The sequence below is a fragment of the Psychrobacter sp. Ps2 genome, assembly GCF_022129405.1.
Taxonomy (GTDB): domain Bacteria; phylum Pseudomonadota; class Gammaproteobacteria; order Pseudomonadales; family Moraxellaceae; genus Psychrobacter.
Window position 1 is genome coordinate 115,343 of the sequence record NZ_JADQAM010000058.1, and the last position, 57,671, is coordinate 173,013.

52 protein-coding genes and 2 tRNA genes (1 of these 54 cut by a window edge) are annotated in these 57,671 nt (G+C 42.3%); 30 read left to right on the forward strand and 24 right to left on the reverse strand.

Annotated features, from left to right (window positions below; genetic code table 11):
• Positions 1 to 401: 401 nt before the first annotated feature.
• Entirely contained in the window at positions 402 to 2,423 is a 2,022-nt protein-coding gene (locus tag I3254_RS09855; protein WP_238052734.1) for an ATP-binding cassette domain-containing protein, read from the forward strand.
• Between the two features lie 72 nt (positions 2,424 to 2,495).
• On the opposite strand, the gene I3254_RS09860 is transcribed toward I3254_RS09855, so the two are convergent.
• Positions 2,496 to 2,858 carry a septal ring lytic transglycosylase RlpA family protein gene (locus tag I3254_RS09860; RefSeq protein WP_238052735.1) on the reverse strand — a complete coding sequence of 121 codons (363 nt, stop codon included), beginning with the start codon at positions 2,856 to 2,858 and terminating at the stop codon, positions 2,496 to 2,498.
• A 499-nt stretch (positions 2,859 to 3,357) separates the two neighbouring features.
• Between I3254_RS09860 and I3254_RS09865 the strand changes: the two genes are divergently transcribed.
• The 4 genes from I3254_RS09865 to I3254_RS09880 all read left to right on the forward strand — a co-directional run bounded on the left by I3254_RS09865 (position 3,358) and on the right by I3254_RS09880 (position 7,634).
• Positions 3,358 to 3,849 carry a DUF3015 family protein gene (locus I3254_RS09865; protein ID WP_238052736.1) on the forward strand — a complete coding sequence of 164 codons (492 nt, stop codon included), beginning with the start codon at positions 3,358 to 3,360 and terminating at the stop codon, positions 3,847 to 3,849.
• A gap of 128 nt (positions 3,850 to 3,977) precedes the next feature.
• The gene (locus I3254_RS09870) at positions 3,978 to 6,032 is read left to right on the forward strand and encodes a DUF4105 domain-containing protein (RefSeq protein ID WP_238052737.1); all 2,055 of its coding nucleotides are present in this window, start codon (positions 3,978 to 3,980) and stop codon (positions 6,030 to 6,032) included.
• A 152-nt stretch (positions 6,033 to 6,184) separates the two neighbouring features.
• Positions 6,185 to 7,210 carry a DnaJ C-terminal domain-containing protein gene (locus I3254_RS09875; protein WP_238052738.1) on the forward strand — a complete coding sequence of 342 codons (1,026 nt, stop codon included), beginning with the start codon at positions 6,185 to 6,187 and terminating at the stop codon, positions 7,208 to 7,210.
• A 100-nt stretch (positions 7,211 to 7,310) separates the two neighbouring features.
• Positions 7,311 to 7,634: a chaperone modulator CbpM gene (locus I3254_RS09880; RefSeq protein ID WP_102083164.1), complete on the forward strand. Its 324-nt coding sequence runs from the start codon at positions 7,311 to 7,313 to the stop codon at positions 7,632 to 7,634.
• Positions 7,635 to 7,714: 80 nt separating this feature from the next.
• On the opposite strand, the gene sstT is transcribed toward I3254_RS09880, so the two are convergent.
• The 4 genes from sstT to I3254_RS09900 all read right to left on the reverse strand — a co-directional run bounded on the left by sstT (position 7,715) and on the right by I3254_RS09900 (position 12,209).
• Entirely contained in the window at positions 7,715 to 8,917 is a 1,203-nt protein-coding gene (gene sstT / locus I3254_RS09885; protein WP_057757687.1) for a serine/threonine transporter SstT, read from the reverse strand.
• A 294-nt stretch (positions 8,918 to 9,211) separates the two neighbouring features.
• Positions 9,212 to 9,703, reverse strand: a complete 492-nt coding sequence (locus tag I3254_RS09890) for a DNA polymerase III subunit chi (RefSeq protein WP_238052739.1) — start codon at positions 9,701 to 9,703, stop codon at positions 9,212 to 9,214.
• Between the two features lie 7 nt (positions 9,704 to 9,710).
• Positions 9,711 to 11,366, reverse strand: coding sequence for a leucyl aminopeptidase (locus I3254_RS09895; RefSeq protein ID WP_238052740.1), 1,656 nt, complete (start codon positions 11,364 to 11,366; stop codon positions 9,711 to 9,713).
• A gap of 225 nt (positions 11,367 to 11,591) precedes the next feature.
• Entirely contained in the window at positions 11,592 to 12,209 is a 618-nt protein-coding gene (locus tag I3254_RS09900; protein ID WP_238052741.1) for a cysteine hydrolase family protein, read from the reverse strand.
• Positions 12,210 to 12,702: 493 nt separating this feature from the next.
• On the opposite strand from I3254_RS09900, the gene lptF reads away from it, so the two are divergent.
• Positions 12,703 to 14,019, forward strand: coding sequence for an LPS export ABC transporter permease LptF (gene lptF, locus I3254_RS09905; RefSeq protein WP_238052742.1), 1,317 nt, complete (start codon positions 12,703 to 12,705; stop codon positions 14,017 to 14,019).
• A complete protein-coding gene (gene lptG / locus I3254_RS09910) occupies positions 14,019 to 15,227 on the forward strand; it encodes an LPS export ABC transporter permease LptG (RefSeq protein ID WP_238052743.1) in 1,209 nt (402 codons plus the stop codon). The genes lptF and lptG overlap by 1 nt, the downstream gene beginning before the upstream one ends.
• Before the next feature lie 114 nt (positions 15,228 to 15,341).
• Here lptG and I3254_RS09915 read toward each other — a convergent pair whose 3' ends face one another.
• Entirely contained in the window at positions 15,342 to 15,950 is a 609-nt protein-coding gene (locus tag I3254_RS09915) for a methyltransferase (protein ID WP_101204678.1), read from the reverse strand.
• Positions 15,951 to 16,191: 241 nt separating this feature from the next.
• Between I3254_RS09915 and I3254_RS09920 the strand changes: the two genes are divergently transcribed.
• Positions 16,192 to 16,635: a PH domain-containing protein gene (locus tag I3254_RS09920; RefSeq protein ID WP_238052744.1), complete on the forward strand. Its 444-nt coding sequence runs from the start codon at positions 16,192 to 16,194 to the stop codon at positions 16,633 to 16,635.
• Positions 16,636 to 16,698: 63 nt separating this feature from the next.
• On the opposite strand, the gene I3254_RS09925 is transcribed toward I3254_RS09920, so the two are convergent.
• The 7 genes from I3254_RS09925 to recN form a co-directional block, all read right to left on the reverse strand.
• Positions 16,699 to 17,028: a DUF3817 domain-containing protein gene (locus tag I3254_RS09925; protein ID WP_238052745.1), complete on the reverse strand. Its 330-nt coding sequence runs from the start codon at positions 17,026 to 17,028 to the stop codon at positions 16,699 to 16,701.
• Between the two features lie 69 nt (positions 17,029 to 17,097).
• Entirely contained in the window at positions 17,098 to 18,036 is a 939-nt protein-coding gene (gene xerD / locus I3254_RS09930; protein WP_238052746.1) for a site-specific tyrosine recombinase XerD, read from the reverse strand.
• 66 nt (positions 18,037 to 18,102) lie between these two features.
• Positions 18,103 to 18,429: a sulfurtransferase TusA gene (tusA, locus tag I3254_RS09935; RefSeq protein ID WP_238052747.1), complete on the reverse strand. Its 327-nt coding sequence runs from the start codon at positions 18,427 to 18,429 to the stop codon at positions 18,103 to 18,105.
• Between the two features lie 92 nt (positions 18,430 to 18,521).
• The gene (locus I3254_RS09940; RefSeq protein WP_134292251.1) at positions 18,522 to 19,016 is read right to left on the reverse strand and encodes a hypothetical protein; all 495 of its coding nucleotides are present in this window, start codon (positions 19,014 to 19,016) and stop codon (positions 18,522 to 18,524) included.
• A gap of 86 nt (positions 19,017 to 19,102) precedes the next feature.
• Positions 19,103 to 19,678 carry a Holliday junction resolvase RuvX gene (ruvX, locus tag I3254_RS09945; protein ID WP_269117537.1) on the reverse strand — a complete coding sequence of 192 codons (576 nt, stop codon included), beginning with the start codon at positions 19,676 to 19,678 and terminating at the stop codon, positions 19,103 to 19,105.
• A gap of 50 nt (positions 19,679 to 19,728) precedes the next feature.
• Positions 19,729 to 20,292, reverse strand: coding sequence for a YqgE/AlgH family protein (locus tag I3254_RS09950; RefSeq protein WP_101204671.1), 564 nt, complete (start codon positions 20,290 to 20,292; stop codon positions 19,729 to 19,731).
• A gap of 167 nt (positions 20,293 to 20,459) precedes the next feature.
• Entirely contained in the window at positions 20,460 to 22,139 is a 1,680-nt protein-coding gene (gene recN / locus I3254_RS09955) for a DNA repair protein RecN (RefSeq protein WP_238052748.1), read from the reverse strand.
• A gap of 765 nt (positions 22,140 to 22,904) precedes the next feature.
• On the opposite strand from recN, the gene I3254_RS09960 reads away from it, so the two are divergent.
• Both I3254_RS09960 and rlmB read left to right on the forward strand, forming a co-directional pair.
• Complete coding sequence (locus I3254_RS09960; RefSeq protein WP_057757729.1) at positions 22,905 to 23,240, forward strand: pyrimidine/purine nucleoside phosphorylase; 336 nt, start codon at positions 22,905 to 22,907, stop codon at positions 23,238 to 23,240.
• A gap of 221 nt (positions 23,241 to 23,461) precedes the next feature.
• Entirely contained in the window at positions 23,462 to 24,232 is a 771-nt protein-coding gene (gene rlmB / locus I3254_RS09965) for a 23S rRNA (guanosine(2251)-2'-O)-methyltransferase RlmB (protein WP_102078746.1), read from the forward strand.
• On the opposite strand, the gene coaE is transcribed toward rlmB, so the two are convergent.
• The 4 genes from coaE to pilB form a co-directional block, all read right to left on the reverse strand.
• On the reverse strand, positions 24,195 to 24,881 hold the full coding sequence (gene coaE / locus I3254_RS09970) for a dephospho-CoA kinase (RefSeq protein ID WP_102078745.1): 687 nt from the start codon (positions 24,879 to 24,881) through the stop codon (positions 24,195 to 24,197). The genes rlmB and coaE overlap by 38 nt on opposite strands.
• A gap of 141 nt (positions 24,882 to 25,022) precedes the next feature.
• The gene (locus I3254_RS09975; RefSeq protein ID WP_160021382.1) at positions 25,023 to 25,922 is read right to left on the reverse strand and encodes an A24 family peptidase; all 900 of its coding nucleotides are present in this window, start codon (positions 25,920 to 25,922) and stop codon (positions 25,023 to 25,025) included.
• 7 nt (positions 25,923 to 25,929) lie between these two features.
• Positions 25,930 to 27,153, reverse strand: a complete 1,224-nt coding sequence (locus I3254_RS09980) for a type II secretion system F family protein (RefSeq protein ID WP_238052749.1) — start codon at positions 27,151 to 27,153, stop codon at positions 25,930 to 25,932.
• A 220-nt stretch (positions 27,154 to 27,373) separates the two neighbouring features.
• The gene (pilB, locus tag I3254_RS09985; RefSeq protein WP_238052750.1) at positions 27,374 to 29,089 is read right to left on the reverse strand and encodes a type IV-A pilus assembly ATPase PilB; all 1,716 of its coding nucleotides are present in this window, start codon (positions 29,087 to 29,089) and stop codon (positions 27,374 to 27,376) included.
• A gap of 384 nt (positions 29,090 to 29,473) precedes the next feature.
• Between pilB and tpiA the strand changes: the two genes are divergently transcribed.
• From tpiA to pnp, 14 genes are all read left to right on the forward strand, one after another.
• A complete protein-coding gene (gene tpiA / locus I3254_RS09990) occupies positions 29,474 to 30,286 on the forward strand; it encodes a triose-phosphate isomerase (RefSeq protein WP_238052751.1) in 813 nt (270 codons plus the stop codon).
• A gap of 214 nt (positions 30,287 to 30,500) precedes the next feature.
• Positions 30,501 to 30,809: a preprotein translocase subunit SecG gene (gene secG / locus I3254_RS09995; protein ID WP_021814138.1), complete on the forward strand. Its 309-nt coding sequence runs from the start codon at positions 30,501 to 30,503 to the stop codon at positions 30,807 to 30,809.
• Between the two features lie 141 nt (positions 30,810 to 30,950).
• Positions 30,951 to 31,034, forward strand: a tRNA-Leu gene (locus I3254_RS10000).
• A gap of 123 nt (positions 31,035 to 31,157) precedes the next feature.
• Positions 31,158 to 31,234: transfer RNA gene (locus I3254_RS10005), tRNA-Met, on the forward strand.
• 452 nt (positions 31,235 to 31,686) lie between these two features.
• Positions 31,687 to 32,187 carry a ribosome maturation factor RimP gene (gene rimP / locus I3254_RS10010; protein ID WP_057757748.1) on the forward strand — a complete coding sequence of 167 codons (501 nt, stop codon included), beginning with the start codon at positions 31,687 to 31,689 and terminating at the stop codon, positions 32,185 to 32,187.
• Positions 32,188 to 32,322: 135 nt separating this feature from the next.
• Complete coding sequence (gene nusA / locus I3254_RS10015) at positions 32,323 to 33,807, forward strand: transcription termination factor NusA (protein WP_057757751.1); 1,485 nt, start codon at positions 32,323 to 32,325, stop codon at positions 33,805 to 33,807.
• Between the two features lie 148 nt (positions 33,808 to 33,955).
• Entirely contained in the window at positions 33,956 to 36,682 is a 2,727-nt protein-coding gene (infB, locus tag I3254_RS10020) for a translation initiation factor IF-2 (protein ID WP_238052752.1), read from the forward strand.
• Between the two features lie 201 nt (positions 36,683 to 36,883).
• Positions 36,884 to 37,273 (forward strand): ribosome-binding factor A, encoded by a 390-nt coding sequence (locus I3254_RS10025; protein WP_102078739.1) that lies wholly within the window; start codon positions 36,884 to 36,886, stop codon positions 37,271 to 37,273.
• 9 nt (positions 37,274 to 37,282) lie between these two features.
• Positions 37,283 to 38,374 (forward strand): tRNA pseudouridine(55) synthase TruB, encoded by a 1,092-nt coding sequence (gene truB / locus I3254_RS10030; RefSeq protein WP_238052753.1) that lies wholly within the window; start codon positions 37,283 to 37,285, stop codon positions 38,372 to 38,374.
• A gap of 386 nt (positions 38,375 to 38,760) precedes the next feature.
• Complete coding sequence (locus I3254_RS10035) at positions 38,761 to 39,285, forward strand: type 1 glutamine amidotransferase domain-containing protein (RefSeq protein ID WP_102078737.1); 525 nt, start codon at positions 38,761 to 38,763, stop codon at positions 39,283 to 39,285.
• A 97-nt stretch (positions 39,286 to 39,382) separates the two neighbouring features.
• The gene (locus I3254_RS10040; RefSeq protein ID WP_180952660.1) at positions 39,383 to 39,544 is read left to right on the forward strand and encodes a hypothetical protein; all 162 of its coding nucleotides are present in this window, start codon (positions 39,383 to 39,385) and stop codon (positions 39,542 to 39,544) included.
• A gap of 114 nt (positions 39,545 to 39,658) precedes the next feature.
• Positions 39,659 to 39,835, forward strand: coding sequence for a hypothetical protein (locus I3254_RS10045; RefSeq protein ID WP_167514323.1), 177 nt, complete (start codon positions 39,659 to 39,661; stop codon positions 39,833 to 39,835).
• 378 nt (positions 39,836 to 40,213) lie between these two features.
• Entirely contained in the window at positions 40,214 to 40,480 is a 267-nt protein-coding gene (gene rpsO / locus I3254_RS10050; protein ID WP_045443035.1) for a 30S ribosomal protein S15, read from the forward strand.
• Positions 40,481 to 41,170: 690 nt separating this feature from the next.
• The gene (gene pnp / locus I3254_RS10055; RefSeq protein WP_101204658.1) at positions 41,171 to 43,273 is read left to right on the forward strand and encodes a polyribonucleotide nucleotidyltransferase; all 2,103 of its coding nucleotides are present in this window, start codon (positions 41,171 to 41,173) and stop codon (positions 43,271 to 43,273) included.
• 119 nt (positions 43,274 to 43,392) lie between these two features.
• On the opposite strand, the gene I3254_RS10060 is transcribed toward pnp, so the two are convergent.
• The 4 genes from I3254_RS10060 to I3254_RS10075 form a co-directional block, all read right to left on the reverse strand.
• The gene (locus tag I3254_RS10060; RefSeq protein WP_238052754.1) at positions 43,393 to 43,956 is read right to left on the reverse strand and encodes a hypothetical protein; all 564 of its coding nucleotides are present in this window, start codon (positions 43,954 to 43,956) and stop codon (positions 43,393 to 43,395) included.
• 34 nt (positions 43,957 to 43,990) lie between these two features.
• Positions 43,991 to 44,539, reverse strand: coding sequence for a hypothetical protein (locus I3254_RS10065; RefSeq protein WP_238052755.1), 549 nt, complete (start codon positions 44,537 to 44,539; stop codon positions 43,991 to 43,993).
• Between the two features lie 142 nt (positions 44,540 to 44,681).
• Positions 44,682 to 44,939: a YheV family putative metal-binding protein gene (locus tag I3254_RS10070; protein WP_102092661.1), complete on the reverse strand. Its 258-nt coding sequence runs from the start codon at positions 44,937 to 44,939 to the stop codon at positions 44,682 to 44,684.
• Entirely contained in the window at positions 44,940 to 47,135 is a 2,196-nt protein-coding gene (locus I3254_RS10075) for a M3 family metallopeptidase (protein WP_238052756.1), read from the reverse strand.
• Between the two features lie 496 nt (positions 47,136 to 47,631).
• Here I3254_RS10075 and I3254_RS10080 point away from each other — a divergent pair, with 496 nt between their 5' ends.
• The 4 genes from I3254_RS10080 (at position 47,632) to I3254_RS10095 (ending at position 52,009) form a co-directional block, all read left to right on the forward strand.
• Positions 47,632 to 48,744 carry a hypothetical protein gene (locus I3254_RS10080; protein WP_238052757.1) on the forward strand — a complete coding sequence of 371 codons (1,113 nt, stop codon included), beginning with the start codon at positions 47,632 to 47,634 and terminating at the stop codon, positions 48,742 to 48,744.
• A gap of 223 nt (positions 48,745 to 48,967) precedes the next feature.
• Positions 48,968 to 49,723: an endonuclease/exonuclease/phosphatase family protein gene (locus tag I3254_RS10085; RefSeq protein WP_238052758.1), complete on the forward strand. Its 756-nt coding sequence runs from the start codon at positions 48,968 to 48,970 to the stop codon at positions 49,721 to 49,723.
• A gap of 186 nt (positions 49,724 to 49,909) precedes the next feature.
• On the forward strand, positions 49,910 to 50,941 hold the full coding sequence (locus I3254_RS10090) for an NADP-dependent oxidoreductase (protein WP_238052759.1): 1,032 nt from the start codon (positions 49,910 to 49,912) through the stop codon (positions 50,939 to 50,941).
• A 195-nt stretch (positions 50,942 to 51,136) separates the two neighbouring features.
• The gene (locus I3254_RS10095; RefSeq protein WP_238052760.1) at positions 51,137 to 52,009 is read left to right on the forward strand and encodes an EcsC family protein; all 873 of its coding nucleotides are present in this window, start codon (positions 51,137 to 51,139) and stop codon (positions 52,007 to 52,009) included.
• Between the two features lie 32 nt (positions 52,010 to 52,041).
• Here the strand turns inward: I3254_RS10095 and I3254_RS10100 are convergent, their stop codons facing one another.
• The 3 genes from I3254_RS10100 to I3254_RS10110 form a co-directional block, all read right to left on the reverse strand.
• Complete coding sequence (locus tag I3254_RS10100) at positions 52,042 to 52,659, reverse strand: alpha-ketoglutarate-dependent dioxygenase AlkB (protein WP_238052761.1); 618 nt, start codon at positions 52,657 to 52,659, stop codon at positions 52,042 to 52,044.
• A 20-nt stretch (positions 52,660 to 52,679) separates the two neighbouring features.
• Positions 52,680 to 53,570 carry an alpha/beta hydrolase gene (locus I3254_RS10105; protein ID WP_238052762.1) on the reverse strand — a complete coding sequence of 297 codons (891 nt, stop codon included), beginning with the start codon at positions 53,568 to 53,570 and terminating at the stop codon, positions 52,680 to 52,682.
• 80 nt (positions 53,571 to 53,650) lie between these two features.
• Entirely contained in the window at positions 53,651 to 55,567 is a 1,917-nt protein-coding gene (locus I3254_RS10110) for an ABC transporter ATP-binding protein (RefSeq protein ID WP_238052763.1), read from the reverse strand.
• Positions 55,568 to 55,936: 369 nt separating this feature from the next.
• On the opposite strand from I3254_RS10110, the gene I3254_RS10115 reads away from it, so the two are divergent.
• Together I3254_RS10115 and I3254_RS10120 are read left to right on the forward strand one after the other, a co-directional pair.
• Positions 55,937 to 56,785 carry an EamA/RhaT family transporter gene (locus tag I3254_RS10115; RefSeq protein WP_238052764.1) on the forward strand — a complete coding sequence of 283 codons (849 nt, stop codon included), beginning with the start codon at positions 55,937 to 55,939 and terminating at the stop codon, positions 56,783 to 56,785.
• Between the two features lie 176 nt (positions 56,786 to 56,961).
• Positions 56,962 to 57,671: the 5' portion of a fructose bisphosphate aldolase gene (locus I3254_RS10120; RefSeq protein ID WP_238052765.1), read on the forward strand. It continues 181 nt past the right edge of the window; the window shows 710 of its 891 coding nt (coding positions 1-710); its start codon is at positions 56,962 to 56,964; its stop codon lies off the right edge, out of view.

The following is a 57,671-nucleotide window of genomic DNA, read 5'->3' on the forward strand; positions in this document are numbered from 1 at the left end:
TTTGAATTGAGGACACGCCCTAATAAATGACAGTGTCCCAATTTTGATATTGTGTTGTTCAAAATAACTGCGTCAATGGGCTAAACCAATAATCAGAATAAAAAAATGATAGCGTGTGACTGTATAAAACACTACTTAATAATATTAGACAGTCTTAAAGCTTATTAGTCATATTACGGTATTTTACGGTCATAACCTTTATAATAGTAACAACCATGTATGAGCTCAAGAGTCGCTTGTGCAACTTAAGGTGTTTAGCATAATAAATACTTAGTTTTGAAATAGTTATTTAATTGTTTGCCTATGGGGCAAGCGTTTGAAATAATAGCCGCCAGTTGGCATACCCTATGTGTGTTTCTTATTGCCCTATATCTATATTATTGTTGAGATGAAGAAATTATATGATCGAATTTAAAGACGTTGGTGTTCGCCGTGATGGTCGTGAATTGTTTGCAGGTGCAAGCTTTCAGCTCCATCCAGGTCACAAAGTTGGACTGACGGGCAACAACGGCACAGGCAAATCTACCTTATTTGCGCTACTACTGACGCAGATGGGTACAGGCGATACAGAGGTCACCCTTGATAAAGGTGAAGTCAGTATTCCTGATAGCTGGCATGTGGCGCACATGGCGCAGGAAGTTGGTGCTACGACGCAGTCTGCAATCGATTATGTATTGAGCGGTGATGAGCAGTGGTATGAAATTAATGCTGCGCTAAATGATTTGAGCAGTGTCAGTGATGAGCAAATTGGTGTGCTACACCAGCAGTTTGATGAAATCGACGGATATCGTACGCCGACCAAAGCGGCGCAAATTATGGCAGGTCTTGGTTTTAAGACTAGCCAGCATGAGCTGCCTGTAGAAGGGTTTTCTGGTGGTTGGCGTATGCGCTTAAACCTCGCCAAAACCTTGATGAGCCGTGCTGACTTAATGTTACTCGATGAGCCAACCAACCATTTGGACTTGGACGCTATCTTGTGGCTTGAAACATGGATCAATGCCTATATGGGTCTGGTCATTGTGATCTCGCATGACCAAGCATTTTTAGACGCGACAGTCGGTCATATCTTGCATGTAGAGCAACAAAAAATTACCCTTTATACTGGTAACTATCAGCAGTTCATTCGTACCCGTCACGAGCGTATGGCGCAGCAGCAGCAAGCGTTTGAAAAGCAAGAAGCGACCAAGGCTCACTTGGATGACTTTATTCGTCGTTTCCGTGCTAAAGCCAGTAAAGCCAAGCAAGCACAGAGTCGTATTAAGCAGTTAGAGCGCATGGCAGAGCTATCACCAATGATGGCTGATAACCCTTTCTCGTTCCAGTTCTATGAGCCTGCAAACATGAGCTCACCGCTGATTGAGCTGACCAACGCAGATATTGGCTATAGCGATACACCGCTTCTACACAATGCCAATGTACAGGTAACACCCGATACCCGTCTTGGTTTATTGGGTATGAACGGCGCTGGTAAATCAACGTTGATTAAAGCATTAGTCGGTGAACTTGGCGTACTAACAGGGAAATATCGTGTTTCGGATACCCTAAAGCTAGGCTATTTCAATCAGCATCAAATGGATATCCTAGATGCCAAAGCCACGCCTATAGAGATGCTACGTCGCCTAGCAGGTAAAACCTCTGATGCGATGCTACGTTCATTTCTGGGTAGCTTTGACTTCCGCGGTGAGCGTATTGATACACCAAGTGAGCTATTCTCAGGTGGTGAGCGTGCACGTCTAACGCTAGCATTGATCGTTTGGCAACGTCCAAACGTCCTTGTACTCGATGAGCCAACCAACCATTTAGACTTACAAATGCGTCAAGCATTGACTATCGCCTTACAAGGCTTCAAAGGCGCAGTGGTACTGGTATCGCATGATCGAGAACTAATTGCCAATGTCTGTGATGAGCTGTATCTGGTACATGATGGCATCATCGAAGAGTTCGATGGTGACATTGGTGACTATGGTAAATGGCTAGCAGAGAAGCGCAAGCAGGAGAATGCATCAGATAAAAATACTGGTAAGAAAAAAAGCAAAAAAGAGAGCAAGAAGTTTGTTTCACGTGAAACAGATAATAGCCAAGCAAGCAACAAGTCATCTGATAACTCGTCAAACAGTAAAGCTGCGACGCCTGCACTTAGTAAAGAAGAGCAGCGTAAGCTAGCCGCTGAACAACGTAAAATGACAGCACCTATCCGCCGCGAGATAGAAGAAATAGAAAAGACATTGGCTAAGATTGATAAGCAGCTTGTAACGCTTGAAGAAAAACTGGCTGATACAGCATTGTATGAAGAGAGCCGTAAGTCTGACTTACTTGTATTACTCAATGAGCAAACAGCGCTACAGCAGCAGCATAGTGATAATGAGGAGAAGTTACTACTATCAATGACCACTTTAGAAGAGATGGAAGCTAAGTTCGTATAAAGCATTCTAGATAGTTAGTGATATAAGCAGACATAAAAAAGGGATGGCATAAGCCATCCCTTTTTTATTACATTATTCCTTACGATATTTGCCATCGCCGTACGACAGTATTTCCATCGTGGTCGTACAAAGCTGACAGTTTATTTCACCAGCAGCAGCTTTTGATAAATCAAGGATACGACCTTTAATAAAAGGTCCTCTATCCGTGATTTTTACAATTACGCTCTGCTTTGTCTTTTGATTGGTTACTTGTACTTTCGTGCCGAACGGTAACGTGCGATGTGCAGCGGTTAGAGAGTTCATGTTGAAGATACTGCCACTCGCTGTGCGCTTACCATGAAACTTACTACCGTAATAACTGGTATTGGCTGCGAAAACTGTGGTGCTAAGTAGTAGCGATAAAGTGACAACCAAAGACTTGATTAAATAAGACATTTAATACCTTTAAGCAATTAATAAAATAGACAGATGCTCTTGCCTACGTTATCTATACTCCCTATGAGTATGAATAATAGGGGATTCTACAAGAGCTAGCTTGTCATATTATTACTGCCGTGTAAAAAACTCACGAGGTCAAATACCTGTTTTTTAAGGAAAAATAGCTATTTTTTAGCAAGAATAATGATGACGTAGGTACTAAAATTAGACTTATAAAGAGTGATTCTCATAAAGAAGCCGACAAAATACTGGAAAGCCAACAACGTAATATAAATAGGTAATATATAAAGACCAAATCTATCGATATAGCATAATTATCGTTATGAAACGTTATTTAGAAATAGATAATATAATGTAAAAAAACCTTGCTATATTCTTACTATTTTGTAGAATGGATAAGGTTAGACATTATTCTAGAGTATCTATCAAATATACTCATGATAAGTTTGATATTTGGTCAAATAATTTATTTTTTATCGTCTTTCGAGGAAGTTTTATGTTGAAAAAAATTGCGTTCGCTTCAGTTGTCGCGGCAATGATTCCGTTTAGTACAGCGAATGCTGATCTTGGCTCTAAATTTAAAACGGCAGAAACTGGTCGCACTATCGAGCAGATTTATAAGCAGTGTGGTATTGGTGGTGCTTTGTTTGGTAATTCTAGCCCTATCTTAGCTATTATCTCTAACGTGACTTGGGATTTAGGTACTACGGCTGCTACTTCTGACTCTATGTCTCCTGAAACTTGCCAAGGTGGTAACGTTAGAGCTGCGGTTTTGATTAAAGAAGCCTTCCCAAGTGTTGAAAAAGATCTAGCTTCAGGCCAAGGTGCTCATTTATCTGCCCTACAAAGTGTTGCTAACTGTGATTCAGCCGCTAGCGTACGCGCACAGTATGGTCAATATACTCAGACTTCTGCCTATCGTACTGCTACGCAAGATCAAAATGCTGAGACTCTATTTAGCATCGTTAAGCAAAGCTGTGCTATCTAAATATTGAAAGTGCTAGGTATTAAGTTTTTAGTTTAATACTCAAACTTTTGATGATTTAATGATAAAAACACGTAAACCTAGTGCTTACGTGTTTTTTATTGCTCATGTATTTATGGTATCTAAATAAAATGCAAAAGATGTTTTTATGGGTGGCCTGTTTGGCTGCAACGACTATTTGCAATGCGGAAGTTGATGAAACGAATGCCTATGCTTCAGATCCAGTAATAGTAGATAACGAAAATAAGTTCTCTTCTAGTAATGATTCGGCTATCGCAGCAGACATGACTTTAAGTGATCGCGAGAACTTGTCAGATATTGAGCCAAGCGTACAACGACTCACTGAATCGCAGATACAAGAGCAAAACCGGAACTCTCAAAAAGATACCGCTATTGACCCCATAAAACTAAAATCATTGGCTAAGCACTCCCAGTGGCAACATTTATTGTTTTATAAAAATGGCAAGGCTGAAGTCATCTCACCAGATTTTTATTTGAGCAATCCTAAGCCTCGTTCAAAACGCAATTTTGATCCCTATGCAGAGCTTATAGCAACGATAGACCAAATAAATAATGAGGGCGTGGTGTGTAAGTATCCAGCCAGATATTTATGGCTTAATCATCATTTACCAGAGCTGAACGTCGATCTCAAAAACTGCTCAAAATTACCCGATGCGAATCAAGAAATAAGCCTGATCCTAGTAAGCAGCTATTTAAAAAACCCAGCTTCTTCATTTGGTCATGTACTGGTCAAAACCAACACGTCTATAGATAATATAAATAATACGAACAGTGATGTTAGAGAGCTATCTAGCGAGGACTTACTTAATAATTCATACAACTTCGGCGCTCGTATTCCAGAAAATGAGAACGGTGCAATGTACGCGCTAAAAGGACTATTTGGGTTTTATGATGCTGGGTTTTCAGAGACGGAATTTTTTAAACAAGACGCGGTATATTCCAAGAACGAGCAACGTGATATGTGGGAGTACGTGCTCAATCTAGATGCTTTTGAAACACAATTATTGAACTATCATTTGTACGAAGCAAAGTCTGCTCGATTTGACTATTATTTTATCAAACAAAATTGTGGTTATCGCTCAGGAGAGATACTTGAGCTGATAAGCGACATAAAAACGACTGAGCGAGTAGGTCCTTGGTATGCGCCAGACTATGTATTCGATCAGCTATTAGAACACGACAACGGCGCTGATTCCTTAGTGTCTTCAGTACGCTATTTGCCCTCTGAACAAACGCAACTGCGCGAGAAGTTTGTACAGTTATCTAAGCCAATACAAGCCGTCATAAACTCTGTCATTCGTACAGAAAGCACTGCCCCGCTTGCTACTTTAAACGCGGACGATAAGGCAGTTGCGCTTGATTTTCTGATCTTACATCGTACTTATAAAATCACACAAGACAATACACTGAAGCAGCGAGCTCTCAAAAGCGAATTGCTCAGTCAGCGTTTTGCGCTACCAGCTAGCAATGGTTTGGCTCAGCTGACTGTATCGAAAAAACCCTCTCCAGCATTGAGTAACAAAACCACGCAGACTACCGTCGTTTTATCTGAGGAGAGGGCAGAAGTTGGTTTATCGTTATTTGTAAAAGACCCACTGAACGCTCATACAGATATTGATAAACGTTTTGAAGCCGTAAAAGCGTCACTGGGTTATAGCTTTGATATGCATCAATGGACATTGACGGATTTCGTGTTTTTAGACATGCAGCAGATTGAAGATCTTAGACAACCGTTATCGGGCGAACCTAAACTGTCTTGGCAATTGAAAACAGGCGCTCGTACAGACATGTTTACTGGCAATCGGCATAGCCCTTACGCACAAGCTGGCGTTGGCGCAGGCGCTAAGTTTGGTAAACATATACTTGGCTATGGTATGGTCAATGCGACGGTCCATGATCAAGATAGACACGCAGATATCGGTATTGAGCTTGGCTTACGTATGAAACGTAATAACCAAAGTGCTGAATTGTCTTACGTAACTTCAAAGCGAGAAGGGCGCACTGCTATTGATGTTGCCAAATTGATATTACGCCAGCAGCTATCAAAGAATAACGACGCCAGACTTATAGTGACGTATTCAGACACTGTGATGGCCGATAATAGCGTAGTGTTAGGTGATTCAAATACGATAGATGCTGCTATCGCTTGGCATCATTACTGGTAATATTTATATAACGGTGTTTGTTGTAATTATTGTTATGATGATAAGTAGGCTACAAAAAGTTGCTATAGCAAAATTTAGTAGCCATTTATACCGTATCGTTTGAAATTGGCAGACTGATACCACTAATATGTTTTTATTTTGGGGAAAATAACATGGCAGAGAAAAACTACTATGACATTTTAGGGGTCAAAAAAGACGCCTCAGACGCTGATATCAAAAAAAAATACCGTAAGCTCGTTCGTCAATACCATCCCGATGTCAGTGATCATCCAGATGCTGATAATAAGATTGCAGAAATAAACAACGCTTACGAAACGATCAGAGATAAAGAAAAGCGCGCTGAATATGACGCTATGCTCAATAATCCGTTCGCGGGTCAAAATAGATCAAGTGGGTTTGGGGGCAGTGGGCAAACCGGCGCAGGTCAAGGTGGTTTTCGCTGGGAAGATATCAAAGATCAGTTTGGTGACGGTGAGGCCTTTGGTGATGGTGGTTTTCGCTTCGATGACATTTTTTCAGCATTTGGTCGCGGCGCACGTGGGTCAACTGGTGGACAAACGGGCAGTCGCTCTCAAAGCAGCGGCTTCGATCAATTTGGTGGCGGCTTTGGGACGCAAGATAGCAAAGGTCAAGATCAGCATGCCGAGATTACCGTTGATTTATCTTCAGTCTATAGTGGCGACGACTATAGCATTAAGCTAAACGTCCCTGTTCGTCAGCCCAATGGTAATGTCGACTACGACAATAAAACCCTTAAGATAAAAATCCCTAAAGGTATTACTGACGGTAAGCAAATTCGTTTAGCAGGGCAAGGTGCTGCTGGTAGCAGTAATGGCAAAAATGGCGATTTGTTTTTGAAGGTTAAAATTCGTCATGATGCCAATATTCGTATAGAAGGCGCAGACGTTTATCAAACCGTGAATATTGCACCGTGGGAAGCGGCATTGGGTGAAAAAATCAACATCAGTACGCCAGCGGGTACGCTTGGTGTGACCATTCCTAAGAATAGCAAGTCTGGTAGCAATTTACGTCTTAAAGGCAAAGGTATCCCTGCCAAGCAAGCAGGTGACTTGTATCTAACTTTAAATATCGTCAATCCTGATGTCAGTAGTGATGCGTCGAGACAGGCTTATGAGCAGCTAAAGCAAGCCTTTGCTGATATCAATATTAGTCGTTAAACAAGATTATGAATAACTGTCATTTATTACTGAAGTAATAGACGAATAGCAGAGATGAATACGATACCGATGAAATAAAGAGAAAACGAGGATAATAGCTATGAACCACTCGACTGAATTTACAGACATCATCATGAGCTTAGATGAACTGGTCTCTGCCTGTGGCCAAGAGCGCCAATGGGTCATCGAATTAATCGAAGAAAATATCATTGAATATGATGTACCAGAGCATGAGAAGTTTACTGGTTATCAGCTGACGACAGTGCGCCGTGCATCGCGATTGAGTCGTGATTTTGAAGCCAGCGTACCTGCCATTGGATTGATACTTGAGCTGTTAGATGAGGTTGAGCAACTGCGCCAACTCAAACGTCAAATAGAGCAGCAAACACCAGTCATCGAAGTCGACATAGACAATCTAAAGTAACCAAATAATCAAAATAACACATAAAAAAAGGGCCCTTTAAAGGCCCTTTTTAATATTTATAGAAAACATTTCAGCAAAAATTAACGCGAATACGTCGGATCAGCTGCTGCTGTAAATAATACATCAGTAGAAGAGTTCAAGGCAGTCTCAGCTGAATCCTGAATCACACCGATGATAAAGCCAATCGCAACCACTTGCATCGCGATATCATTTGGAATGCTAAATAAGCTAGCAGCGAGTGGAATCAATAGTAATGAACCACCAGCAACACCAGAAGCACCGCAAGCACTAATCGTAGCAACCAGACTGAGTAGCAGCGCTGATGCAAACGTCACTTCGATACCCAACGTGTGAGCAGCAGCAAGCGTTAAGACATTAATGGTAATCGCAGCACCAGCCATATTGATAGTGGCACCTAGTGGAATGGTCACCGAATAAGTGTCTTCATGCAATCCAAGCTTACGGGCAAGGTTCATATTGACTGGAATATTGGCCGCTGAACTGCGCGTAAAGAAGGCGGTAATTCCTGATTCGCGCAGACATCTGAACACGAGTGGATAAGGATTTTTGCCCGTTTTAATAAGGACGATAAGCGGATTGGCGACCAACGCAATGAATAACATACAGCTGATTAATACCATTAAGATACGCGCGTAGCCTGCCAAAGAAGCAAAGCCTGTCTCAGCAACCGTGCTAGCGACTAGGCCTAAGATACCAAATGGGGCTAAAGCAATAATCCATTTAACCACTTGTGAGATGGCATCAGCAAAATCACCGACAACATTGCGAGCAGTATCACTGGCTTGGCGCAATGCAAAACCGATAATAATTGCCCATGCTAAGATACCAATATAGTTGGCTTCAGCGATTGCATTGATCGGATTAGCAACCAAGTTCATGAGCAAGTTCGTCAAGACTTCTTTTAGGTCGGCAGGTGGTACTTGCGCGATATCGGCGTTGATCAAGACCAGCTCAGTTGGGAACAAAAAGCTGGCACCGACTGCCGTTAGCGCTGCCAAAAAAGTGCCGAACATGTACATGATAAGCACAGGCTTTACGTAGACTTCATTGCCACTGCGATGTTGACTAATGGCTGCCATAACCAGAATAAATACTAGGATGGGAGCGACTGCTTTTAGTGCGCCGACAAATAGTGTACCGAGCAACCCTATGGCGGTGCCGATACTTGGCGCTAGCCAACCAATCAATACCCCTAACACCAAACCAATAATAATAAGCGGCACCAGCCCTATACGCTGATACATCGCAATCAATGAACGCATCTGTACACCCTCAAGTCCGTTAAAAGTAAGTGAATTGTCACAACAGAAAATTTATCGAAGAATGGTAGCATTTTTTGACATATTCGCATACCGCTCATAGCAGTAGCTGTTGCGTGCAAACAGAGGGATAGTAGAGTTATACAACTAGTATAAAAAGAATGCAGCACTTATAGGCAAGGGCTAGCTACTCAGAATACCTCATTTATAGGAGAGCAAAAGCAGCGATATAGGCAATGATATATAGGTTAGGAAGAGATTTCGCTATAAAAGGTAAGAGGAAAATAAACGGCAGAGCTACACCTTAAAGTGGGTCAGATCGTAACCTAATTGCTGGTAGGCTTTATATTTGTTGCGACCTTCTTGTGTACTTGTAGCATCAGGTCGGATCAGCTCAAGGATTCGGGAAGGTTTTGAATTATTAGTAGCAGCCATGAAATCGTTGACGGGACGTGTCGTTGTATTGAGCACGATACCATTAAAATCTGCTGGCATATGATTGCCTAGTAGTACAGGCGCTAATGATTTATGAGTAGCGATGTTGCTATCATCAGTACCTCTATCATTGGTACTTTTATTGTCATTATCAGAAAGACATTGATGCGGTATAAAACTCGTAGAATCTTGTGCCCAAAGTGCCGTATCTAGATTTGCTAGTAATGTCTCATCTTCAATTAAAATCAGCAAAGACTGAGCGCTTTTGTTAAGCGCCGTCTGAGTCAGCTGACAAATAAAGCCCAAGAAATCTTGGGCCTTACTTTCACTTAATACATAAAAACTAATTTTCATAAATGGATTAAGCCATCTCTGCGCTGTTTTTTAGATATTGCATAAACAGTGGTACAGGACGTCCAGTGGCTGCTTTGTCTTTGCCTGAGTTCCATGCAGTACCAGCGATGTCTAAATGCGCCCATGCTTGACCTTCTTCAATGAAACGCGACAAGAAGCAGGCGGCAGTTACCGCGCCAGCACCTTTACCACCGATGTTTTGCATATCAGCGATTGGTGAATCAATCTGAGCTTGATATTCATCATCCAAAGGCATATGCCAAATAAGATCGCCTGATAGGTTACTGGCATTTTCTAAATCAAACAGGACATCTTCATCATTACTAAATACTGCTGAACGCACATGACCTAGTGCAACCACACAAGCGCCAGTCAAGGTGGCAACATCGATGATGGCTTTTGGCTGATAGCGCTGCACGTAGCACAAGGTATCTGCTAGTACTAAACGACCTTCAGCATCAGTATTTAAGATTTCGACTGATTTACCATTCATCGCTTTGACGATATCGCCTGGACGTGTTGCATCACCTGATGGCATGTTTTCAGCACAGGCTAGCGCACCAACGACGTTGATTGGTAGACGAGCTTCGCACAACGCTTTGATTGTACCAAGTACTGACGCCGAACCACCCATGTCAAACTTCATCTCATCCATCGCCGCACCTGGCTTGATTGAGATACCGCCTGAATCAAAGGTTACGCCTTTACCGACTAATACGATAGGTGCGTCGTCATTGGTCGCTTGTGCATGGTCATTGCTATTTTTGCTTGCATTTTTAGCTGACTTTTTGGTTGGTAGTTTATCGGCCAATGCCTTTAGACCACTCACTTTTGCGTTGCTAGTGGTGTGCTCGGTAGTGCCTGCATTTGAACTAAATTCTGATTTACCACGGTACTCCATGAGTACCAGTTTACCTTCTTTGGTAGAGCCTTGTGCAACGGCCAAGAAGCAATGCATACCTAGCGCTGACATCTCGTCCTCACCTAGTACCTTCACGGTTAATAGGTCAGGGTAAGTTTTTGCAAGTTCTTGAGCTTGTTCAGCCATGTAAGCTGGGAAGCATATATTGCCAGGTTCATTGGCCACATCACGAGTGAGGCTCTGACCAGCAAATACTGACTGAGCAAAGGCAAGTGCAGGCTGTAGTGACTCATCAGCTAACAGATAAACATCAGTCAATACAGGAATCGCTTGCTCAGACTTATACTTGTCAAAGCGGTAGCTTGCTGCTAGTAGATTAAGGGCAAATTGACCAAAGTGATTTTCTTCCAGTGCATCACCCAATGCGACAGTGATAGAAGACACACGCTTTTGTGTGCTGCTATAGATAGTGTTGGCGATTTTTTGCAGTACGGTGTTGTTGAACTTATCAGTGTTACCTACACCGACCAACAGCAGTTGTACAGGGTTTTGCTTAGTGGTTTTTTTATCACCTGCTAATGCGTAGTCAGCAACAGTCTCACAGGTAGTGCCCTTGAAGTGAGATACTTCAATCAGCTGCTCAATACGAGTGGTATATTCGGTCAGCACAGATTCAGCAAGAATGTTTTTCTTGTCATCGACCAATACAACCAGACAAGCATCGTCTTTACTTTTGGCTTCTTTTTTCAGGATTTTTTGCGTATGGGTCTTTGGTAAATGCTGAGATAATTTGATATTCATATAGTTATCCTTATTAGAGTTATGAAAATTGCAGGATTTAAATGACTGCTTATACCTGTCAGATTATTAAATTATTTGGTCTGTTGAGCAATCACAGTAGTGTAGCATATTGCGATAATCGTGCGCAGTTAGCAAGTCTTGGGTAATACGTTTGAATTATTATGCTGTACTAACTTACGCTATGGTTTAACGGTTACATTATCATTCTCCGATGATGCCAACATACTAGCCATTGACCAATTCATCGGTCGTTACCATCGCGGCAAATCTGTCTTGTAGTGCGGCCATGGCAGTATCATGCATGATTTCAGCGCTTATCGGCTCTCTTGTAGCGCTAGGTAAGTCGCGAGTGGCACAGGCATCGTGACAGACGAAACTATCGAAACCTAAATCAAATGCGGCGCGGACGCTTGAGCTGACGCACATATGGCTCATAAAACCTGCAAAAATAATCTGCTTTTTTTCTGCTGCTGAAATCAGTGATTGTAATTGCGTATCATAAAAGGCATTCGGATGCTTTTTGGCAATTACTGTTTCGCCATCTTGAGGCTGCAATTGTTCGACGATCTCAACGTTAGCTGATAGAGGATCAAAGACATTGCCATTCTCGGCACCATGATGGGTAATGTGGAAGATAGGTAAGTCTTGCTGACGCGCTCTATCGAGTAGTAGGCGCGCATTGGCGATTGCTTTTGCCCCAGCGTCCCCTAATGGCATAGCTCCATCGACGTATTCGTTTTGATAGTCGATAAGAACGAGCGCGCAATTTGACCAGTCAAGCGCATCGAATGTGCCGCCAGCGAGCTCAAGTAGGGTAGAAGGTGTAGAGGTCGTTTTATTCATTAGTATTATTCTCCGTTTGACAATATAAGTATATTTTTCTATCAGTCAGTCTAGCAATTAATAACAGAGATAAATGTTCGATGATACGAATGACAAACAAACCTTTCTAAAATAAATAAAGCAAAAACTTAACGCCATAAATACTATTAATGTAATGTAATTTGAGGTTTTATCAATTATTTATCCAATATTTGCTATATTTGTTACTTACTGTCAATAATCCGCTCTCAGCAAGGTGTAGGTAATGTTTTCAAACACATTTCACAGCCATTTTTAGGCAAAACATGCTAGCATTAGCGGTTATATTTGTCGCTTGTGTTTATTGAGTATGACTAACCAGTCGCTTAGTGAAGTTTATCGTTATTTGATTATCTAAATGACTCATATCATGCTGGTGATGTGTCGTTGTACGACCTAAATAGTCAATAAGCTCATCATCAATTGCGCACATACCAACCGTTTAAGAGTACCCATTGTGATATTACGCCGCTACATGACACAACAAGTTGCCTCGACCACTGCCTTAGTGTTGGGGTTTTTGGTAGTGATGATGCTCGGCGGTCGTTTGATACGCTATTTTGGCATCGCTGCTGAAGGTCGTTTGGACGTCAGCCTACTGTTTACGATCATTGGGTATAACCTACCGTACTTTTTAGAGCTGATATTACCGTTAGCATTCTTTATCGCTTTGATGCTGGTATTTGGCCGCTTATATGTTGATCAAGAAATGGCAGTGATCAATGCTAGTGGCGTGTCTCGAGGTAAGCTTGCTCGGTTAATGACACCATTAATATTGGCATTGTTCGTCGGCGAGGCGGCGCTATCTGTCGTTGGCAAGCCTTGGGGCGTACGCTCGTCTGAGGCTGTGTGGCAGCAGCAAGCATTGACCAGTGCGTTCGACTTGATTCGTCCGAACGAGTTTATCAGTAGCAGTAATTATCATTTATATGTGGGTAGTCTCAGCGATGATAAGAAAAAGTTGCAAGATGTGATATTGATACAATCAGAACCTGCTAAAAAAGGTGGTGCTGCTGAAGATGTCGATGCTAATGTCAATGCTACTAATATGAATAACACGATTGACAGCGAAACAGCTGAACAAATTGGCATCTCTGATATTCCAAAAGATATTATAAGTAGTGGTGCAAAGGACATCAGCAAAGACACGATCACGTTGGCTAAGCGTGCTGAGCAAGTAGATACTGGCAATAGCGGCGTGACTCAGTTGGATCTGTTTCAAGGACGTCGTTACGAAGTTGGCGCAGGCAGTCTCAAATATAATCAAGTCGCTTTTGATCGTTATCGCATTACCTTGACTGAGTCTTCACAGGAAGTTATCACCGAAGACAATATTGAAACGCAACAAATAGGACCATTGTGGCAGGCCGCTACGAGTAGCTCACCATCAGGTACGAATAGTGCAATGCGTGCTGCACAAGGTGAGCTTGGCTATCGTTTGGCGCTACCATGGCTGATGATTATCGCGCCTATGTTGGCCGTGCCACTGGCGCAAGTCCGTCCGCGTCAAGGACGTTGGCTGCGCTTGTTCCCTTCTATCTTATTATTTGTCAGTTGTGCATTAGGTATCATTTCGCTAAAAAACGCAGTGAGCAAAGATAGCATCAGCGTATGGGCATATGCATGGCTTATTTTAGGATTTATGGCATTGGCGCTTTATATGAATTGGGGTAGCCGTGTGCAACATCGATTGCGCTTTCGCAAACAAGAAAATAGGCTAGCCGCTGCCACAACTAGTTCAGTTAGCGACATAGATAATCAGAACAACAGCTCACAAGGAGGGCAGTCTTAATGCGCTCTTTATTTGCTAAATCAGCTGAGTCTGATCAATTGGCTAAAAAACCTGCCAATCTAAAAGTCCTCAGTCGCTATGTCAAACTCAACGCTCTATTGGCTATTATTGCTGCCGTCATTGGTTTATGGGCGTTGCAGCTGATTTTTTCTTACTTATCAGAGCTTGATTCGTTAGATGATAACTACACCATGGGCGAGGCGCTCAAATATATCTTTTATCGTTCGCCTTACTTTTTAGAGCAATTTATTCCAACGGGTGCGTTACTTGGTGCCGTCATAGGATTGGGCTTGCTGGCCAATAAAAGCGAGCTGGTCGTCATGCGCGCGGCTGGGGTCAGTATTTATCGTATCGTCGGCTGGGTATTACAGCCCGCTTTGATATTTGTACTGTTGGCATTAGCTATCAACCAGTTCGTTTTACCGTCTTCTAATCAGTTGGCAAAACAGATTAATGATGAGGATAGCACCTCACTGGTCACATCAGTGCGCGGCTACTGGACGATACAGCCACGTTTCGAAACCGCAGAAGATGGCAGTGCTACACCTGATGGTAGCGACGTTTTATATATCGATTATGCTGATGTCGCGGGTAATATTGGTGAGGTGAAACGCTGGCATTTGGATAACAACGGTAATTTGCAAACTGCTGTCCATGCGGAAGGTGGAAAGTATACTGGCCGTGAACCAATTGATGTGAATAGTGAAAAGCCAAGCGAGCAGTATCGTTACGAGTGGCAGCTAAATGATATGGTTGAGCTCTCTATCAATCAGGGCTTTGAGAGTAGCCAAGCCAGTTCACCATCAGACACGCTAAGCTTACCATTTGCTCCAGAGTCTGTGTATCTGCTAACGCGTAAGGCAGAGGATTTGTCATTGACGCAGCTGTATGAGCATCGCACGTTTATGCATCAGCAGGGCAATCGTTCTTTAGATCATGAAGTCGCATTTTGGCAAAAGCTACTATCGCCATTGTCGATATTGTCGCTAGTGATTGTCGCCTGCTCATTTGTCTTTGGCTCGCTACGGACGCACAGCTTAGGCTTGCGTATCGTCGTGGCATTGTTGTTTGGTTTGCTATTTAGCTATATTCAGGACTTAGTCGGTTTTGTATCGCTAGCCACAGGCTTTTCACCAATGCTCATGGTGCTATTGCCGATTATCGGCAGCGCGCTATTAGGCGGATATTTGATAAAACGCCAGATGTAGAAGGATAGTTGGTCATACAAAATAAAAAGCACGCTAAATCTAATTTAGCGTGCTTTTTTGTGTCGATTTCAATCTTAATTTGAATAACTGAAACTCAATCAGGTAGAGCTAAAACTAGTCTTTGGTCGCCATCGTAATCGTATAGGTTTTACCTTGTTTGATTTTGTCGCTATTGCCAAACACTTCGGTAAACGAGCGTTTCACAAATTGGCGCAGACCATTGATGGTCACGACATAAAAACGGCCACCTTTACGCATGCGTGCATAGGCATCGAGGAAGTATAAATAATGCTGCTCCTTACCGACTTTGGCTGGCAAGTTGGACATCACAAGGCTAAAGTCTTTATCTTTTGCCACATGATTAAAGCCATTTGATAAATGTACATCGACATTGTTTAGACCATTTTTCTCACAGTTACGACGTGCGTATTCTACCGCCATAAAGTCTTTATCAATCAGCGTATGCTGACCATTCGGACATTCACGTGCTGCCGTCATACCCAGTACGCCATAACCACAGCCCAAGTCGATCGAATCATCATCTTGCTCAAAATCCACATAATCAAGCAGCATCAAGCTACCGTCATCGAGTTTTTGCGGTGAAAAAATGCCCCACGTGGTCGCAAAATCAAACGGCTTACCCAGTACTTCTTGGCGAAAATTGATATCTTCGCGCCAGTGTTCGGCGTTTTTTAATAGGTCAGCAGGTGGTCTATGGCTCATGGGATTCTCAGATAATAGATAGGTAAAAGGTAGTGCGCAGCCTAGTTAGGCAGCATGTATATCATGACGCACTTTAATAAGGGTATTGTAACTAGAAAAGGATGGGTTTGCAGCTATCTATTTCTAGAACTGCATTTTGCTATATCGCAAAAACTTTTAAGAAAAAATGTTAGAGACATTAGATAAGAGGTATCGCTTAATATAGAATCGAATTTAACCTGATAGTCGCTAAGTATTATTTATGCCAGACATTATATTCGTATCCAAAGTAGACTTTTGGCTCGCAATGCTACTCTGGGGTTTGAGTTTATTTACTGTGTCTGTTCCATTATGGCAGTGGAAGCGAGGTGCTCACAAATCCCTCGTACAAACTATATTAACGACGGTTATTCTCATACCTTTTGCAGCACTAATGCTCATCCCTTTTTTCGGTACTGAGTACATATTAACGAATGACCAACTACAAGTAGATAGTGGGTTCTCTGTTCAAAAAATTGAGATTACAGATATCACCTATATGACGCCGACTCGAAGTATGAGTTCTGCGCCAGCTCTATCATTAGATAGGATTAAAATATCATATCAAGATGAAGAAATACTAATCTCACCAAAAGACAAATCACGTTTTTATCGCGAGATACGGGCACGTAATCCTAAAATAGTGATAGATACAGCAAACGAATAGAGTGTCATTATAGTTAGCCGCATTCAGCTATACATCGTTCCTGATATGGAATTTTTCTTGAAATTACTTCCTCAAATTCTTCTTTAATAAATGATCAAATATAAACGGCCCAAATGGCAAGAATGAGCCGAGCACACCTGCAGGTAGCGCCCACAGCGGCATTTTTATTCTGCTCGCCGTAATGACCAGCACCACGATATAAGCAACGAATAATACCCCATGCACTGGATCGACATAGCTCACCGCTTCTGGAGTATCGAACATATATTTGAGTGGCATCGCGATACCAAGTAACAATAGAAAAGACGTACCTTCTAAATAACCCATGATAGTAAGATTTCTAAGTGCAGAGTTTTGACTCTTTGTTAAGGCAGACGGTTGAGCTTGCGACACAATATATTCCTTTTACAATCATCAATAAATATTAGATTTCAATGCTGCCCATATGACAATATGGCAAGGCTACCCACGTGGATGATGCTCCGCATGCAATTTCTGCAATCTCGCTGTTGCAACATGAGTATAGATTTGCGTGGTGGATAAATCGCTATGTCCTAGCAATAATTGCACACTTCTTAAATCTGCACCATGATTGAGCAAATGTGTGGCAAAGGCGTGACGTAGCGTATGCGGGGATAACTCTTTATCGATACTGGCAACTTTGGCATATTTCTTAAGTAGATACCAAAAGTTCTGCCGAGTCATATAGCCGCCTTGCGCCGTCAAAAATACCGCTTGGCAATTGCCTGATTTTAAATGAGCAATCAAGTCGCCACGCCCGTGAGACAGATAATCTTCCAATGCATCCGCTGCATATTCGCCGAGGGGCACCAGTCGCGTTTTGTTGCCTTTACCCGTGATTTGTAGCCAACCAGAGTTTAGATTCACTTGCTCTAATGAGAGGTTAATCAACTCACTCACCCGCAGACCGCAGGCGTATAAAACTTCTAGCATGGCTTTATCACGGAGACCGAGCGCGGTACCGGTATCAGGTGCAGCAAGTAGATTATCAACATCCGCTTCAGCTAAGTCCTTTGGCAGGGGACGTCCAAGCTTTGGACTTTTAATACGCTCACAAGGATTGTCTTCGCGTAGATTGCTGGCAATCATCCATAGATAGAACTGACGCAAGCTTGAGAGCATACGCGCTTGTGTACGTGGAGTTTTGCCATCTTTAGCAAGGAGCGACAGACAGTGCAGCACATCATCAGGCTGCCAGCGCGTCAGGGCGATAGAATTGGTCAGCTCGCAGGAGCGCAGGTCGCGCACATACGCGTTACGAGTACGCGTCGCTAGACCACGTGCCAGCATGGCTTGACGGAACTCAGTCATATAAGCTGGCTCATCATCGACCGCCAATGCTTTAGGTTGGCGCTGTTGCACGGCACGATCACGACTCATAGGATAATACTCAGGTAGGGGTTAAGTGAGCGACAACAGGCAGTTATTAATATAACGTCAAATTTATCATGCCATTTTTTTCTTAACCAGATAGCGATATAGCGTCGCGCTTGCAGGCGTATCATCATCGCTATCGATGGTGATTTCATCAGGATCAGCGTCTAAGCTCACGTTCTCAGCCAGTGTTTCTTGGCCTACTAGTTCATGACCTAAATGACGACAGAAATTCGGAATGTCGCGCGTGGTAGCAGGATCTGTCGCCAATATTTCAATCACTTCACCGCCATCTGCTTTGCGAATGACGCGGTGTAGCATCATGACGGGCTCAGGACAGATCAGCCCTTGAGTATCTAAGTGATGGTGGATAGGCGTGTCTGGTATCGAAGTGGTCATAGTCATTATCGTAAAGCTAAATAAGTGGGTTGGAGGACGAGTAGGGTAAGTAGTTTGCTTAAGTGCTTATCATGGCGTACTTTGTAGGTCTTCTATGCTTCAGTACTTTCAGCCTCTTCGTCGACTTCAGGTACATCAGCTACTTCTAAAAAGTTAAAAAATCGCTTAAAACTTACTTTAAATAAAAATGCCACGCCTAGCCAACAAGATAGCCCTAACCATGCAGTATCGGCAAAAATTAATCCGCCAACCAATATAATGGTTGATACGCCAATACTCATGGCAATCATCGACGGTTGATTCAAGCGATAACGATAAACGACTAACGCATCATAAATAGTAATGGGTATCGTGAGGGCTACTAGGGCATATGGCAAATTATAAAATAATTGATAAAGCAGTTGGTTATCATGGAAGGCTTTGATACTAGCAATCGTGCCAAAGACCACAAATGCGAAAATAGCCGCGTAAATGAGATAAATCGCTATTTGGTTGGCACGCTGTGCGCCTTTAATACGGGCAATAGCAAGAGGAGCAAAACCATGTTGCGACTTATGTTGCGAAGGTTGGTCTGAGACAGTGGTCATATTAATCAGTCATTTATCCGTTGAGAGGTATGATGTATCGAAGTGACATTATAGCCGCACACGTGTCTTTTACCTATTTGGCTGCTTTATTCTGCTTTGATTGCATCGATAGCGATACTGCTATTAGGATCAGCAAAATAGGTCGACATCAAGATACAAGCGGAGATATCATCGATTGGGTCGCGTTCGTTTTTTATCCAACCATTGTCCCATGCGATTTCTCTTGCTTCGATTGAAGTCAGCCGCTCATCACACAGTGATACGGTCACTGGCAAATGTTGCTCCATCACTCTATGGGCCAGACGACGAGCGAATTTGTGTGCTCGTTTTGAAAGCATGGAGCTAGTGCCATCCATATTAAGCGGTAGACCGACCACGACTTGCGCCACGCCCCAAACTTTAATGATACCAATTAAGTTGTCCCAATCTGGCTGACCGTTATTCATTGCCAAAATGTCAAAGGCACGTGCCGTCTGCGTAATGGTATTACCGAGCGCCATACCCATCTTTTTGACGCCGTAGTCTAGCGCCAAGATAAGATGTGGCTTTACTTCTGGCTCAATAGTTTCAGCAGTGATATTGCTATCGTTATCAAGAGTATCAATATCAATGTCATTATCTATAGCGTCTGTGCTACTGGCTGTAAAAGTGCTATCTACCATAGTAATGGGTGTCCTTTATGTCTTTATCTAAATTCGCAGAGCGTATGATATTACGCATGACCTATGTCACTACTAAGATAGTCGAAATTGACTCCGATTTTGTCGGCTGCGATTTGCCAGCGTTCTTCAAACGGTGTATCAAATAATAAATTTAGATCGGCAGGGCAGACTAACCAATCACCATTACTGAGCTCTTGGTCTAGCTGTTTTTTGCCCCAACTGGCATGACCTAGGCACAGCTGATAGTGACCGACGCCTTGGCCTGCGGCAATACGCTTTAGAATATCTTGGCTAGTCGTGATGCAAACGTTCTCTGAAATAGCGAAAGAAGACGCCCATTCTGGCTGACCCGTATGCAGCACAAAGCCGACCTCCGGATACATAGGGCCACCCTCTAATGCCACATCTTCCATCACCTGCGGATTGGTCACTTCAATATCTAAATCTTCTAGTAGCTTACCTACGCGAGATTGCTCAAGCGGACGATTGACCATCAGACCTAGCGCACCGTGCTTGTCATGACGGCAAATATATATAAGTGCCTGCTCAAACCTTGGGTCTGACAGCTCTGGTGCTGCAATCAAAAAATGATGGGTCAAATTGGTTTTAGACATAGAAACAAACGCAACCTAATAACAAGGGTGAAAGACCACTATATGGTGATAATCAATAGAAAAGCAAGATTCGCACTAATTGCTACTGACCATCATATAGACTCAGATAACCATCCGTTTTAATGAAAACGAACGGTTATTTAACGTTAGATAGGTCAGGTAGAGCGTTATTTAACATCGGATAATAAGCTGCGGGCATGATCGCGCGTGACATCAGTAATAATGACACCACCAGACATACGCGCCAACTCGTCTACTTGCGCACTGTTGGTCAGTATGAGTAGCTCGCTTTCGGTCTGTTCTTGATGGTGCTTTTGTACCAAGATATGTTGATGCGCTTGTGCTGCGACTTGTGCTTGGTGTGTGATGGCCAGTAATTGCTGTGTTTGCCCAAGCGAGCGTAGCAGTTCGCCAACCACTTGCGCAGTACCGCCACTGATACCGACATCAACCTCATCAAATACCAACATAGGCTTGGCGGCATTGTTATCAGCATTGGTCGCTTGTAGTACTTGCATCACGAGTGCCATACGTGACAGTTCACCACCTGAAGCAATTTTATGTAGGGGCTGCATTGGCATACCGACATTGGCGCTGAATAATAAATCAATATCGTAGCAACCTTGTGCATTGTAATGACTAGGTTCAGATTTTTTGGTAAAGACAAATTCACAGCGAGCATTGGGTAGCGCAAGCGGTTGTAGTTGTTTGATGAGTTGCTTACTAATTACCGGGGCAGCTTTTGTGCGCTCTTTATTTAACTGTGTGGCCAGAGCGAGATAGTCTTGCCAAGCCTGATCAATTTGCGCTGCCATTGCATCACTACTTGGCTCGTTCTCTAGCTGCTCTAATTGCGCCTCCCAGCCTTTTGCTTCATCAATTAAATCACTGGCGGGCAAGCTATGCTTACGTGACAAACGATGTCCTAAGCTGATTAGGTTGTCTAATGTTTGCAAGCGTTCAGGATCAGGGAGCTGCTGTTCGGCATAATCTGATAGCAGGGCAGTTACCTCAGTGATTTGCTGCTGTGCTAGATGTAGCTGTTCAGAAGCTTGTTCAAACGTTTGGCTAACGCCTACTTGGTTGTCACAGAGTTTAATTGCTTGTCCGAGCAAGGTCATGACGTCTGGTTCATCAGTATCATTGTCGAGCAAATGCAGACCATGACTGGCCTCTTGCATTAAGGCTTCAATATTGGAGAGCTCTTCGTGTTCAGATTCAACTTCCGCGTAGTCCACAGCCAATAACGGCGCAATATCTGCTAATTGGCTCTGCAACAACTGAATACGATCTTGACGCTGGGCTTCGCGGCTCGCGATGTCATCCGCGCGACGTTTTAGCTGCTGATAGGCTTGATAGCTACTGGCAGTTTGGATGGCGAGCGGTGTTATCTGGGCCATCTCATCAAGCCATTGCACCACAAATTGCGGCTTGAGCAATGCTTGCTGAGCATGTTGGCTATGTATATTGACCAATAAAGTGCCTAAACTCTTTAGCTCCGCTAAGCTAACCGGTGAACCATTTAGCCATGCTTTCGAGCGGCCAGTATTGCTTAATTGTCGACGAATAAGTACTTCAGGCTCTTCTAGCGGTCGCTCATTTTTGGTAAACCACTCAGCGACGATACTGTTATTTTCTACATCGAATTGAGCGTAGATATCCGCATGCGCAGCGCCATGCCTGACCATCGCACTGTCTGCTCGCTCACCGACACATAGTGATAGTGCATCTAGCAATAACGACTTGCCAGCACCTGTTTCACCAGTGATGACATTAAAACCTTCAGCCACGCTCAGCTCATGCTGAGCAATCAACGCAAACTGATGTAAAGTTAACGATACTAGCATCAACGCCTCTCAGGACAGACAATGGACATCATATAAATCTTAGGAAGCCATCTATAAATAGGGTAAATAAGGAAGTGAAAATATCTATTTAAACTTGCTAATTAGATAAATATTGTAGGCAAATAGTATGGTGTTAAATGTGCGTAAATACAAACTTTAAGACGAGGTATAACAGAATTTATTATTGGGAGATTACCATAAAACTATTAAAAACTGACAATAAATCATCGACATAATACCTATGATATTAATCATTAGGGTCATTGGATATCCAAAGATAAGCATAGTATGAGAAGAAGTATTTTGACTGATAATGATAAAAAGATACCTAAAATGATGGTCTAGCATCCGCCTAGAAAAATACCAAATGAATATTAAACGAACGGGTAGATACTTGTCATCGAATAGAATTTTCCTCGTCGCTTTAACAAACTTTATAGATATAATGTGGTAGCATAATCTCACATAATGATAAACTCTTCTTATGAGTTTGATGCGCTATGCAACCTAATAACGAGTCATAATTTTGTAAAATTGTAGGCGTATAGTGGTAAAAGATATGCCACTTAATCATTATTCAAAAGCGTTTTCATAGAACCTGTGGCTACCTTTAGCGCGCAGATATCTACTATAGAGGGATAAAGTATCTAAAGCAGGCGTGTTTGCTTACTGGTCGCGTATTTGAAGCCCAGTGCAACTCTGTCAGTACTTTAACCCGTTACTTATTTTTTAGTTTTGCCATAATTATTTGATAAGGAAGCCACTATGACAGCGGCGCAATTTACTAACGTAACAGTTAATGCCCAAGCGACAGTATCTTATGATGGTCGCTGCTCAAGCCATACCATTATGTTTGAGGATGGTCGTCATAAAACGCTAGGCGTTATCTTACCTTGTGACAACTTGGTTGAGCATTATCACTTTAGCACCAATACCTCTGAGCGTATCGAAATCACCAGTGGTGAGTGTGAAGTGAAAATTAATGGTGACGATGAATTCAGCTACTACCGTGCCGGTCAATCATTTGTCGTTGAAGGCAATAGCGGTTTTAACCTACGTACTGAAGAGATTGTTCAATATGTCTGTCATCTAGAAGGCTGATATTATTAATAGGGCGCTCGAGCTTTCATTCTAGCGCCTGTTCTATCACACATTAGTGTTTCGAGAAAATAAACAATATCGGATTGGTATTGTTTATTTCTTTTTTGACGTTTGGTTTACTGTTCTCTCATCATCAATGAGCTATGACATTTAAAGCCGACGTTACCCTCTTTTATTCCGTCGCCTAGTGCGATATCCACTTTATATTTAGTAGGCCTATTATGGCAAAACCCATTTATTTTTACGGCATTCATGCCATTGATGCGTTACTTGAACATCGTCCTCTTGATGGCCTTAGCTTGTTTGTGCAGCAAGGGCGTGAGAGTGACAGTCATGTACAAGCTATCATGGCCGAAGCGGAAGCAAACGGCATTAGTATTCAACCAACCCAAAAAGACAAGCTAACGCAATTATGTGGCAGTCCGCAGCATCAAGGCGTGGTGCTCAATGCTCGTCCGTTAGGTTTCGCTGATGAAGGTTTGCTTGATACTATTATTGGCCGTGAACAATGCTTATTGTTGGTACTAGATCAAATTACTGATGCACATAACTTTGGCGCCTGCCTACGTACCGCAGTGGCTATGGGTGTGGATGCAGTGGTTTGTCCAAAACACCATGCAGCGAGCCTAACGCCAACAGTCGCTAAAGTATCAGTTGGCGCAGCAGAGATGATGCCGATTGTCAGCGTTACGAACTTGGCACGCACGTTGTCGCAAATCAAAAATGCAGGCGTTTTTGTATTTGGTACGGCACTTAGTGAAGAGGCTAAGCCAATACATGCCGCTGACCTAACTGGCAAGACCGCTATCATTATGGGTTCAGAAGGAGAGGGTATGCGTCGCCTGACAATGGAGAGCTGTGATGAGTTGGTTTATATTCCAATGTCAGGAAACGAGCATGGTAATCTACAGAGCCTAAACGTGAGTGTTGCTACTGGGATGGCACTGTATGAGGTCAATCGCCAGCGAACTTTAGCTGCTGGGCAAGCGTAAGGTACTCTTGGTGCAAGGGTTCTAGTTGTAGATATAGAGAGGCAAGGTCGCTCTCATTGAGTATGACATTGTCTGCATGACGATTACGCTCTTCACGACTCAGCTGATTGGTCATAATGGCCTTAATTTTTTGTATGCTTTGATCATCACGCTGACTGGCACGCGCAAGCTGCGTGTCTTCGGTGGCATCCATGACTAAAATACGTTGACATAAATTAGCCAGTCCTGCTTCTGCCGCCTCTATAAGTAGGGGCGCAGACAAGACTATATACGGTGAAGTACTAGCATCTAGCTGTGCCTTTGCTGTCTCACGTATCGCTGGGTGAGTGATAGCCTCAAGCTCAATCAGCGCTTCAGGATTTGCAAATACGTGTGTACGTACAGCAGCCCTATCCATGACACCCTCATCCGTCAGTATCCAATCACCAAACTTTTTCTGGATTTTCTGCAGAGTGGTGCTACCTTTAGCGACAGTCTCATGGGCGATCACGTCTGCATCAATAATATCGATGCCTTGCTCAGCAAACCAAGCACTAGCGGCAGATTTGCCACTACCGATACCACCCGTCAAACCAACCACGAGCTTCTTATTTTTTGGTTGCGTGGTTTGTGGTTGGTGTGAATAAGAGTGCGATATATTTTTTGACATAATAGTGGCTTATCTGATAGATAGAACAATGAATGCAGCTTTGAACTCACAATCGGCCTTGTAAAGCTTTACTTATGAGTCGCTGCCGAAAATTTCCTACAATGATATTTACTACAATAATCTAATGTGCGCTGTCAGTTATTAGACATACATACCGAGATACCAGCTGACGATATCTGAGCCGTATAATAAGGCAGCAATACCTGCAATAGCGATATAAGGCCCAAAAGCAAAAGGTCGGCTTTCACCCTGTTTTTTCATCAAGATCAGCCCAACGATAGAGCCGAGTAAAGATGATAGTAGAATAATCAAAGGTAACATCATAGGTCCGAGCCAAGCACCTAATACTGCTAGTAATTTAAAATCCCCTTGACCCATTCCATGTTTTTTAGTTATTAAGTAAAACACCTTGACTACTATCCATAGCGATAAAAACCCAAGTAGTAATCCCCATATCGACTGTGTTGGTGTGACAAACCAACTTTGTGAATTCACCGCTAATCCTAAGCCTGCCAAAGGAAAGGTAAGGCGATCGGGTAGTAACTGTGTGTCAAAGTCGATACCTGTTAGAGCTACCAGTGTCCATACTAAAACCAATGCGGACAAGCCTGTAGTATTTACCCCAAACTTATATATTACTAATACAGATAAGAGGGCAGTTACTAGCTCAACGAGAGGATAACGCAGACCAATAGATGCTTTGCAACTTGAACAGCGTCCGCGTAGTAACAGCCAACTTATTAAAGGGATGTTTTCATACCACTTAATTTTATGTGCGCAATGAGGGCAGCGAGAGGCAGGTCGACTTAAAGTAATCGGTTGGTCAGTAGCGACAATATCTGCTATGGGCAGCGTATGCTCGCGTGGCATATCTGCCTGTTCAGACATAAACTGGCTACACTCTTGTCTCCAACCATGCAACATCATCAGCGGTATGCGATGAATCACAACATTTAAAAAACTGCCAACACAAAGACCTAATAGGCCAAATAAGAATAAAGCTAGGGTACTGTTCTCTTGTAGTAACTGTATAAATTGCATCAAATCATTATCCTACTACTGAGCCCATCTGGAAGATTGGTAAGTACATTGCGATGACTAGACCACCAACTAATACACCTAATACTGCCATAATTAACGGTTCCATTAAGCTCGTCAAACCATCAACCGCATTATCAACTTCGTTTTCGTAGTAGACAGCAACTTTATCTAGCATTTCTTCTAAACTACCAGACTCTTCACCAATGCCAACCATCTGAATGACTAGACTGGGGAATAAGTTGGTCGAGCGTATGGAAAACTGTAATTGCTGACCAGTGGATACATCACTCTTAATTTGCTGAGTGGCATTATAAAATACAACATTATTAGTCGCACCGGCAGTAGAATCTAGGGCATCAATAAGTGGAACACCCGCGGCAAAAGTTGTAGATAGTGTACGAGAAAAGCGTGCAATAATCGCTTGATAGGCGATATTGCCGAATATTGGAGCTTTTAAGACAGCACGGTCTAAAAAGTCACGAAATTTCTTAGATCTTTTTTTAGCTTCTGAAAAGCCGATGATTGTACCGCCGATAGCAATGATAAGGATAAACCACCATGCCTGCATCCATTCGGACATGCCAACAACCATTTGCGTAAACGCTGGTAGCTCTGCGCCAAATGATTCAAATAGATCAGAGAATACTGGTACTACTTTTATCAATAGAATCATAGTAACAATGATAGCAACTACGATAACAGCAATAGGATACTTCATCGCCTTTTTTATTTTTGCTTTCAGAAGCTCGCTTTTTTCTTTGTAAGTAGCGACTCGTTCAAGCATCGTCTCAAGTGCACCTGATTGTTCACCAGATTCAACGAGTGAGCAGAATAAATCATCAAAATAACGAGGATGTTTGCGCAATGCAGAAGCAAAAGTACCACCTGCTTCAATGTCTGCTTTTATTTTCAATACTAAGTCTTTCATACTCGGATTATCGAGGGAATCGGCGACGATTTCAAAAGACTGGGTTAATGGTACACCTGCTTTCATCATTGTTGCCAACTGTCGAGCAAAAATAGCAATATCAATGGCTTTAATAGCTTTTTTGAAAGTATAAAGTGGCTTTGGTTTTTTCTTGATCCCTTTAACCGTGATACCTTGTTTACGCAGGGTTGCCTTCGCCAGCTCTAAGCTACGACTAGTAGTTTCGCCCTTAACTTTCTGTCCGCGTCGATTAACACCGTCGTAAACAAAATCTAACAACATATCGGTCTTAGCTTTTGCCATATTACTACCCTCAAAATGGTCCAATATATATTGTAAATTTACAATAGAATACCAGACTTAAGACATTAGTCAGGCATACTTTATTTTAGCGTAAAAAACCAGTGTCTATCTGTTTTATTTTTAAAAGTATCTGATAGACAATGTTGCTAGTTTATAAATTGCTTAACAACTATAAGTTAAGTTGCCAAAAAATAGCAGGTACATTCTATGACTTTACTTATTATTCAGAAGTCACTCGCATCATTTCCTGAATACTCGTGACACCTTGCAAAACTTTTAAGATCCCAGAACGTCGCAAGTCGCGAAAACCGTTTTTAATGGCAGCGTCTTTGATATCTATTGCGTTACCATCTTCCATAATAATGCGTGAAATATCAGGGCTGACTTTCATCACCTCATAGATACCTACACGGCCTTTATAACCTTCACGGCATTCATTACAGCCGACTGGTTCATAAATGATATTGTCAGTGTTATCTAGATCAGTATCAGTAAAACCAATCTCTAATAAGCTCTGACGCGGGATGTTAATAGGTTTTTTACAGTTCTTACAGAGACGTCGTGCCAAACGTTGGGCAATGACTAGGTTAACCGACGTGGCAATATTAAAGGAGGCGACGCCCATATTGCGTAGGCGCGTTAATGTTTCAGGTGCCGAGTTAGTATGCAAAGTAGAAAGAACCATATGTCCAGTCTGTGCTGCCTTAATAGCAATCTCAGCAGTTTCAAGGTCACGAATCTCACCGACCATGACAATATCAGGATCTTGACGCAAAAAAGACTTGAGTGCATTGGCAAACGTTAGGCCAACTTTGGCGTTGACGTTGACTTGGTTGATTCCTTCAAGGTTAATTTCGACTGGATCTTCAGCCGTTGAGATATTAGTTGCGCCAGTATTTAGAATATTGATACCAGTGTAAAGTGATACCGTTTTACCAGAACCAGTAGGACCAGTGATAAGCAACATGCCTTGTGGTTTGTGTAATGCCTCTAAAAACATTTCCTGCTGATCTGGTTCATACCCCAATGCATCAATACCTAGCATAGCTGATGATGGATCAAGGATACGCAAAACAAGCTTTTCACCGAATAACGTCGGTAATGAGTTTACCCGGAAATCAATGGCTTTATTCTTAGAAATTTTTAGTTTAATACGCCCATCTTGCGGTACCCGACGTTCTGAGATATCCATTTGCGACATGACTTTTAGACGTGCTGCAATTTTATTCGCAAGTTGAACCGGTGGGCTGGCCATTTTTTGCATGACGCCATCGACACGAAATCGTACTCTGAAAGACTTTTCGTATGGCTCGAAATGTAAATCAGAAGCACCCATACGGATAGCATCGACTAGCATTTTATTGACGAATTTTACGACAGGTGCTTCATCAACGCCGTCGTTCAGCTTAGTTTCGTCATTCTCTTTATCTTCGTCACCGTCTTCAAAGCCAACATTTAAATCACTATCAGAGAAGCTATCAAAGCTCTGCATCGTATCTGCGTATGCACTTTCGATACGCTTTTTAAGCTTATTTTCTTCGACAACAATGGTTTCTATCGACAGTCGAGAGTTAAAGGCAATCGCATCAATAGCATCAACGCGTGTAGGATCACTCAGTGCGACAAATAGACGTTGTCCTCGTTTAAAGAGTGGTAAAGCATTAAACTTACGAACGATTTTTTCATCAACCAAGTCTTTTGGAATAACATCAATGTTTAATGCATCGAGATCGAATAGAGGGTCACCGAAAGCTTGGGATAGCATTTGGGCAAGTTGATAAGCATCGGCCAATTTATTGTCTACCAGATAAGGTACCAGTCCTATTTGCTGCTGCTGCGACTCAATCTGTGCCGTCTTCATGTTCGCTTCGCTAACGACACCGTCGCTAATCAGTTGCTGCGCTAGACCACCGTACTTACTGGTTGCGATAGACATTATAACCTCTCCTTTGATACAAAATATTCTGTAGACTTGCTCGGTATTGCCCGCTATATACTTGTCGTTGCTAGTCGATAACTCGCTCGAACTATCTTGCTTTGTTTATCTTATCTACCTGTAAATCTATATATAGAACCAGCAACAATATTTGATTTTATAAACTCTGTAGTATAGAACTTTATTTTAGTTTGAAAAAATTATATATACCATTAGACGACTAGCTCGTAAAAATAATGGTCGATTGATGCATTGTCTGTAGATAAGTTTGCAGAAGTGATTCTGCTCATGGTGGCACGCTACTATAGCACTTACGAATTATTTGTTATACTGACGCGCATATTAGCCGAATTGGCATGAATACATGAGACAAGGTAAATAAGTATGCAAGCTTGGGTAATTGGCAATTGGAAACAGAATCCTGCGACTAACAGTGCTGTCAATGCACTATTAGACGACTTATTGACTAAAGTTAAGACTGAAGAACAGGCCAAATCGCAGGCGTCAAAAAACCGCTGTAAATTAATGGTAGCGCCCAGTTGTGTTCATTTAAATACAGTGAGTACGCGTCTAGCAGATAGCTCAATACTTTGTGCAGCACAGGACGTTAGTACCTATAGTGCAAGTACAGGAGCCTATACGGGTGACTGCTCAGCACAGCAGGTAGCAGATGCAGGTGCTACTTGGACGCTACTTGGCCACTCTGAGCGTCGTCAATATCACAAAGAGTCTCATGAATGCCTGATAAGCAAATTGTCTCATGCGTTTTCTCAAAGCTTAGGTGTGGTATTTTGTATCGGCGAAACGCAAGAGCAGTATGACAATGGTCAAACACTCGACGTTATCAATGAGCAACTCTCGGTGATTAAAGACTTACTGACTCAACAGCCAGAGTTAGCATCATCGTTATCTGAAAAGCTGCTCATCGCTTACGAACCTGTATGGGCCATTGGTACAGGTAAAGTACCTACTGTGGCAGAAGTGAGTAAGACTCATCAGTATATTAAGCAAACGGTTGCAAGCTTTGCTGATATAACAGATACGATTACCGTGCTGTATGGCGGTAGTGTTAATGCTGATAATGCCGATAGCTTTGCCTCTGACGCTATGATTGATGGTGCGTTAGTGGGCGGTGCTTCATTGAAAGCAGAGAGCTTTCTGGCGATTGCCGATGCATTTAACCAAGCCAATGTTTAAATGAATAAATAACGCTCAGATATCAAGATCATAGCTTATAGAGAGTATGGTTTTATCGGTTGGTAAAAGTAGGTTTAACACTGCCCTTGCAATCGTGTACAATGCGCCTTATTTATATAGTCGATTTGGCATTTGATCATGCCGATTGTCATTCTATTAACCTTACGTTTTATTTTCCGTTATCAGTCGTCATTACGCGGCAAAAGAGGCCACCATGTTTACGTTTATATTAGCCCTGCATATTATTGTGGCCATTGCCATGATCGGCTTGATTCTGATACAGCATGGTAAAGGGGCAGACGCTGGAGCTTCTTTTGGTGCCGGTTCATCAGGTACCGTGTTTGGCGCAGCAGGTACTGCTAATTTCTTGACGCGTGCTACGGCAGTACTAACGGTCATATTTTTTATTACGAGCATGACGCTTGCTGTTCATGCTCGTAAGCAAGCAGAAGATCAGTTTCGTCTAGATGCGCCAGTTTCAGCACCGCAAACGCCGCGTCCATTGACTCAAAATCCTGAGTAAGCCTCTTTTAAGTAGGCAGCGCTTGCTATTTTGGTAGGTTAGATTTACAATGCTTTCCTGTTTTCGCAACTCCTGTTCTATAGATGCCTACCTTAAGCATTATTGATTATAGACTGGATGATAGAAGCAGAGCAGTACAATGCGATTGTGGTGGAATGGTAGACACGCCATCTTGAGGGGGTGGTGGCGAAAGCTGTGGGGGTTCAAGTCCCCCCAATCGCACCAAGTTTTACAGACGCAGCATAGCGTCAGGTTGGATTTTTAGCAGATAATACTTAATTTATAATTAATTTAAAAAAAGTATTGACACTTCTACGAAACCTCCCTATAATATGCGTTCTAGATTGATGCGGGGTGGAGCAGTCTGGTAGCTCGTCGGGCTCATAACCCGAAGGTCGTTGGTTCAAATCCAGCCCCCGCTACCACTTTTTATACTGATGTTTTGTACACTAAATTTGTCAGTACCGATTAGCCCACCATTATGTTTGTGGGTTTTTTTGTATCTGAAGGTCAGTGTTATCGCGGTATCTATCCTACTTATGCTAAGCTCTAAGTCTATAGAGTACGATATTACTCGTCACTGGTCATCATCGGCCGCTACCGGCACGATGCTTCTTAAGCAACACTATCTTTTATTCCTCATACTTTTATCGATAGTAGTGCTTTATAAATAATAAAAGCATTGTTTGGCCGAGCTTGATGTTTTTTACGCTCGTCCCTATATAAATGCACAATATGTATCATATATTTGTGATTTAAAATTATATACTGACCGTGATTCTTATCATCATAAGATTGCTATATATAGATAAGAGTCAATCTTTAATACGGTTTACTAAGTACGATAGATAAGTGAATAGGAAAATACAAAGAGATTATGAAGCTTTCGACTAAAGTTGCAGAACTGACTAATATTATTGCCCCTGCCGTGGCCGCTTGTGATGTGTCATTATGGGGTATCGAGTTTGCGCCACAAGGTCGTCGCTCTTTACTACGTATCTATATTGAGGCATTGCCAGAAGAGCAAGCCCAAGATAAACAAGTAACGATTGAAGACTGCGCGGCAGTAAACCATCAAGTAAGCGGTATCTTAGAAGTTCATGATCCTATCGCTGGTGAGTATATCTTAGAAGTATCTTCACCTGGTTTTGATCGTGCGTTTTTCTCAGATGAGCAAATGCATGCGTATGTTGGTCAAACTGTTAGCTTGCGCCTGATTCAAGCTATCGGTACAGGCGATCAAAAACGTCGTAAAGCCACAGGTACTTTAGATAGTATTGACGAAAACTCTTTAAAACTGACGTCAAGTGATGGCGAGCAGTTTGAGATTGCACTAAGTAATATTGATAAAGCCAATTTGATTTATGAAGATGCCTAGGTTTTTACTAGGGTAACTGTTTATAGGTAGACAGTTTTATCTTCCAATAGCTTATGTGGCTTATAGCAACTATATAATAGCAGCACCCAAATTATAAAATTTAAGTCAATTAAAAAATGATAGGACAGGTATAGCATGAGTCGTGAAATCTTAACGGTAGTAGAAACTGTCAGTAATGAAAAGGGCTTAAATCCTGAAGATATCTTTGAAGCAATTGAAGACGCTTTGGTGGTATCGACTAAGAAAAAAGTATATACCGAGCAGCCAGAAGTGGCTGTACGGGTAGCGATCGACCGTGCAACTGGCGATTACGATACTTATCGTTACTGGACAGTGGTTGCAGATGAAGACCATGAAATGCCAGCTTGTCAGCTTGCTATCACCGATCTTGATCAGGAAGAATGGTCAATTGGTGATATTAAAGAAGAGCAAATTGAATCAATCGAATTTGGTCGTATTGCTGCTACTCAAGCCAAACAAGTCATCATCCAAAAGATTCGTGAAGCTGAGCGTGCATTAGTTGCAGATGCTTTCGAGCCACGTGTTGGTGAGATGATGTATGGCGAAGTCAAAAAACAGACTCGTGATGGCTATATCATCGATTTGGGTGACAATGCTGAAGGTTATTTGTCACGTGATCAAATGTTGCCACGTGAACAACTCCGTGCAAAGTCGCGTATCAACGCTATCTTGTACCATGTGAACCGTGAAAACCGCGGTGCACAGTTATTGTTATCTCGCACACATCCTGAAATGCTATCAGCATTGATGCAAAAAGAAGTGCCTGAGATTGCAGAACAAATTATCGAAATTCGTAATGTCGCTCGTCTACCAGGTACTCGTGCTAAAATAGCCGTGAAGACTAACGATCATCGTATCGATCCAGTTGGTGCCTGTATTGGTATGCGTGGTACACGTATCCAAGCAGTACAGCAAGAGTTAGACGGTGAGCGTATTGATGTGGTGGTATGGTCAGATGATCCTGCCCAGTTTATCATCAGCTCTCTAGAGCCTGCTGACGTAAGCAGTATCATTTTAGATGAAGATACGCAAACAGCAGATATTATCTTTAGCACCAATGATCAATTGGCACGTGCTATTGGCTCACAAGGTCAAAACGTACGTCTAGCGTCTGAGTTAACGGGCTATAAGCTTAATATGATGCTCGAAGAAGAGTATCAGCAACGTCAACAAAACGAATCGAAAGCGTTTATTGAATTATTCTATGAGCGCCTAGAAGTAGATAAAGATTTAGCACAGGCATTGGTTGATATTGGTTTTACCAGTATCGAAGAAGTGGCCTATGTACCAGTTGAGACTTTCTATGATATCGAAGGTCTAGACGATGAAGCGATTGATATGATTCAAGAGCGTGCTAAAGAAGTTGTCATCGCTGATGAACTGGTCAAACAACAGAACATGAAAGAGCCAAGTCAAGAGCTTCAAGAGCTTGAAGGTATGACAGTCAGTTGGGCTTATAAAATGGCTCAAAAAGACATCATTACTGTTGATGACTTGGCAGAACAAGCCGTCTTCGATCTAGAAGATATCGAAGGATTAGACTCTGAAACTGCAGGAAAACTCATCATGAAAGCTCGGGAATCTTGGTTCGATGAATAAGCGGTAACTGCATATCGCTGTCTTTTGGTGATATGCTATTGAGAATAAAGCGCTGATATCTATTTATAAGTAGCAGCCTTAACCCAATCATTTGTAGCCAACAACTGAATTGAACATATAGCAAATAATAGACAGTAGGTGATAATAAATGGCAGATAAGACCGTCAAAGAACTGGCAGAAATGGTAGGCAAAACTACAGATGCTGTAAAGCAGCAATTAGTAGATGCTGGCCTGCCTGCTCGCGCAGAGGATGACCTAGTCACCGAGCTTGAGCAAGAAAAGCTGGTGACGTATTTAAAGCAAAGTCATGGTCAACAAGAAAAGCGTCGTATTAGTCTTAAGTCTAAGACGACCAGTACTGCACGTGTGACCGGCTCTTCTGGTAAATCTAAGAGCGTCAATGTAGAAGTGCGTAAAAAGAAAGTATTCGAAAAGCCTGATCCAGAAAAAATGGCTGAAGAGTTAGCCGCTCGTGAGCAGGCTCTAATTGAGTCTCAAGAACGTGCAGCAAAAGAAGCTGAAGAACGTGCCGCTACTAAGAAAAAAGCGGAAGAGCGTCAAGCAGCAACGCTAGCAGCAATGCGCGCAAGCTTAGGCTCTAGCAAAAAATCAGACGACAAGAATGATGATATTTCTACATCAGTTGTCGTCAAAAAAGGCGGCAAAGCGACGGCTGAAGTTAAGCCTAAAGAGCAGCCGAAGAAAAAGGTTGCTGCTACTAAGCCTAAAGTTGAAACCGCTGCTGAACGTAAAGCTCGCGAGACTCGTGAGAAAGAAGAAGCGCGTCTGCGTGAAATCGAACTAGAAACCCGCCGCACACAAGCTGAAGAAGCGCAAAAGCGTACACTTGAGCAAATGCGCAAAATGGCTGGTAAATATACAGATCGTGAGCCTGTTACTGAAGTACGTAAAGATGAGCCATTGGCTGAAGGTTTGGTCGGTGATGCACTAGAAGAGTCTTTCGAAAAAGAACGTCGTGAAATCAAACGCGGTTCGAACAGTACTGGTACTCGTGGTCGTCGTCGTAAAAACCAAGATGAGCGCGAAATCAAAAACCGCAAAAACGGTTTGCGTTCAACTCAGGCATCACAGCATAAATTTGAAAAACCTGTCGAAAAAATCGTCTATGATGTCGAGATTAGTGAGCAAATTTCAGTTGCCGATCTTGCTCAGCGTATGGCAGTTAAAGCTCGCGAAGTAACCAAATTACTTATGAAAATGGGTGAAATGGCTCATGAATCAGATACGATTGATCAAGCAACCGCAAGCTTGCTTGTTGAAGAAATGGGTCACAACCCAGTACCAGTTAGTGATACTAAAGTCGAAGATGACTTACAGTACGCAGTTGATGAGCGTAGTAGTAATATCCAGACTCGTCCACCAGTAGTGACTATTATGGGTCACGTCGATCATGGTAAGACCTCACTACTAGATAAAATTCGTGAAACGAAAGTTGCGAATGGTGAAGCGGGCGGCATTACACAGCATATCGGTGCTTACCATGTAAAAACTGATCGCGGTGTTATTACTTTCCTTGATACTCCAGGTCACGCAGCGTTTAGCGCAATGCGTTCACGTGGTGCTCAAGCGACTGATATCGTTGTATTGGTTGTTGCAGCTGATGATGGCATGATGCCACAAACAGCAGAAGCGATTGATCATGCACGTGCAGCTGGTACGCCAATCATTGTTGCTATCAACAAAATGGATAAGCCAGGTGCTGACCCTGACCGTGTTCTTAATGAATTAACGACGAAAGAAGTTGTTTCAGAAGAATGGGGCGGCGATACACCAATGGCTCGTATCTCAGCCAAAACAGGCGAAGGTATCGAAGACTTGCTAGAGTTCATTAGCTTGCAAGCTGAGCTAATGGAACTAGAAGCGCCACTAGACGGTGCTGCTCAGGGTGTGGTTATTGAATCAAGACTTGAAAAGGGTCGTGGTCCTGTCGTTAGTGTCCTAGTGAAAAAAGGGACATTAAAACAAGGCGACTTGGTTCTAGCTGGTGAGCACTATGGTAAAGTTCGTGCATTGACTGATGAGCATGGCCAACGTATCAAGTCAGCTGGTCCTTCTATTCCTGTAGAGATTTTAGGTCTGCCTGAAACACCTGCAGCTGGTAGTGAGTTCCTAGTTGTAACGGATGAGAAAAAAGCTCGTGAAGTTGCGGACTTTAGAACCAACCGTGAGCGTGAGCGTCAACTCGAGCGTCAAAATGCGATGCGTTTGGAAAGCATGTTTGATCAGATGGGCCAAGGCGATGTGTCATTCTTGAATATCGTACTAAAAACAGACGTACGTGGTTCACTTGAAGCACTACTAGCTGCCCTAAATGAATTGTCTACTGACGAAGTAAAAGTCAGAGTTATCAGTTCAGGCGTTGGTCCTATCTCTGAGTCTGACGTAACCCTTGCCGAATCTAGTGAAGCGGTACTTTTAGGCTTTAACGTTCGTGCAGATGCTACCGCACGTCGCAAAGCAGACACTGCTAACATGGATATTCGCTACTATAGCGTAATCTATGGTTTGATCGATGATGTTAAATCAGCAATGAGCGGTATGCTTGCTCCTGAACATCGTGAGAAAATCCTTGGTGTCGCAGACGTTCGTGAAGTATTCCGTTCTAGTAAGTTCGGTGCTGCTGCTGGTTGTATGGTGGTTGAAGGTACAATTTATCGCAACAAACCTATCCGCGTATTGCGTGATGATCAAGTTATCTTTACTGGTCAATTGCAATCATTGCGTCGTTATAAAGAAGACGTTAATGAAGTACGTACTGGTATGGAATGTGGTCTGGCCGTTCGTGGCTATGATGTTGAAGCTGGCGATAAGATCGAAGTCTTTGAAATCCAAGAGTTCGCACGTACTATCTAAAGCTGCTGTTCGATAGCAGAGTATGTATCAATGCAATATGCGTAATCCGCTGAGCTGTTTAGATACTTTGCTAATATTCAGCTGTACTTAGGCCTAACAGGTACATCCTGCTAGGCCTTTTTTAGCACATATCAGTGCAACATTTATTAATCAGCAGACTTATACAGTAATAAAATAAGCCCATTAAAGTAAGGTAACAACATGAACCAACGTTTACAAAGATTGTCGGATCAGATTCAGCGTGAGCTTGCTGTTCTTATTCGCGATGAAGTTAATGACCCTCGTCTAACGGGTTTTGTCACGATTTCTAGTGTCAAAGTTAGCCCAGATTTGGGCTATGCGGACGTCTATGTCACTATCATGGAGCCTGAGCTCAATGATGCTATGAACAAGACCAATCATGAAGAAAGCATCAAAGTACTAAATAAAGCGGCAGGGTTTTTGCGTACGGAATTAAGCCATAGCTTAAAAACACGTACTACGCCGCGCTTACGTTTTCATTATGATGAAGTAACGGCTCGTGGTAACTATATGATGGACTTGATTAGTAAGGCCGTGACTAAAACTGAGCAAAACGAGAATGACGAGTAAATTATTATTATGTCTATAGCGTCTAAGCAAGTTGATAAAAAAGCCAATATGACACCTGAAAAAGTAAAAGTTTCAGGTGTCATATTGGTGGATAAACCCAAAGGTATGACCTCGCAGCAAGTCGTGTCAAAAGTGAAGTATTTATTTAAATCACCGATACACGATAGTAAAAAGGCAGGGCATACAGGAACGCTTGATCCGATGGCAACTGGCCTGTTGCCTATTTGCTTGGGTGAAGCCACCAAGTTTAGCCATTATCAACTGGATGCTGATAAATCTTATCAAGCGACTATTTTGCTAGGTAGTCAAACCGATACTGGTGATGCTGATGGTCAAATCGTAACGCAGGCTTCTATTCCCGTATTCGACGAAGCATCATTGGCAACTATTGCCCAGCAGTTCTTGGGCGCTCAGCAACAGATACCTCCGATGTATTCAGCGCTAAAAAAAGATGGCAAAAAACTGTATGAATATGCTCGCGCTGGCATTGAGGTTGATAGACCGCCCAGAGCTATTACGATTAAAGCAATCAATCTACAGATGATAGATGATACCCAGATTAATCTCACGGTTACTTGTACGAAAGGTACTTACGTACGTGTATTAGCGGAAGATATTGCAAAGCAGCTAGGTACGCTAGGACATTTGACGGCATTGCGTCGTACACAAGTAGGTAACTTCAGCATTGATGATGTGATCGCTTTATCATTACTAGAAGAGTATGGTTTAGAAGAGCGTCAGTCTTGGCTACTGCCCATCGACGCTTGTATTGATATCGATGCTGAGCTAACCCTGACAGAGGAACAATGCGCCCGCGTACATATGGGGCAACGCTTAAACGTATTTGATGAGCTAACAGGTAAGCTCAAGGATTATGTTGCTAGAATGGTTTCTGACCAGCTGTCTAAGAATAGCTCTGTCGATATTAATGATGATGCTAGTACTCACAGTAAAGCTAATATTGGTCTTGATGCGCCTCAGCTCCTAGAGCATGAAATACCTATTGATATACGTTTACTCAATGAGCAGGGAGAATTTCTCGGTTTGGGGTCTGTGAGCTTAAACGGACGTCTACAACCTAAGAAATTGATTCAGCGCTAATAGTAAAGTGTTCATCAATGCTACTTAAATAGAGAAACTACCACCTAATATTGGCTTGATTTACTAATAGTTTACACTAATCACATACCGTCACATTTTATTGCAGGTTTCGCCTATGGTGAAACCTGTTTTTTTTGTACTCTAGATTCATCAGATAGGGAATGCTGAGTTAAAAAATAAAACGGACAAATATTATAAAAGTAAAAAATTGCCATAAGGTTAATAACTAAAACGATAAACAATTAAAAGTAAAAACCAATGCAGAAAGGACGCATTTGAACAAAAATAAAATAGTTCAAAGGAGAATGTACTGCCAAACAATAATAAAACTAACTTATAAAAATATACTGGCTCACAAAAACTAATAGATAAGAAGAAGGAAAGTTATGAAAACGATCGCTTTTTTACTACATAACCACTTTGAACAAGCAGAGTATGAAGACGTCAATAATCAGCTAAAAGACAAAGGCTATAAAACACTTCTCATAACAACAAATGATAAAAAAGAAGTGCAAGCCATGCAGCAAGACGTAGATAAGAGTGATACTTTTACTGCTGATATCTTTGTAGAAGATGCTAACGTTTCTGACTATGATGCATTGGTGTTACCAGGTGGTACTGTCAACGCTGATACTATTCGTGGTAACGAAAAGGCTCATCAAATTATCAATGCTATAAATGAAGCAGGAAAGCCACTAGCTGTTATTTGTCATGCTCCTTGGGCTCTCATCAATACAGGTATTGCTAAAGGCAAAACACTCACCGCTTATCCTACTTTGCAACTAGATTTAGAAAATGCTGGAGCAAACTACGTAGATAAGACAGTACAAGTAGATGGCAATCTTATTACCTCGCGTAACCCAGACGATATTCCTAATTTTGTTGATGCCATAGATAAAGCATTATCTTAGAATTTTGACTTCTAATTAAACAAGTCTAATCAACTAAGTACTATTAAATTTCAACTCTGTACAACTAATATTCATAATCATAACTAAGGAAGATACTATGTCAAACTCTAACCCAAACGATACTAAACTTGAGCAACAACGTTCTGATTCAGCAGAAGCAGCACTTAAAGGTCAAACTGAAGACAATCACAATGAAAATAGCGAAGCAGCAGCAGAACGTATCGCAGCTAATTTAGAAAGCGCGAAAGAAGATAAGTAGGTTTTTAATATGCCACCTGTAGTAGGGTGGCATTAATACGTTTATAGTTTGCACGTCTTATGCTCGATGAGTGCAACTACCGTTAGTCCACAAAATAATAATTCAGGAGCTAATATGAGTAATTCACCGAACAATATGGACGAGCAGGAAAAAGAGATTGAAAAGCTTGCAGAAGAAATTAATCCGAGTGAGCATACTGCCCCAGACAGTCTAGCGGAAGTGACTACTGCCGCGCCTCTTGAAGATGATGAACTAGGCGGCAATGCGAAAGAATCTGACGTTAATAAGTAGCCTAGGTAGGATATCAATAGATAGTTATCTATCGAATACTAGTTACTAGAAATTAAATATCGCTTTACAAGTATTATGAAAAACTGCTGCTAGTTCAGCAGTTTTTTGTTATAATTACCCCCACATTTAAATTAGGTTTTGGATGATGTACTGTAGTTAGCCCATTACTTTGATTAAGTAGTGCTATAGCTAAATACAATGTACGATTCAAAACGTACTAAATGGTTGTTAACTGAGCTTGTCGTACACTAGGTCAACTCTAGTAATGCAGGGTTGTCCTGAATGGCGTACAGGTTATTTTATTTATTATTCTATTGCTTTAATACTGACTCAAATTGCAGCCTGTATTTAAAGTTTTTAGCATTGCCGGAGATATTTATGCTAACTAATACCGATCGTGAACAAATCATCGCTCAATACCAACGTGGCGAAAACGACACTGGTTCTCCAGAAGTTCAAGTAGCTTTGTTGAGTGCTCGTATCAATGATTTGCAGAACCACTTTAAAGCACACAAAGCTGACCATCATAGCCGTCGCGGTCTTATCCGTATGGTTAACACGCGTCGTAAACTGCTTGATTACTTAAAAGGTAAAGACCTTGGTCGTTACACTACTCTAATCAGCCAGTTAGGTCTACGTCGTTAATCTAACGACAATAGTACGAGTGGACGCTGAATTTTTTGCTAAATCGCTTGGAACTTGTTTGTTATTATCGAGAAAATAGATTTTTCTAAAAACGGTGTGGAATAGTTTCACGCCGTTTTTTTATGCTTATTCGTTTTAGATACCGTGCTCAAATAGTAAGAGCTATAACTCCTTCTATAGAATAGTTAAGAGGAATATTGGTATAAACTGTACTAACCAAGCCTCAAATACGGTATTTTCTGACGATAATTGCGCTACTGTGCAATTAATTGGTCAATGGCTATAAATCACTGTAAAATAATGCCTTGTGAGTTTGATAGCGCATCTGCTACAGATATGGTGATTATTGATAGAATACTTATTATTTGGCTTGGTAATCAGCGCAGATAGCTGATATTTGAAAGTTCAGAAAATAGCCTGTAGGGTTTTTAGCATCGAAGTCTTTTGACTTAATGTCTTTTTGATAGTATTTATAGTAAAGCCAAAATTGCACGACCGAATATACATAATAGTACGATGTCTAACTCAGACAGATATATGAGACAACCAAGTAACGTTATTGGCATTGGTTGCGATGCTTTCTGATAGAAAGCATCGCAACTGATAGCCATATACACAGAATTTTAATGACAGATATCAGCTTTTTTTGACGCTGATATCAGTTTTGTCAGTCAACATTAGGAAGATTATATGACAATGTTCAACACCATTAAGCGTGAATTTCAATATGGCAACCAGCAGGTTGTTATCGAGACAGGCCGTATTGCCCGTCAAGCAAACTCTATCTTAGTACATATGGGCGGCGTAACAGTATTAGTTGCAGCAGTCGTAAAATCAGAAGCTAAAGAAGGTCAAAACTTCTTTCCGCTAACGGTTAATTATCAAGAAAAAATGTATGCAGCGGGTAAAATCCCAGGTGCTTACGGCAAACGTGAAGGCCGTGCGAGCGAATTTGAAACCTTAACTTCACGCTTGATTGACCGTCCGATTCGTCCGCTATTCCCAGAAGGCTACGTAAACGAAATCCAAATCACCGCTACAGTTGTATCATCAGATAAAACTCAGTCTGCAGATATCGCTGCACTAATCGGTGCTTCAGCAGCATTGGCTATTTCTGATGCACCATTTAATGGTCCTGTTGCTGCCGCTCGTGTTGGTTTCATTAACGGTGAATACGTTCTAAACCCAACGTCTGAGCAGCTTGAAACCAGTGACCTAGATTTAGTTGTGGCTGGTACTAAGTCTGCGGTATTAATGGTTGAATCTGAAGCGGCAGAGCTATCAGAAGACCAGATGTTAGGTGCAGTATTGTATGGTCATCAGCAACAACAAATCGTTATTGATAACATTGCTTCAATGGCTGAAGAAATCGGTACTGCTAAGCAGCAATATTCTGCTCCTGAGCGTGACCAAGCACTTACCAGCAGCATGAAAGAGCAGTTCGGCGAGCAAGTTGCTGACGCTTATACCATTACTGATAAGCAAGCACGTTACACGAAGCTTGATGAAATTAAGCAGTCAATTATTGATGCACTTGCTGGTGATGCTGAGTCAGAAACTTATGCTGATACCGTATCTGAGCTTAAAGAAATCTATAACGACCTTAAATATCGTACCGTTCGTGACAACATCTTGTCAGGTAAGCCGCGTATCGATGGTCGTGACCCTGAGACAGTTCGTGCGCTTGACGTACAAGTTGGTGTATTGCCATATACGCATGGTTCAGCATTGTTCACACGTGGCGAGACGCAGGCATTGGTTACTACCACACTTGGTAACAGCCGTGACGTCAACATGATTGACTCACTAGGTGGCACGATTCGTGACCATTTCATGCTGCATTATAACTTCCCGCATTTCTCAGTTGGTGAAACGGGCCGTGAAGGTATTCCAAAACGTCGTGAAATCGGTCATGGTCGTCTAGCACGCCGCGGTGTACAAGCAATGTTGCCAGATAGTGAGCGTTTCCCGTATGTGATTCGTGTGGTATCAGAAATCACTGAATCTAACGGTTCATCTTCTATGGCTTCTGTTTGTGGCGCAAGCTTGGCATTGATGGACGCAGGCGTACCATTAAAAGCACCAGTTGCTGGTATCGCGATGGGTCTGGTTAAAGAAGGCGATCGTTTTGCTGTATTGTCAGATATCTTAGGTGATGAAGATCATCTAGGTGATATGGACTTTAAAGTAGCCGGTTCTAAAAATGGTATCACTGCACTTCAGATGGATATCAAAATCGAAGGTATTACACCTGACATCATGGAGCAAGCGCTTAAACAAGCCCATGCAGGTCGTATTCATATCCTAGAAGCAATGAACCAAGTATTGCCTGAAAGCCGTACTGAAATCAATGCTCATGCACCAAACTACGCGGTTATCGAAATCAACCCAGACAAGATTCGTGACGTTATCGGTAAAGGCGGCGCAACTATCCGTCAGCTAACGGAAGAAACTGGCGCGGTTATCGATATCGATGATGCTGGTACTATCCGTATCTTTGGTGAAAACAAAGCAGCGACCAAAGCGGCTATCGGTAAAATCGAAGCACTCACTGCTGAAGTTGAAGTTGGTAAAACTTATGAAGGTACCGTTGCTCGTATCGTCGACTTCGGTGCATTTGTAAATGTCTTGCCAAACACTGATGGTCTAGTACATATTTCACAAATCGCAGAAGAGCGCGTAGAGAATGTGTCAGACTACCTAAAAGAAGGTCAGGTCGTTAAAGTACTTGTACAAGACGTTGACAACCGTGGTCGTATCAAACTAACTATGAAAGGTGTTGAGCAGAACTAATACTCAATATCTGATGTGGTTTAAATAAGAAAAAACCGCCTTGAAATGCTCGTTATGAGTATTCAAGGCGGTTTTTTTATGTGCTCAAAAAGACGATGACTGGCTAGCTAAAAGGCCATTTATAACTCAATGCTTTTAGGCAGGTGTATATCGATACGAAGTTTTGGTAGGTCTTGTAAATACTCAGTTAATAATGGCAAAGTAACAGCATGCCAGTCTAAAGGCAGAGTATCTGCTGTATTGCTTTCATTGGATACGATATCACGTGGTCTGCCTGAGATAAGTGGCCGCGCAAGCAATGCAACTCTGCGTATGCCTTGGTAACGTATAAGCGGCATTATTTGCTGTTGCAAATCAATCAAGGCAGCAGTCAGCCAACGTGTGCGCGCTGGATGATAAGGATGGTTTGATATCACAAGGTTGGCAATATAGTTTGGCTGGTTACCGTTACTACTGATACCAAGTCCGACCAGCTCACGTGTACGCTTATTAAGTAAGCAGCTACCAACATTCAGACTACCATCGCGGCACGCGCGATGATAGCGACTATAATTATCAGGAAATAGAGTTTTCGCTCGTGTGAGTACAGGATCTAAAACGACACCAGCATTGTTGACAGGTAAAACAAGCAACTGTGCATTGCTATTTAAAATAGAGGCATGTGTGAATTGCAAAATCGCCATCGTAAGCCTCTCTATAACCAAATCAAGTATACGGTTATTGAACCGTCGCTTTATTAGAGTCGTTTGCTTCTAACTGAGCAATTTGTTGTTCGAGTAGCGTAATTTGTTCTGCCTTCATATCAGTCAACTGCTTATTCATAGCCACTTGTTCAGCGGCTAACTTTTCTTGTTCGGCCAGTCGCTGACGTTCATCTTCTAAACGATCAATCTCTTCTTTCGCCAAGCTATCATTTTCTGGTAGCGGCGCATCTAATATAGCAGTAGGATTTGGTATCGCAGTACTGTCATTATTGGCTGCTCCAGAGTTTTCATCCATGAGCACACCGTCGTCAATCACAGAATCATCTGATACTTCTGAAGTGCTGTCTGTGACTGATTCTGTCTGTGATTGGTCAGTTACTGGTGCTGAAGTGGCGTTATCTGTAGGGAGTGTGGACTGAGTGCCAGACCTTCCTACGATAAGGTAGACAATGACGATAAGTAGCAATACTGAGATAAGTACTGCCAAAATTTTCTGACGTGTTTTAGTCTGTTTTTTCTTGGAAGCGCGGGTTGATGAAGGCCGGATGTTGTCTGGTTTCATATTATGATCGATTCATGTCAAGAATATAAGAAGCCATACTATAGCAAACTCAAAATAAAAAGCCTATCTATTGATAGATAGGCTTAATAGACCATTAAATAATAAAGTATTTAATCTGTTTTTAGTTGTGAAAACTAAATAACTAAGGCTTAAATTTTACAGTGCCGCTAGTGCCAGTTGCCATCGCATCACGAGCCATCTGATCTTCTAAATGGTTCTTTGCACTAATGGCATCAGGATCGGGGCGTTGCTCTGTGTGTCCGCACTGAGTGCATTCAATATACTCATCTGGGGCAGGGGTTACGATATTGACTTGCACGACCGCATCCATTTCCTGACATTTTGGACAACGCACCCCTGCTAAAAATCGGCGCTTAGGACTCGATGACTGATAACGCATTTAAATGACCTCGCGCGTCGTTTGAGTATTTGCCGCATCGATATTTTTAGCATCAGTGAAACCATTATGACGTAGCAAGGCATCGATACTGGCGCTACGACCGCGGAAGTTTTCAAAGTTGGTCTTCGCTGGGAAACTGCCGCCAACAGATAAGATAGATTCACGGAACGCTTTGCCTGTCGCTGGGTTGAAAATACCGTCTTCTTCAAACTTGCTAAACGCATCAGCTGACAGCAGTTCCGCCCATTTATATGAGTAATAGCCTGCAGCATAACCACCCGCGAATATATGACTAAAACCATTAGCAAAGCGGTTATAGTCAGGTGTTTGCATAACGGAGATATCATGACGGACAGTATTGAGCGTCTCTAAAATACCATCGTAACTTAGTGCTGGCGTATGAGCGTGAATGAGTAAATCAAATAGAGCAAACTCAATCTGACGCAGTGTTTGCATGCCGCTTTGAAAGTTTTTCACTGCTAGTAGTGCATCAAGTTTGTCTTTAGGTAATGGCTCACCAGTCTCAACGTGACTGCTGATAAGAGCGATACCTTCAGCGTCCCAAGCCCAGTTTTCCATAAACTGACTAGGAAGCTCGACCGCATCCCACTCGACGCCATTGACACCAGCGACATCGCCGACCGTGACTTGAGTCAATAAATGATGCAAGCCATGACCAAACTCGTGGAATAAGGTTAATACTTCATCATGGGTCAATAAACTAGGTTTGCCATCAAGTGCTGGCGTGAAATTGCCAACCATAAAGCAAACGGGCAGCTGTTGATGGTTCTGTTCTTCATAGCTATAGCGAGATTGAAAACCACTCATCCATGCACCGCCACGCTTACCGCTACGCGCAAACAAGTCAAAGTAGAAGCCGCCGAGCAAGCGATCATCAGCGTCGAATAATTGATAAAAACTCACATCGTCATGCCAGCGAGAGACTGAGTCACTTTCTGCATCCTTATGACCTTGCTCTTGTACTTTGATACCGTATAGACGCTCAACGATAGTAAACAAGCCATTAATCACTTTAGGTAATGGGAAATATGGACGAATTTCCTCTTGCGATAAGCTGAATTCACTTTGTTTTACCTTTTCAGCGATGTAGGCGCTATCCCACGGTTGCAATTCGTCAATGCCATAATCGCTAGCGTATTTCTGTAGCTGTGCCAAATCCGCTTTGGCAGCAGAGGTCGCTTGCGTTGCTAAGTCACGTAAGAATGTTTCAACTTCTAAGACGCTGTCTGCCATCTTGGTCGATAGCGATACTTCAGCATAATTTGCAAAACCAAGTAGCTTGGCTTTTTGCTCACGTAATGAGAGGATTTGACTCATATTGTCAGCGTTATTTAATGAGTTGCCTTTTGCATTGGTATGCGTATCAAACTCAGAGGCGCGTGTGACGTAAGCATGATACAGCTTCTCACGTAGGCTACGATCGTCCGCATGAGTCATGATCGCTAGATATACAGGAATATTTAAACTGGCCACATAGTAAGGAGTAGGAAGCGCATCTATATCAGCTTGGCTAAGGGCACCGCTAGCAAGCTCACGCGCTTTGTATTGCTCGCCTGCATCTGCCAATAGTGCCAAACCACTCTCTGTTAACCCCTTTAACTGAGAGTCTTCTAAAGGCAGGGCAAATGCTTGCGTCGCATCCAAGATATTGTCCGAAAAGGTTGCAGACAGGGTCGATAACTCACTTTGGATAGCGGCAAACTTTTCTTGCTCAGCTTGAGGTAATGCAACGCCTGATAACTCAAAGCTACGTAATACCAGTTCGATTGCACGTGCACGAGCAGGCTCTAACGTAGCAAAGAAATCTGTGTCATTGACGATAGTTTGATAGCGATTAAACAAAGGCTGATGTTGTCCAACTCGTGTACCGTAGGCAGACAGCTTTGGTAGCAGTTCATGGTGAACATGTCGAATCTCATCGTTGCTCATCACACTATTGAGATGCGACAAAATACCCCAGCTACGATCTAATGCCAAATTGATATGGTCAAAGCTCATCACATCTGCCAAAGCGTGTTCAGCGCTTATTTCTTCAGGACTGTCGCTTTCTATCACAGTTAAGGTATCTAAAAAAGCATTGGCAGCATCAATAGCATCAATCACTTGGTTCTGTAACGTATGTGGCGCAGTGTCGGCAAAATCGACAAGGCGTAAATCTAAAGGAGCAGGTGTCATATAGGTATCCGATATCAATGAATTATTATTAATCAAAATGAGAATGAGATAAATCTGGCTACTATTGAAATATACAGTGTGTTCTTATTTTATATATAGATTATATAAAAGATGGGTTCGTTTGGTAAAAATACAACCTAAGCACTTTTATACGATTCAAGTAATTAGGACAGTGCTAGCAATCTGAAAGTAAATGTCGAGATTCTGATATTTAGATTCAACTTCTCAAGATAATTATCTGAATATGTAGCTATGCTCGTTAAATCAATTCTTTAACAATATAGAGTGCTCTACTTACAAAGCGCTATCATTTGCTTGCAAATTAACCCTACAGGGAGTGGGGTATAGCTGTTAGCATCAAGATAATGGAATTTAAATATTATGCATCGATAAGGTGTAAGAAAAACACGGATAGAAATTTCTACACTCATAAAAATATATGAGTGAAGAGATATATAAATTTAAAAATGAATGATAATAAAACAAGGAGCAATATATGAAAGCGACTCTTAAAAGTTTACGTGAAACTAAAGCTAACCCTGCAGTAAGTATCTTTGTTAAAACGCATCGCGAACATCCAGCTAATGAGCAAGATCCTATCGCTCTAAAAAATCAATTGAAAGTTGCCGAAGATCGTTTGACGAAAGAGTACGATAAACGCACAGCGACTACCATTCTAGATAATATTCAAAATAAAATAAATGAGCTCAATCACAATTATAACCTCGATACGTTGGCTATATTTGCTAGTACAGATGATGTGCAAGTCATCCGTATGCCAATTGATACGACAGAGCGCGTTGTGATTTCAGATAGATTTGCTACGCGTGACTTGGTCCGTGATATGGCAAGTGCGGTTCATTATTATACGGTGGTCTTAACCCGTGACAATGCGCGTTTGATTGAAGCATCTAATGACCGCGTCGTGAGAGAGTTCGATAAAGATGATGATGCACAAAACAATATGGAGAACATTCAGTTCCCTGTCGAAAATAACGGACTATACACAACAGGCGACGGTGGCTCAGATCGTTCATCAAACAACGAAAGCAGTCACTTAAAAGAATTCTTTAACCAAGTTGATAAAAGTGTCCAAGAACTATGGGGTGAGCATAAAATGCCTCTTGTCATAGTTGGTGATGCAAAAAATATTGGCTACTACAAAGAAGTCTGTGATCGTCCAGATAATATCATTGCTACAGTATCGAATGCGACTAATTTAGAAGATAGTAGCGCTCAGCATATCGTAGATAGTGTGCAAGAAGCCGTAGAAGAGTATCGTACCTCACTGCACAAAGCTGCGTTGGGTGAAATAGATAAAGCTCGCGGTGCGAATATGTTGCAGACTGATTTACAGGAGGTATATCGCAGTGCCTTCCAAGGGGCTGGCGAGACACTTTATGTACGCCGTGGTTATATACAGTCCGCTAAGATTGACGAAAAAGCACAAACGTTAAGCCCTGCAAATGATGCGACTACGGAAGGCATCACAGATGATGCAATCGGTGAAATTATCGAACACGTCATTCATAATGGCGGCGAAGCTGTATTTATGCCACAAGACATCATGGGTGAAGATCAACCAATAGCGTTAGTAACTCGATACTAATCTGATGATGACACCTATGCGCGATATTCATTTATGAATCAGCCATTTATGAATCAGCCATTTATGAATTAGCCATTGATAATACATAGGTGTAATATGAGAGCATTGGTTCAATACGAGCCAGTGCTCTTTTTATGTCTGTCATTACAATCACTATGGATGCTATCGTAGCTGAGCTATTGATCTTTACTCCATAAATAATGAGCGTACAACTAACCAAACTATGACTACCATCTCTTTTGTTTTAACCAGCTACAACATCCACAAAGGCATGTCACCGCTGAATCGCCAAGTGAAAATGCAAGGTATTGCTCAGGCGCTAGAGTCTGTGGGTTCAGACGTCTTGTGTTTGCAAGAAGTGCAAGGCCAAAACCTCAAGCGTAATATGCAATATAACGAGTACCCAGATCAATCACAGCATGAATGGTTCGGCGAATTTTTAGATTTGCAAAACAGTTATGGTAAAAACTCCGAATACGAAAACGGTCATCACGGCAATGCAGTATTGAGCCGCTTTCCGCTAGACCCCAAACACAACGTAAATATTACGGTCAACAAGCTTGAGCAGCGCGGTGTCTTGCACTGTGAGGTACAGCCTATCGGTTGGGATATGCCAGTTGTCGTATTGTGTGCACATTTAAATTTATTTGAGCGTGATCGTATCAAGCAGTATCAAGCGATTAGTGATTACGTGCGAAATGAGATTGCGCCGGATCAACCACTTATCCTGGCAGGCGATTTTAATGATTGGAAAAAGATGTCTTGTGACAAACTGGCGTCAGATCTCGGTATGATAGAAGCGTTCAAGCATTGTCATGGCAAGCTGTTGCCAACCTTTCCCGCAAAACTGCCAGTACTTAGCTTAGATCGTATCTACGTGCGCAATTTGCTTGTGAAGGATGCTTGGGTACACACTGGAAAACCTTGGTCATCGCTATCAGATCATCTGCCCATTAGTGCAGAGCTGATGCTGCCCTAATACCTAACTATAATAATTCGTCTAAATGTATTATATTGGCAATCTATCGATATATGAACAATTGTCTTTATTGATCATATTATCGATTAATTATGCTCTCGATTGAAAGTGCTATTTGCAGCACAATGTTTCAATAAAATGAAGACCAAGTACAGCCTAATAAACAAAATATAAGGATATTCTACGATGGCAACAGCGTCTACTACTAATAACAATCAACAAGCTAACCACAACATACCTAAGACTCAGCACGCCGTACTCATACGCGAGTTCGGTGAGCCGGAAGTAATGAAATATCAAGATGGTGCTGATGTCCCTGAGCTACAGGACGACCAAGTACTGGTAAAAATTGCCTATGCTGGGATTAACCCTGTCGATTATAAAACCCGCCAAGGTAAAGGCTGGGGTGCAGAGAACATCCGTAAAGATAAGTTTGAGAATGATCAGCCGGCTATTTTAGGATTCGATGTAGCAGGCGAAGTAGTCAGTAGTAATAGCGACGAGTTCGCTGTTGGCGATAGAGTAGCGGCTTTGACCTTTAGCGGTGGTGGCTATGCACAATATGTGGCAGTAGATGCCAAGTTGCTTGCAAAAGTACCAGATAATGTCAGCTTAGAGCAGGCAGGTGCTTTGCCTTGTATCGGACAAACGGCACTACAATTCGTAGATTTTGCTGATATAAAAACAGGCGAGCATGTGGTGATTAATGCACCAGCAGGTGGTGTTGGTCATTTACTAATCCAATTGCTCATGAATAAAGTGGCGCAAGATAACATCAAGGTGACGGTAATTTGCTCACCAGAAAAGTACACCAAGCTTGATGAGTTAATAGATGTATCTAAGCTGGCGGGTTGGATAGATTATACAAAAGATGAAGCGTTCCCTAACTTACAAGCTGATGTGTTGCTTGATTTAGTCGGCGATGAAGCAGGTGTCCGTGCGCTTAGCGTGCTCAAGTCAGGCGCTCGAGTGAATGTATTGCCAACTATCTGGGTTGATAAGCTCAAAGAAGCCGGTCAGCAAAAAGACTTAGCAGTAGCAGGCTATAAAGCGCAGCGTAGTAGTCAAGATATGGCGCGTGTTTTACAGGAAGTGGCCGATGGCAAGCTGACTTTAAAAATTCAAAAAACCTATCCACTCTCAGAAGTTGTTGCAGCGCACCATGAGCTACAAAAAGGCGATGCTTTTGGCAAAATTGTCTTAGCGGCAGCTGAGTGAATGTAAAGATTTCCCAAGTATTAGGTAGTGTTTGATAGAATTTATTAGTAAGGGGATGTCTGTTGAAACCCAGTAAACTTAACTGATGACTTAACAAATCATACAAAAGTTTTATTTTGAACAACAGAACGTCCCTGTAGTCTTTGCTTATTTATCATAGGATAGAAAGCGAACGATACTAATAAAGGAAATAATATGACTATCAACAATAAGACTACCAATAATAAGACCAGCAATGAGAAAACAGATGACCACATTGCTTATGAAGCAAAAGTTCGTGCAGAGATAGAAGCATGGAAGAACCCTGATAAAGGGATTTTGGATAAAGCGCTAGCAGTGCTTAATACCCCTGTGGTAGCAGCCGGCGATGCGTTGATGGAAGCTCCAAAATTTGGTGATTCTCTAAAAAAAGCAACTGAGGAAACGATTACTGCTTTGAGTGATGCAGCCAATTGGACACTAGATACTCAAGACGTTATCGATAGCTATCAAGAGGAAGTAGATATTAACGATTCCTCTATCAAAACGCTTGGTGACATTAAAAGTCTACCTATTGCGGCTGTAGATAAACAAGTTAAGCTTTTTAAAAGCAAATATGTAGCGCTAACCAGTGCGCAAGGGGTGACTACAGGGGTTGTAGGCTGGGCAGGTATCCCTGCTGACGTCGTTGGGCTTATTACAGCCAACCTACGTGCGATTGGAGAATATGCAACGTACTATGGCTTTGATATCAATGATGAAGGCGAACAGTTATTTGCGATGTCTTTGTTGGCTGTAGCAACTTCTGCCTCTGTTGAGGAACGTAAAGCGGCGTTAGATGACACTCATGCGATGATTCAAGATCCAGAAACTCATGCATTCAATCAGATTAATGAAGAAGTCATGTCTCGTGTACTGCGTCAGACAGCGACTAAAGTAGCCACTAACATCGTTAAGACAAAAGCGGCGCAAATCATTCCAGCGGTGGGTGCAGTAGTCGCAGGTGGTGTTAATGCTAGCTACACTGCCAATGTTTGTGAAGCTGCTTATCAGTGTTACCGTGAGCGTTTTTTAGATCGTCTAGCATAAGAGTTAGATGGCTCGTTAAGTCAGCGATAGTATCAAGATGTAAGCATATGCCGAAACGTTAGACTGATTCGCCCAGCATCGACCGTCTTTGTCTTAGTAATCGTATGCTTCCAAAAGGTCTGTGTGTCACCATGCATCACAACGAGCTGACCAGACTCAAGATAAAGCTCAACTTTGTCTTGAGTTTTTTTATGTTTAAACACAAATTTGCGTGTGGCACCAAGCGATAAGGAGGCGATGACTGGTTGCTGACCGAGCTCTTTTTCGTCATCAGCATGGTAGCCCATACCATCAGCGCCAGATGGGTAGTAATTAAGCAGGCAGGTATTAAAATTGGCAGTTACGCCAACCTCTGCTAAAGCTTGTTCGATTTCCTGTTTCACGTGAAACACTATATCTGACCATGGAACAGTTTGGCGCACGTGTCCTGAGTATTGATAGTCTGCATCTGTATCTCCCATCCAGACAATTTTCCGAGTAGTTATATGGGTCTTACCAAATAACGTCACGATGTCTGATTGCCAAGGTAGCTCATTTAGTAGAGTATTATAAAGGGCAGTGGCATCGTCGATAATCACGCCTAGATCATTCACCTTACCATCATAGGGTAGTAAGTTATCCGTGGGTGCAGGAGCAAAGAGGTCAGTCATAATTTAGTCGTTGTAAATCCTTATTTACTGCTTTGGTAGTGCTCGTTGATGATTTGAGCGCATAATTCAGGCGCTTCCATTGGCAATAGATGACCATAATCTGACAGCGAAATAAGACTGCTATCCGGGACAAATTTGTTCCATTGCTTTCGTACTTTGTCATTGATGAACAGGGTAGGTTTGCCTGTAATCAACGTGTAGGGACAGCGTAGTTTTTTAAGGGCGGCATCGATATGAGGTGCGCCAAAATAATTGGCCAGCTCTTGTTCTGGTGCAAACATAAGCGTATAGCTACCATCTGTATTTTTGCTCAAGCTTTGCTCAGCAAATATTTGCAAGTGATCATCGCTAATACGCTTATAAGCACGCTGCGCACGTAGGCTCTCGTAATAACTATGGATACTTGGCCAAGTAGACTGCTTGGTTAACGTGCTTTTGAAAGGCTCGCGGCTCAGTAGGACAGAGCGTGGCAAAAGATTATATAAGGTGGCTTGGTTTTTGGTAAATGTGACAGGCTCGATCAGGTACAACTGCGAAAACAACTCTGGACGTTTGGCAGCTGCCATCGCTGTAGCCGTAGCCCCTTGCGAGTGACCAATACCTACGACAGGCTTGTCTTGGGTCTTTTCTAAAAACTCAATCAGCATATCAGCATCTTGCTCTCGCGTCAGACGACGGCTTTGCGGTTTATCATACCAGTAGCCACGTAGGGCAAGTGAGCTGATATCAAACTCAGTGGCTAGCTTACTTAATAGTGGTGTATAAGTGCCAACGGTAAAACTATTACCACTATAAAAATGTGCTGGTGCGCGGGGAGTAAAGCTTGAATCTAACGGCTGATTAAATTGGCTAAGGTCATAGTAGCGTGCCTGTTTTCCGCCAAGATTAATACGGTTTGTGAATGCTTCCATAAAATAAACACTTCCTTGTGACTTATTTTGAGTGATTTTTTGTAGATTATCTTCTTATGATTGAGCTTATTTAATGAATCTTAGTTGTCTTCACCTAAGAAGCCACCACTTTGACGCTGCCACAGTCGAGCGTAGACACCATTCAATGCCAATAGTTCATCATGACTACCTTGCTCAATAATACGGCCTTGATGCATAACGACCAGTCTATCCAGTGCGGCAATAGTAGACAAGCGATGGGCAATAGCAATAACGGTCTTGCCGGTCATGATGTCATTTAAGCTTTCGGTAATGGCATATTCAATCTCAGAATCTAGTGCACTGGTCGCTTCATCTAAAAGCAAAATCGGTGCATTTTTTAGCATAACACGTGAGATAGCAATACGCTGACGTTGACCGCCAGATAGTTTGACTCCGCGTTCACCCACTTGGGTATCAAGTCCTGTATTGCCTTTATCATCGTACAAATCTTTGATGAAATCCCATGCCTGAGCTTGTTTGGCAGCGATCATAATCTCTTCGTCAGTAGCATCAGGACGACCATAGGCGATATTTTCACGCACGGTACGATGTAGCAATGAGGTATCTTGAGTCACCATACCAATCTGTTGACGCAACGATTCTTGCGTGACCTCATCGATAGCTTGTCCATCAATTAGAATCTTACCGCTATCGACATCAAAAAAGCGCAATAGCAAATTGACCAAAGTTGATTTACCAGCACCTGAACGCCCAACCAAACCAATCTTTTCACCCGGCTTAATATCTAAGTGGAAGTTGTCCAACAGTTTGATATATGAGTTAGGAGCGCGTTTAGCAATGTTTGCACTATCAACAGTCTCACCAGTTTGTCCATTGTCTTCTTCATCATTTTCATAACTGAAGTCAACATGGTCAAATACGATACGCCCGTCCGTGACGGATAGGGCTGGCGCGTCAGGTTTATCAATGATTGTCTGCGGCGCTGATAACGTACGCATACCATCTTGAACTGTACCGATACTCTCAAACAAACTGGCTGTCTGCCACATAATCCAACGCGTCAAACCATTTAGACGCAATGCCATGGCAGTCGCAGCAGCAATGGCACCAACACCAACTGCGCCTTGTTGCCACAAGTACAATCCAATACCTGCCGTACTACTGACCAAAATCACGCTGATAAGATGGGTCGATACTTCTAAATAGCTGACCCAGCGCATCTGCGCATGTACCGTACCTAGAAATTGCCCCATGGCGTTTTTGGCGTAGCCCAGCTCACGACGCGAATGGCTAAATAGCTTTACGGTCATGATATTGGCATAAGCGTCCGTAATTCGTCCCGTCATCAAGGCACGGGCATCCGCTTGCACAATCGCTGTCTGCTTAAGTTTAGGGATAAAGTACCAAATGGTAATGGCAACCAAGACCAGCCAAATGACAAAAGGAATGAGTAGTAAGCTGTCTAAATTAAACAGAATCACCCCTGAGGTGATAAAGTAGACAGAGACATACATAAACATATCGGTGACAGTCATCACGGTATCGCGTACTGCTAGGGCTGTCTGCATTACCTTAGCTGAGACACGACCCGAAAACTCATCCTGATAAAACTGCATGGATTGCCCAAGCATCCGCTGATGAAACCGCCAGCGCATCTGCATAGGAAACACGCCCTGCAAGGTCTGAAAGTGGATAAACGATGACAGGGCAATCCACAATGGGCTTACTATCATGACAGCGAGCATGATGAGCAGCATGTCGCCTTTTTCTACCCATAAGTTTTGCGGTGTATAAACGCCCAACCAATCGACGATATTACCTATCCAAGCAAACAGCATGGCCTCGTAAATACCGATACCAGCGGACAAAATCATAAAAATTAGTAGCCAGCCGCGTAAGCCATTGGTACATGCCCACAAAAACTTCAGCATACCATCTTTAGGTGATGGCAATGGCATGGGTGTGTCTGGAAAGGCGGGTAGGCGGTTTTCAAAAAAGCGAAATAAAGCATTCATAGGCAGTAATAAAACATCAATAGCAGTACGTCAAGATGAACGAGAGCACTCGTTATCTAGAATCTTTACTTTTGTGATTGGGATTAGGTGCTATTTTAGCAAAATTACTAATCATACCTGCATGCTAATTGTAATTTACTTAAGAATAGCTGTGTCTTTAGTGCCTTAGTCACAACAATAATAAATAGATTGCTGTGGAAAACATATTTTGTTACATTCTACATCCAAACTTATTCATGGTTTAAATATTGCTTTTATAACTATGATTTTATTGCAAATATCAACTGATTAGCAGGCATTTTATTTAATGGTCTTTATAAATAGATGAACAATAATAACTCAACATTGAAGTTCAAAAGGTAGCAGTGAATGATGTATTTAATAATAGCGGTGCTATGTAGCGTCGCCGTCTCCGTACTTTTGAAAATATTGCGCCAGAAAAATATAGATATTCGTCAGACCATCGTGGCAGGCTATCCTGTGGCTTTTTTACTGACTTGGGTATTACTAAAACCTGATGTAGGTGCCATTCATGCGCTTGATAGCGCTTGGGGCATCATCATTGCGCTTGGAGTACTATTGCCTGCCGTATTTATCATTCTGGGACGGGCTATTGAAGCGGTGGGAATGGTAGCAACCGACGCGTCTCAGCGCTTATCACTCATTATTCCTATCGTAGCGGCTTTTTTGCTATTCGGTGAGGTACTGACTGGTACACGTATACTTGGACTGGCGTTAGGCTTTTTGGCCTTAGGTGCGCTTGTCTATCGACCACAGCATAACGATATTACTCGGCAAGCAAAGCATACGCCACTGTGGTTATTTGGGGTATGGGCAGGCTACGGCATTATTGATATTTTGTTCAAACAAGTTGCCAAACAAGGGGCAGCTTTTCCGTTGACTCTACTGGTTAGCTTCGGGGTAGCAGGTGTATTGCTTTTAATCTATTTACTTGTCATAAGGGTACGTTGGCAAAAACAAGCCCTTATGACAGGCTTGCTGCTCGGTACATTAAACATGGGCAATATTTATGCTTATGTGCGGGCACACCAAGTGCTGCATGATTCTCCTAGCATCGTCTTTACTAGTATGAATGTCGGTGTTATTGCCGTAGCGACATTGATTGGCGTAGGAGTGTTTAAAGAGCAGTTGAACCGTATTAATATAATAGGATTAGTATTGGCAGTCTGCTGTGTAGGGGTACTGTTTTTGGCGTAAAGCGCACTGTCCAAAAGTATTGGTTTCATAATTTTTTAGCTATATTGTCACGTATCCTATATAGGCATATAAATCATCCTATGATAAGGTTATCTACAAATAACACGGCTTGTATGGAATAAAAAAGCTTAGTTTATGATAGTTAACTTAACCAATAAAAATAGGATGCAGGCTCAATGGAATACGATAAGCAATTACAGCGTATAAAAAATAGCTCAGGCTTTATTGCTGCTCTTGATCAAAGTGGTGGCAGCACACCAAAAGCGTTAGAGACTTATGGTGTCAATAGCGACGCTTATGATAATGATGAGGCCATGTTTGATTTGGTTCATGAAATGCGTGCTCGTATTATGACGTGTGACTGTTTTGATAGTGAGCGTGTACTTGGTGCAATCTTGTTTGAAGACACCATGGAGCGCGAAGTCAATGGTAAGTCGACGGCTAATTACCTATGGGAAGATAAAAATATCGTACCATTCTTGAAGGTAGATAAAGGTCTGGCTGAGCAAATGAGCGGCGTACAAGTTATGAAGCCAATCCCGAATCTAGATCTATTATTAGATAAAGCAAAAAACTATCCTGTATTCGGTACTAAAATGCGCTCAGTCATCTATGAGCCAAACGTCGATGGTATCGAGCTTGTGGTACAGCAGCAGTTTGATGTGGCGAAGCAGATTATTTCAAAAGGCCTGATGCCAATCGTTGAGCCAGAGGTCAATATTGATAGCACTCAAAAGCATGAGTGCGAGCTACTGCTAAAGGCAGATATACTGCGTAATCTAGAACGCTTGAATGACGAACATCAAGTGATGCTCAAGCTGACGTTACCAGAAGAGGCAGGGTTTTATCAGGAGCTGATTGACCACCCTAAAGTGTTAAAAGTTGT

What these genes read in the sequence shown, in the direction of transcription:
- I3254_RS10070 (WP_102092661.1), bottom strand. Translation starts at nt 44,939, where the DNA reads ATGCGTTATCAGTCATCGAGTCCTAAGCGCCGATTTTTAGCAGGGGTG.
- infB (WP_238052752.1), top strand. Translation starts at nt 33,956, where the DNA reads ATGGCAGATAAGACCGTCAAAGAACTGGCAGAAATGGTAGGCAAAACT.
- I3254_RS10110 (WP_238052763.1), bottom strand. Translation starts at nt 55,567, where the DNA reads ATGAATGCTTTATTTCGCTTTTTTGAAAACCGCCTACCCGCCTTTCCA.
- xerD (WP_238052746.1), bottom strand. Translation starts at nt 18,036, where the DNA reads ATGAGTCGTGATCGTGCCGTGCAACAGCGCCAACCTAAAGCATTGGCG.
- recN (WP_238052748.1), bottom strand. Translation starts at nt 22,139, where the DNA reads ATGCTAGTATCGTTAACTTTACATCAGTTTGCGTTGATTGCTCAGCAT.
- I3254_RS10090 (WP_238052759.1), top strand. Translation starts at nt 49,910, where the DNA reads ATGGCAACAGCGTCTACTACTAATAACAATCAACAAGCTAACCACAAC.
- I3254_RS09950 (WP_101204671.1), bottom strand. Translation starts at nt 20,292, where the DNA reads ATGTCTAAAACCAATTTGACCCATCATTTTTTGATTGCAGCACCAGAG.
- I3254_RS10105 (WP_238052762.1), bottom strand. Translation starts at nt 53,570, where the DNA reads ATGGAAGCATTCACAAACCGTATTAATCTTGGCGGAAAACAGGCACGC.
- rimP (WP_057757748.1), top strand. Translation starts at nt 31,687, where the DNA reads ATGAAGCTTTCGACTAAAGTTGCAGAACTGACTAATATTATTGCCCCT.
- I3254_RS10025 (WP_102078739.1), top strand. Translation starts at nt 36,884, where the DNA reads ATGAACCAACGTTTACAAAGATTGTCGGATCAGATTCAGCGTGAGCTT.
- ruvX (WP_269117537.1), bottom strand. Translation starts at nt 19,678, where the DNA reads ATGGTAGATAGCACTTTTACAGCCAGTAGCACAGACGCTATAGATAAT.
- rlmB (WP_102078746.1), top strand. Translation starts at nt 23,462, where the DNA reads ATGGCAAAACCCATTTATTTTTACGGCATTCATGCCATTGATGCGTTA.
- I3254_RS09915 (WP_101204678.1), bottom strand. Translation starts at nt 15,950, where the DNA reads ATGAGCCATAGACCACCTGCTGACCTATTAAAAAACGCCGAACACTGG.
- I3254_RS10095 (WP_238052760.1), top strand. Translation starts at nt 51,137, where the DNA reads ATGACTATCAACAATAAGACTACCAATAATAAGACCAGCAATGAGAAA.
- I3254_RS09860 (WP_238052735.1), bottom strand. Translation starts at nt 2,858, where the DNA reads ATGTCTTATTTAATCAAGTCTTTGGTTGTCACTTTATCGCTACTACTT.
- truB (WP_238052753.1), top strand. Translation starts at nt 37,283, where the DNA reads ATGTCTATAGCGTCTAAGCAAGTTGATAAAAAAGCCAATATGACACCT.
- I3254_RS09870 (WP_238052737.1), top strand. Translation starts at nt 3,978, where the DNA reads ATGCAAAAGATGTTTTTATGGGTGGCCTGTTTGGCTGCAACGACTATT.
- nusA (WP_057757751.1), top strand. Translation starts at nt 32,323, where the DNA reads ATGAGTCGTGAAATCTTAACGGTAGTAGAAACTGTCAGTAATGAAAAG.
- sstT (WP_057757687.1), bottom strand. Translation starts at nt 8,917, where the DNA reads ATGCGTTCATTGATTGCGATGTATCAGCGTATAGGGCTGGTGCCGCTT.
- coaE (WP_102078745.1), bottom strand. Translation starts at nt 24,881, where the DNA reads ATGTCAAAAAATATATCGCACTCTTATTCACACCAACCACAAACCACG.
- I3254_RS10065 (WP_238052755.1), bottom strand. Translation starts at nt 44,539, where the DNA reads ATGAAACCAGACAACATCCGGCCTTCATCAACCCGCGCTTCCAAGAAA.
- I3254_RS09920 (WP_238052744.1), top strand. Translation starts at nt 16,192, where the DNA reads ATGCCAGACATTATATTCGTATCCAAAGTAGACTTTTGGCTCGCAATG.
- lptF (WP_238052742.1), top strand. Translation starts at nt 12,703, where the DNA reads ATGACACAACAAGTTGCCTCGACCACTGCCTTAGTGTTGGGGTTTTTG.
- I3254_RS09865 (WP_238052736.1), top strand. Translation starts at nt 3,358, where the DNA reads ATGTTGAAAAAAATTGCGTTCGCTTCAGTTGTCGCGGCAATGATTCCG.
- I3254_RS10080 (WP_238052757.1), top strand. Translation starts at nt 47,632, where the DNA reads ATGAAAGCGACTCTTAAAAGTTTACGTGAAACTAAAGCTAACCCTGCA.
- I3254_RS10060 (WP_238052754.1), bottom strand. Translation starts at nt 43,956, where the DNA reads ATGGCGATTTTGCAATTCACACATGCCTCTATTTTAAATAGCAATGCA.
- I3254_RS09900 (WP_238052741.1), bottom strand. Translation starts at nt 12,209, where the DNA reads ATGAATAAAACGACCTCTACACCTTCTACCCTACTTGAGCTCGCTGGC.
- I3254_RS10085 (WP_238052758.1), top strand. Translation starts at nt 48,968, where the DNA reads ATGACTACCATCTCTTTTGTTTTAACCAGCTACAACATCCACAAAGGC.
- I3254_RS10035 (WP_102078737.1), top strand. Translation starts at nt 38,761, where the DNA reads ATGAAAACGATCGCTTTTTTACTACATAACCACTTTGAACAAGCAGAG.
- I3254_RS09940 (WP_134292251.1), bottom strand. Translation starts at nt 19,016, where the DNA reads ATGACCACTGTCTCAGACCAACCTTCGCAACATAAGTCGCAACATGGT.
- I3254_RS10040 (WP_180952660.1), top strand. Translation starts at nt 39,383, where the DNA reads ATGTCAAACTCTAACCCAAACGATACTAAACTTGAGCAACAACGTTCT.
- rpsO (WP_045443035.1), top strand. Translation starts at nt 40,214, where the DNA reads ATGCTAACTAATACCGATCGTGAACAAATCATCGCTCAATACCAACGT.
- I3254_RS10115 (WP_238052764.1), top strand. Translation starts at nt 55,937, where the DNA reads ATGATGTATTTAATAATAGCGGTGCTATGTAGCGTCGCCGTCTCCGTA.
- I3254_RS09880 (WP_102083164.1), top strand. Translation starts at nt 7,311, where the DNA reads ATGAACCACTCGACTGAATTTACAGACATCATCATGAGCTTAGATGAA.
- pilB (WP_238052750.1), bottom strand. Translation starts at nt 29,089, where the DNA reads ATGTCTATCGCAACCAGTAAGTACGGTGGTCTAGCGCAGCAACTGATT.
- tusA (WP_238052747.1), bottom strand. Translation starts at nt 18,429, where the DNA reads ATGACCACTTCGATACCAGACACGCCTATCCACCATCACTTAGATACT.
- secG (WP_021814138.1), top strand. Translation starts at nt 30,501, where the DNA reads ATGTTTACGTTTATATTAGCCCTGCATATTATTGTGGCCATTGCCATG.
- lptG (WP_238052743.1), top strand. Translation starts at nt 14,019, where the DNA reads ATGCGCTCTTTATTTGCTAAATCAGCTGAGTCTGATCAATTGGCTAAA.
- I3254_RS09975 (WP_160021382.1), bottom strand. Translation starts at nt 25,922, where the DNA reads ATGCAATTTATACAGTTACTACAAGAGAACAGTACCCTAGCTTTATTC.
- I3254_RS09895 (WP_238052740.1), bottom strand. Translation starts at nt 11,366, where the DNA reads ATGAATATCAAATTATCTCAGCATTTACCAAAGACCCATACGCAAAAA.
- I3254_RS10100 (WP_238052761.1), bottom strand. Translation starts at nt 52,659, where the DNA reads ATGACTGACCTCTTTGCTCCTGCACCCACGGATAACTTACTACCCTAT.
- I3254_RS09855 (WP_238052734.1), top strand. Translation starts at nt 402, where the DNA reads ATGATCGAATTTAAAGACGTTGGTGTTCGCCGTGATGGTCGTGAATTG.
- I3254_RS09960 (WP_057757729.1), top strand. Translation starts at nt 22,905, where the DNA reads ATGACAGCGGCGCAATTTACTAACGTAACAGTTAATGCCCAAGCGACA.
- I3254_RS10045 (WP_167514323.1), top strand. Translation starts at nt 39,659, where the DNA reads ATGAGTAATTCACCGAACAATATGGACGAGCAGGAAAAAGAGATTGAA.
- I3254_RS09890 (WP_238052739.1), bottom strand. Translation starts at nt 9,703, where the DNA reads ATGAAAATTAGTTTTTATGTATTAAGTGAAAGTAAGGCCCAAGATTTC.
- I3254_RS09980 (WP_238052749.1), bottom strand. Translation starts at nt 27,153, where the DNA reads ATGGCAAAAGCTAAGACCGATATGTTGTTAGATTTTGTTTACGACGGT.
- I3254_RS10075 (WP_238052756.1), bottom strand. Translation starts at nt 47,135, where the DNA reads ATGACACCTGCTCCTTTAGATTTACGCCTTGTCGATTTTGCCGACACT.
- tpiA (WP_238052751.1), top strand. Translation starts at nt 29,474, where the DNA reads ATGCAAGCTTGGGTAATTGGCAATTGGAAACAGAATCCTGCGACTAAC.
- pnp (WP_101204658.1), top strand. Translation starts at nt 41,171, where the DNA reads ATGACAATGTTCAACACCATTAAGCGTGAATTTCAATATGGCAACCAG.
- I3254_RS09875 (WP_238052738.1), top strand. Translation starts at nt 6,185, where the DNA reads ATGGCAGAGAAAAACTACTATGACATTTTAGGGGTCAAAAAAGACGCC.